General features: G+C 65.2%; 44 protein-coding genes and 3 rRNA genes (2 of these 47 running past the window's edge). 35 read left to right on the top strand and 12 right to left on the bottom strand.

The features are described from left to right. On the bottom strand, window positions 1-1,132 hold the 5' portion of the coding sequence (locus AC20117_RS16830) for an MFS transporter (RefSeq protein WP_074702674.1). 128 nt of this gene lie to the left of the window's left edge; 1,132 of the gene's 1,260 nt are visible here — the first part of the coding sequence; its start codon is at window positions 1,130-1,132; its stop codon lies off the left edge, out of view. A gap of 173 nt (window positions 1,133-1,305) precedes the next feature. On the opposite strand from AC20117_RS16830, the gene AC20117_RS16835 reads away from it, so the two are divergent. Together AC20117_RS16835 and AC20117_RS16840 are read left to right on the top strand one after the other, a co-directional pair. After that, entirely contained in the window at window positions 1,306-1,752 is a 447-nt protein-coding gene (locus AC20117_RS16835; RefSeq protein ID WP_074702673.1) for a (deoxy)nucleoside triphosphate pyrophosphohydrolase, read from the top strand. A 41-nt stretch (window positions 1,753-1,793) separates the two neighbouring features. Further along, window positions 1,794-2,201 carry a hypothetical protein gene (locus tag AC20117_RS16840; RefSeq protein ID WP_074702672.1) on the top strand — a complete coding sequence of 136 codons (408 nt, stop codon included), beginning with the start codon at window positions 1,794-1,796 and terminating at the stop codon, window positions 2,199-2,201. A 50-nt stretch (window positions 2,202-2,251) separates the two neighbouring features. On the opposite strand, the gene AC20117_RS16845 is transcribed toward AC20117_RS16840, so the two are convergent. Both AC20117_RS16845 and AC20117_RS16850 read right to left on the bottom strand, forming a co-directional pair. Further along, window positions 2,252-3,313 (bottom strand): Rv2578c family radical SAM protein, encoded by a 1,062-nt coding sequence (locus AC20117_RS16845; protein WP_074702671.1) that lies wholly within the window; start codon window positions 3,311-3,313, stop codon window positions 2,252-2,254. 57 nt (window positions 3,314-3,370) lie between these two features. Continuing rightward, entirely contained in the window at window positions 3,371-3,796 is a 426-nt protein-coding gene (locus tag AC20117_RS16850) for a hypothetical protein (RefSeq protein WP_074702670.1), read from the bottom strand. 232 nt (window positions 3,797-4,028) lie between these two features. Here AC20117_RS16850 and pheS point away from each other — a divergent pair, with 232 nt between their 5' ends. The 3 genes from pheS (at window position 4,029) to AC20117_RS16865 (ending at window position 8,457) form a co-directional block, all read left to right on the top strand. Then, window positions 4,029-5,108, top strand: a complete 1,080-nt coding sequence (gene pheS / locus AC20117_RS16855) for a phenylalanine--tRNA ligase subunit alpha (RefSeq protein ID WP_074702669.1) — start codon at window positions 4,029-4,031, stop codon at window positions 5,106-5,108. 3 nt (window positions 5,109-5,111) lie between these two features. Further along, a complete protein-coding gene (gene pheT, locus AC20117_RS16860; protein ID WP_074702668.1) occupies window positions 5,112-7,655 on the top strand; it encodes a phenylalanine--tRNA ligase subunit beta in 2,544 nt (847 codons plus the stop codon). A 79-nt stretch (window positions 7,656-7,734) separates the two neighbouring features. Beyond that, a complete protein-coding gene (locus tag AC20117_RS16865; protein WP_074702667.1) occupies window positions 7,735-8,457 on the top strand; it encodes a 4'-phosphopantetheinyl transferase family protein in 723 nt (240 codons plus the stop codon). On the opposite strand, the gene AC20117_RS16870 is transcribed toward AC20117_RS16865, so the two are convergent. The 3 genes from AC20117_RS16870 to AC20117_RS16880 form a co-directional block, all read right to left on the bottom strand. Beyond that, entirely contained in the window at window positions 8,423-9,835 is a 1,413-nt protein-coding gene (locus AC20117_RS16870) for a M1 family metallopeptidase (protein ID WP_074702666.1), read from the bottom strand. The genes AC20117_RS16865 and AC20117_RS16870 overlap by 35 nt on opposite strands. Next, window positions 9,832-13,647: a Pls/PosA family non-ribosomal peptide synthetase gene (locus tag AC20117_RS16875; RefSeq protein WP_170837999.1), complete on the bottom strand. Its 3,816-nt coding sequence runs from the start codon at window positions 13,645-13,647 to the stop codon at window positions 9,832-9,834. Before AC20117_RS16875 ends, AC20117_RS16870 begins: the two co-directional genes overlap by 4 nt. Before the next feature lie 132 nt (window positions 13,648-13,779). Further along, entirely contained in the window at window positions 13,780-14,745 is a 966-nt protein-coding gene (locus tag AC20117_RS16880) for a quinone oxidoreductase family protein (protein ID WP_074702665.1), read from the bottom strand. A gap of 156 nt (window positions 14,746-14,901) precedes the next feature. On the opposite strand from AC20117_RS16880, the gene argC reads away from it, so the two are divergent. The 27 genes from argC to AC20117_RS17010 all read left to right on the top strand — a co-directional run bounded on the left by argC (window position 14,902) and on the right by AC20117_RS17010 (window position 46,940). Further along, window positions 14,902-15,933 (top strand): N-acetyl-gamma-glutamyl-phosphate reductase, encoded by a 1,032-nt coding sequence (gene argC / locus AC20117_RS16885; protein WP_074702664.1) that lies wholly within the window; start codon window positions 14,902-14,904, stop codon window positions 15,931-15,933. Beyond that, window positions 15,930-17,081, top strand: a complete 1,152-nt coding sequence (gene argJ / locus AC20117_RS16890; RefSeq protein ID WP_074702663.1) for a bifunctional glutamate N-acetyltransferase/amino-acid acetyltransferase ArgJ — start codon at window positions 15,930-15,932, stop codon at window positions 17,079-17,081. The genes argC and argJ overlap by 4 nt, the downstream gene beginning before the upstream one ends. Window positions 17,082-17,088: 7 nt before the next feature. After that, window positions 17,089-17,997: an acetylglutamate kinase gene (gene argB, locus AC20117_RS16895; RefSeq protein ID WP_074702662.1), complete on the top strand. Its 909-nt coding sequence runs from the start codon at window positions 17,089-17,091 to the stop codon at window positions 17,995-17,997. Next, window positions 17,994-19,328, top strand: a complete 1,335-nt coding sequence (locus AC20117_RS16900) for an acetylornithine transaminase (RefSeq protein ID WP_083339880.1) — start codon at window positions 17,994-17,996, stop codon at window positions 19,326-19,328. Before argB ends, AC20117_RS16900 begins: the two co-directional genes overlap by 4 nt. Further along, window positions 19,325-20,287 (top strand): ornithine carbamoyltransferase, encoded by a 963-nt coding sequence (argF, locus tag AC20117_RS16905; protein WP_074702661.1) that lies wholly within the window; start codon window positions 19,325-19,327, stop codon window positions 20,285-20,287. Before AC20117_RS16900 ends, argF begins: the two co-directional genes overlap by 4 nt. Before the next feature lie 32 nt (window positions 20,288-20,319). After that, a complete protein-coding gene (locus tag AC20117_RS16910; RefSeq protein WP_074703447.1) occupies window positions 20,320-20,832 on the top strand; it encodes an arginine repressor in 513 nt (170 codons plus the stop codon). A 40-nt stretch (window positions 20,833-20,872) separates the two neighbouring features. Then, complete coding sequence (locus tag AC20117_RS16915) at window positions 20,873-22,081, top strand: argininosuccinate synthase (RefSeq protein ID WP_074702660.1); 1,209 nt, start codon at window positions 20,873-20,875, stop codon at window positions 22,079-22,081. Between the two features lie 2 nt (window positions 22,082-22,083). Further along, entirely contained in the window at window positions 22,084-23,505 is a 1,422-nt protein-coding gene (gene argH, locus AC20117_RS16920; RefSeq protein ID WP_074702659.1) for an argininosuccinate lyase, read from the top strand. Between the two features lie 202 nt (window positions 23,506-23,707). Continuing rightward, entirely contained in the window at window positions 23,708-24,706 is a 999-nt protein-coding gene (locus tag AC20117_RS16925; RefSeq protein WP_074702658.1) for an SRPBCC domain-containing protein, read from the top strand. Further along, a complete protein-coding gene (locus tag AC20117_RS16930) occupies window positions 24,706-25,350 on the top strand; it encodes a DNA-3-methyladenine glycosylase (RefSeq protein WP_074702657.1) in 645 nt (214 codons plus the stop codon). Before AC20117_RS16925 ends, AC20117_RS16930 begins: the two co-directional genes overlap by 1 nt. Before the next feature lie 116 nt (window positions 25,351-25,466). Beyond that, window positions 25,467-26,006, top strand: coding sequence for an adenine phosphoribosyltransferase (locus AC20117_RS16935; protein WP_074702656.1), 540 nt, complete (start codon window positions 25,467-25,469; stop codon window positions 26,004-26,006). A gap of 150 nt (window positions 26,007-26,156) precedes the next feature. After that, window positions 26,157-28,412, top strand: coding sequence for a HelD family protein (locus tag AC20117_RS16940; protein ID WP_074702655.1), 2,256 nt, complete (start codon window positions 26,157-26,159; stop codon window positions 28,410-28,412). A gap of 13 nt (window positions 28,413-28,425) precedes the next feature. Beyond that, the gene (gene tyrS, locus AC20117_RS16945) at window positions 28,426-29,736 is read left to right on the top strand and encodes a tyrosine--tRNA ligase (protein WP_074702654.1); all 1,311 of its coding nucleotides are present in this window, start codon (window positions 28,426-28,428) and stop codon (window positions 29,734-29,736) included. 611 nt (window positions 29,737-30,347) lie between these two features. Then, a 16S ribosomal RNA gene (locus AC20117_RS16950) occupies window positions 30,348-31,871 on the top strand. Between the two features lie 461 nt (window positions 31,872-32,332). Further along, a 23S ribosomal RNA gene (locus AC20117_RS16955) occupies window positions 32,333-35,475 on the top strand. 213 nt (window positions 35,476-35,688) lie between these two features. Beyond that, window positions 35,689-35,805 (top strand): 5S ribosomal RNA (gene rrf / locus AC20117_RS16960). Together the 16S, 23S and 5S rRNA genes form the textbook arrangement of a ribosomal RNA operon. A 293-nt stretch (window positions 35,806-36,098) precedes the next feature. Next, window positions 36,099-37,286: a hypothetical protein gene (locus AC20117_RS23565; RefSeq protein WP_083339878.1), complete on the top strand. Its 1,188-nt coding sequence runs from the start codon at window positions 36,099-36,101 to the stop codon at window positions 37,284-37,286. A 14-nt stretch (window positions 37,287-37,300) separates the two neighbouring features. Then, window positions 37,301-38,083 (top strand): tetratricopeptide repeat protein, encoded by a 783-nt coding sequence (locus tag AC20117_RS16965; protein WP_236777353.1) that lies wholly within the window; start codon window positions 37,301-37,303, stop codon window positions 38,081-38,083. A gap of 4 nt (window positions 38,084-38,087) precedes the next feature. Continuing rightward, window positions 38,088-39,071, top strand: a complete 984-nt coding sequence (locus AC20117_RS16970) for an HAD-IIA family hydrolase (RefSeq protein WP_236777354.1) — start codon at window positions 38,088-38,090, stop codon at window positions 39,069-39,071. Between the two features lie 44 nt (window positions 39,072-39,115). Then, complete coding sequence (locus AC20117_RS16975) at window positions 39,116-39,337, top strand: hypothetical protein (RefSeq protein ID WP_074702652.1); 222 nt, start codon at window positions 39,116-39,118, stop codon at window positions 39,335-39,337. A 7-nt stretch (window positions 39,338-39,344) separates the two neighbouring features. Further along, a complete protein-coding gene (locus tag AC20117_RS16980; protein ID WP_074702651.1) occupies window positions 39,345-40,199 on the top strand; it encodes a TlyA family RNA methyltransferase in 855 nt (284 codons plus the stop codon). Beyond that, window positions 40,196-41,188, top strand: a complete 993-nt coding sequence (locus tag AC20117_RS16985) for an NAD kinase (RefSeq protein WP_074702650.1) — start codon at window positions 40,196-40,198, stop codon at window positions 41,186-41,188. Before AC20117_RS16980 ends, AC20117_RS16985 begins: the two co-directional genes overlap by 4 nt. Continuing rightward, window positions 41,185-42,909, top strand: a complete 1,725-nt coding sequence (recN, locus tag AC20117_RS16990) for a DNA repair protein RecN (protein ID WP_074702649.1) — start codon at window positions 41,185-41,187, stop codon at window positions 42,907-42,909. The genes AC20117_RS16985 and recN overlap by 4 nt, the downstream gene beginning before the upstream one ends. A gap of 124 nt (window positions 42,910-43,033) precedes the next feature. After that, window positions 43,034-44,740, top strand: a complete 1,707-nt coding sequence (locus tag AC20117_RS16995; RefSeq protein ID WP_074703446.1) for a CTP synthase — start codon at window positions 43,034-43,036, stop codon at window positions 44,738-44,740. Between the two features lie 2 nt (window positions 44,741-44,742). After that, window positions 44,743-45,426 (top strand): NUDIX domain-containing protein, encoded by a 684-nt coding sequence (locus AC20117_RS17000; protein WP_074702648.1) that lies wholly within the window; start codon window positions 44,743-44,745, stop codon window positions 45,424-45,426. A gap of 6 nt (window positions 45,427-45,432) precedes the next feature. Further along, window positions 45,433-46,413, top strand: a complete 981-nt coding sequence (gene xerD, locus AC20117_RS17005; protein WP_074702647.1) for a site-specific tyrosine recombinase XerD — start codon at window positions 45,433-45,435, stop codon at window positions 46,411-46,413. Window positions 46,414-46,451: 38 nt separating this feature from the next. After that, the gene (locus tag AC20117_RS17010; RefSeq protein WP_074702646.1) at window positions 46,452-46,940 is read left to right on the top strand and encodes an 8-oxo-dGTP diphosphatase; all 489 of its coding nucleotides are present in this window, start codon (window positions 46,452-46,454) and stop codon (window positions 46,938-46,940) included. A 92-nt stretch (window positions 46,941-47,032) separates the two neighbouring features. Here AC20117_RS17010 and AC20117_RS17015 read toward each other — a convergent pair whose 3' ends face one another. Genes AC20117_RS17015 through AC20117_RS17030 form a run of 4 tightly spaced genes read right to left on the bottom strand, consistent with a single transcriptional unit; the run spans window position 47,033 to window position 51,300 of the window. Beyond that, window positions 47,033-48,175 carry a bifunctional 2-methylcitrate synthase/citrate synthase gene (locus AC20117_RS17015; RefSeq protein ID WP_074702645.1) on the bottom strand — a complete coding sequence of 381 codons (1,143 nt, stop codon included), beginning with the start codon at window positions 48,173-48,175 and terminating at the stop codon, window positions 47,033-47,035. 30 nt (window positions 48,176-48,205) lie between these two features. Continuing rightward, a complete protein-coding gene (prpB, locus tag AC20117_RS17020) occupies window positions 48,206-49,111 on the bottom strand; it encodes a methylisocitrate lyase (protein WP_074702644.1) in 906 nt (301 codons plus the stop codon). Then, a complete protein-coding gene (locus AC20117_RS17025; protein WP_074702643.1) occupies window positions 49,112-50,647 on the bottom strand; it encodes an MmgE/PrpD family protein in 1,536 nt (511 codons plus the stop codon). It lies immediately after the preceding gene. Then, window positions 50,644-51,300, bottom strand: coding sequence for a GntR family transcriptional regulator (locus AC20117_RS17030; RefSeq protein WP_074702642.1), 657 nt, complete (start codon window positions 51,298-51,300; stop codon window positions 50,644-50,646). Before AC20117_RS17030 ends, AC20117_RS17025 begins: the two co-directional genes overlap by 4 nt. Window positions 51,301-51,486: 186 nt before the next feature. On the opposite strand from AC20117_RS17030, the gene AC20117_RS17035 reads away from it, so the two are divergent. Further along, entirely contained in the window at window positions 51,487-53,385 is a 1,899-nt protein-coding gene (locus AC20117_RS17035) for a propionyl-CoA synthetase (RefSeq protein WP_074702641.1), read from the top strand. A 17-nt stretch (window positions 53,386-53,402) separates the two neighbouring features. On the opposite strand, the gene AC20117_RS17040 is transcribed toward AC20117_RS17035, so the two are convergent. Continuing rightward, a complete protein-coding gene (locus tag AC20117_RS17040; RefSeq protein ID WP_074702640.1) occupies window positions 53,403-54,116 on the bottom strand; it encodes a response regulator in 714 nt (237 codons plus the stop codon). Then, entirely contained in the window at window positions 54,109-55,806 is a 1,698-nt protein-coding gene (locus AC20117_RS17045; protein WP_074702639.1) for a sensor histidine kinase, read from the bottom strand. Before AC20117_RS17045 ends, AC20117_RS17040 begins: the two co-directional genes overlap by 8 nt. Before the next feature lie 124 nt (window positions 55,807-55,930). Here AC20117_RS17045 and AC20117_RS17050 point away from each other — a divergent pair, with 124 nt between their 5' ends. Both AC20117_RS17050 and AC20117_RS17055 read left to right on the top strand, forming a co-directional pair. Beyond that, the gene (locus AC20117_RS17050; RefSeq protein WP_074702638.1) at window positions 55,931-57,340 is read left to right on the top strand and encodes a cation:dicarboxylate symporter family transporter; all 1,410 of its coding nucleotides are present in this window, start codon (window positions 55,931-55,933) and stop codon (window positions 57,338-57,340) included. A gap of 269 nt (window positions 57,341-57,609) precedes the next feature. After that, window positions 57,610-57,671: the beginning of a ParA family protein gene (locus tag AC20117_RS17055; RefSeq protein WP_074702637.1), read on the top strand. Its footprint extends 826 nt past the window's final position; 62 of the gene's 888 nt are visible here — the first part of the coding sequence; the start codon lies at window positions 57,610-57,612; its stop codon lies beyond the right edge, outside the window.

The following is a 57,671-nucleotide window of genomic DNA, read 5'->3' on the forward strand; positions in this document are numbered from 1 at the left end:
CACCGACGAGGGCAGGGGCTTTGAAGCCCCATCCGGCAGCGATGACGGCTCCTCCGAGGAAGGCACCCAGCGCGTTCGCCATGTTGAGGGCCGAATGGTTCAGCGAGGCAGCCAGTGTCTGTGCATCGGGTGAGGCATCCATCAGGCGTGTCTGTAGCCCCGGGATCAGGCTGGAGCCTGCGGCGCCAAGCAGGAAGACCAGCGGGATCGCCAGCCAGGGGATACCCGCAGCGGCCCAGAACAGCACCAGCACGATAATGATCGCCGTCATGACTATGTAGATGCTGCCCATAACCGAGCGGTCGGCAAGCCGGCCGCCGATGAGGTTTCCGGCTACCATGCCGAGGCCGTAGAGTCCCACGATCAGCGGCAGCGCCGATTCGGGTACGCCCGTGACATCCGTCATGGTTGGGCTGATATACGAATACACCGCGAAAAAACCGCCGAAGCCGACGATGCCGATCAGCAAAGCCAGCCAGACCTGGATGCGTTTGAGCGCGCTGAGCTCCTTGCGGATGCTCGCTTCGGCATGGGTCGGCGTGAACGGGACGAAGCGCTGGAGGAGGACCAAGGTAATTACACCCATGATGCCCACAGCCACGAACATCAGCCGCCAGCCGTATTGCTGGCCCAGCCAAGTCACCAGCGGAACCCCGACAACGTTTGCCACCGAAAGCCCCAACATGACGGCGGCCACGGCCTGGGCGCGCTTGGCCGGGGCAACAAGGGAAGCGGCGATCACGGCAGCGACGCCGAAGTAGGCGCCGTGGGGGAGGCCGGACAGGAAGCGGGTCAGGAGCATGGTGGTGTAATCGGCCGCCACCACCGACGAGAGGTTGCCGATGGTGAACAACCCCATTAGCCCCAGAACCATGTATTTGTGCGGAACTCTGGCACCGAGTGCGGCCAGGATGGGCGCGCCCACGACCACGCCCAGGGCGTAAGCCGAGATAAGCTGGCCGCTCTGGGGAATGCTGATCTGCAGACCTTCAGCCACGTCCTGCAGCAGGCCCATGATGGCGAATTCCGTTGTTCCGATACCAAATCCGCCCGCGGCCAGGGCAATGATCGCCCAAACAACATGGGTGCTCTCACCTGGTTGTCTGACGGGTCGGACGGATTTGGAAGTCATAAATGCAGAAGCTCTCGGTCGAAGTCAGGCAGCCAGCAGTCGTAGGGACAGGCGCAGGGCTTCTGCCGGCAGATGGTGGAAATGCAACGCGCCGACGTCGTTGTCCATTCCACTCTAACGGAGGCGGCGGGCCGTTTCCGGGGAGGCGTCGTACAGTCGGTAGACTCGGTTCCGTGGAACTGCCTCTAAAACAGATCGTCGGTGCCGCGATCGTGGACTCTCTTTCGAAGCCTTCCGAGCTCCTGGTCGCCAGGAGAACGGCACCGGAATCCTTGGCCGGCCTGTGGGAATTTCCGGGAGGCAAGGTGGAGCCGGGAGAGGGCTGCGAAGACGCGCTTCTGCGTGAAATCCGCGAAGAGTTAGGTGTCGACGTCGAGCTCGGCACGGAGGTCCCCGGTCCGCTGGAACAGGGCTGGCAGCTCAACAATGCTGCCGCGATGCGGGTCTGGACGGCACGGATTCTCGACGGCACACCACGCCCGCTTGAGGATCACGACGAGCTGCGGTGGGTGCCCTTGCGGCACGCGGAACTCAATGCCCTGCCTTGGATTCCAGCCGATCTTCCGATCATCATGTCGGTACTGGAGACGGTTGATCAGGCAGACAGCGCTCGATCCTGAACGAATGGGTTCAGTGAACTGAACGAAAGAGCCGGAGGAACATGGGATCCGGTGTCTGGGTAGGCGTTTTCCTGTTCGGGCTGCTGGTTGTTGTCCTCGGGCTGCTGGCGTATGCCGGAATCTGGCGCAATTGGTGGACGCGGATCCACATGACAACCGGCTATCCGCCGTTCGCGGGCTTCTTCGCCGTAATCTTCCTCATGCTCCTGACGGCCCACCGGTCCGTACTGGAGATCGACAGCGCGGTGCTGACGGTCGTTTACGGACTGCTGCTCGCCGCCGTGCTGGTGGTCGGGATCACAGCATGGTTCTGGCTGCCTGCCGCCATGTTGCCGGCATGGTTGAGAGAGCAGAAGCGGGCCGAAGGTGAAGCTTGCATACACACCGGTATGCCGGACAACCACTGGATGGCAGGATTTCGGCCGCTAGAGGATAGAGACGGCCGCTGACTGAGCCACCACGGACTTTCCCTCGACGGCTTGCTGCAGGTGCGCGACGGTCAGAAAAGCGTGGGCTGCAGAGCGGGCAAGGTCTCCGGCGTTGTCGGTCCAGCGGCCGGGGCGGGCCTCTCGGCAGCCGGGGCGGCCGTGCGGACGCGCAGATGGGCGGCGTTGCCGGATAAAGCGTAGCGGGTTTTTAGCTTAGCTACCCGTCCTGCCAGCCATTGGCGGTAGTCCTTGGAAGCGTAGGTACCGCCGTTGTAAAGTCCGCGGTATTTGCCCACGAGTTGCGGGTATTCCCGGCCCAGCCACTGCAGGTACCATTCCCGGGCACCTGGGCGCAGGTGCAGGGCTCCAACTGTGACGCCGGAGGCTCCGGCGGCGGCGAGCTGGGAGAACAAGCGGTCCAGATGTTCGTCCCCGTCCGTAAGCCACGGCAGGATCGGCATGGCCATGACGTTGCAGTTGAAGCCTGCGTCCGCAACCGCCTTGATCAGGTCCAGTCGGGCCTTGGGCGTAGGTGTCCCTGGCTCGACCTGCTGCTGAAGCCGCGTATCCGCAAAAGCAAGAGACACGCCGATTCCGATGTCCACGCTTTCGGCCGCCTTGGCCAGGAGCGGCAGGTCCCGCTTCAGCAAGGGCCCCTTCGTGAGGATGGAGAACGGCGTTCCGGAGTCGGCAAGGGCTTCTATAATGCCGGGCATGAGTTTGTAGCGGCCCTCGGCACGCATGTAGGGATCCGAGTTTGTTCCCAGCGCAACTGGCTGCCGTTTCCACGATGGCCGGGCCAGCTCGCGGCGAAGCACCTCGACGATGTTTGTCTTGACAATGATCTGGGTGTCAAAGTCCCGCCCGGAATCCAGGTCCAGATACTCATGGGTCTTGCGGGCAAAGCAGTAGGTGCACTGGTGCAGGCAGCCGCGGGTGGGATTGATGGTCCATTCGAACGGCATGGCAGACTGCACGGGAACTTTGCTGAGAGCAGACTTGCAGACGATCTCGTGGAAGGTGACCCCGCTGAACTCGGGGGTTTGTGTAGACCGCACCAGTCCGGCCATTTTCGCAAGGCCCGGCAATGCCAGATCATCCACAGAGTCCAAAGCTTGCCCGTCCCAACGCATGAACCAATTCGAACACACGTTCGAGGTTCTCGGCAAGAGCTGCCCGGATCCGGCCTACTACCTCGTGCGACGGCGCCGCAGTGGCCGCTCGGAGTAACCGCCTTCACGCAGGCCTGCCCATCGTTCGAAGATATTGCGCGAAGCCGGATCGCCGGTCCGCAGCAGTGACCAGAGCGCGGCCGCGCCGTACAGCGGCAGGAAGGGCAGTCCCAGGCAGCACGCGTACTGGGTGCTGTGGCGTGCCTCGTGGCCCATCAGAATCGGATTGGCCGCCAGATGTGCGGCCGCCGGGCGAAGCAGCACCACGTTTCCCAGCGTGAAGCCCGCTGCTTTCGGCGCCGGCCAGGTGTAACCCTGCGCAACAAGCAGGCCTCGGGGACCGCGCTGAAGGGAACAGTCCGCGGCCTTGGCGACGGCGATCCCCATCAGGGTGGAGAGGTTGATCAGGTTCAGGTAGCTGCGCAGGCGCTCACCGGCGGTCATGCCAACATCATAGGTTCCGCAGCTGCAGCGCCTCCCGAAGGTGCGTTTGGTCGAGCGTGGCAGTCCGTGTCGGCTGCCTCGATGTCGGAGGTGTGGGCGCTGTCCACTAGACTGTTTGTGCTGAGACATGACCGAAGTGCCGGGCACCTGAAGCGCTGCAATAGCGTCTTCGAGGCACCTGTTCATGAGCCGAAGACACACCTGCATACAGAATCAATAGGTAAGAACATACATGTCTGAAACCACATTGGGGACTGAGACCCCGCAGGCCGCCGCTGTGCCGCATCCGCTGGACGAGGCGGCCATTGGCGCCGCCGTCGAGCAGGCGCTGGCCGCGATTGCCGCTGCCGCCAACCTTGAAGAGCTGAAGGCCGCCCGCATTGCCCACACCGGCGAGAAATCGCCGCTGAGCCTGGCCAACCGCGAGATCGGCAAACTCGCCAAGGAAGAGAAGGCTGCAGCCGGCAAGCTTGTGGGCCCGGCGCGAGGACGCCTGAACAAGGCGCTGGCCACCCGCACCGAGGAGCTCGAAGCGGAGCGGGATGCACAGATCCTCGTGGATGAGGCCGTGGACGTTACGGCCGCCCCGCGCCGTCGTCGTGCTGGTGCCAGGCACCCGCTGTCCATTCTGCAGGAACGCGTGAGCGACATCTTCGTCGGGATGGGCTGGGAAATCGCCGAAGGTCCCGAGGTAGAGTCCGAGTGGTTCAACTTCGACGCGCTGAACTTCAAGCCGGACCACCCCGCTCGGGAGATGCAGGACACCTTCTTCGTGGAGCCGCCGGAAGCCCACCTGCTGATGCGTACGCACACCTCGCCGGTCCAGGTGCGGTCGATGCTGGAGCGGGAGGTGCCGATTTACGTGCTGTGCCCGGGCAAGGTGTTCCGCACCGACGAACTGGACGCCACCCATACACCCGTGTTCCACCAGTTCGAAGGCCTGGCTATCGACAAGGGTCTGAGCATGGCTGACCTGCGCGGGACGCTGGAGCACTTCGCCCGGCAGATGTTCGGCGCCGACGCCAGCATCCGGCTGCGCCCGAACTTCTTCCCCTTCACCGAGCCTTCCGCGGAGCTGGACATCTGGCATCCGGGTGCCAAGGGCGGCCCGCAGTGGATCGAGTGGGGCGGCTGCGGCATGGTGCACCCCAACGTGCTGCGTGCGGCCGGAATCGATCCGGAGGTCTATTCGGGCTTCGCCTTCGGCATGGGCATCGAGCGCACGCTGATGTTCCGCAACGAGGTCGGCGACATGCACGACATGATTGAAGGCGATGTACGGTTCAGCGAACACTTCGGGATGGAGATCTAAGTAATGCGTATCCCACTTTCCTGGTTGCGCGAGTATGCCCAGGTACCGGCGGAAGCAACCGCTGAAGACGTCATGGCCGAGCTGGTCAAGGTTGGCCTCGAAGAGGAGGACGTCCACCGTCCGCTCGACGAGTTGAAGGGCCCGGTAGTCGTCGGGCAGGTGCTCTCGGCCGAAAAGGAACCGCAGGCCAACGGCAAGACCATCAACTGGTGCCAGGTCCGCGTGGTGCCGGAGGGCCAGGAGCAGACCCTGACCGGAGACGGCATCGACCCCTCCGGCGTGCAGGGCATTGTCTGCGGCGCGCACAACTTCGAGCCGGGGGACAAGGTTGTCGTCACCCTGCCCGGCGCCGTGCTGCCCGGTGACTTCAGGATCACCCCGCGCAAGACCTACGGCCACGTCTCCGCCGGCATGATCGCATCCGTGCGCGAGCTCGGCATCGGCGATGACCATGACGGCATCCTGGTGCTCGGCACCCTGGGCCTGGATCCCGAAATCGGTGCGGACGCCCTCGAGGTGCTGAGCCTCTACGACGAGGCCGCCGAGATCAACGTGACCCCGGACCGCAGCTACTGCTTCTCCATCCGAGGCGTGGCCCGCGAATTCGCCCATGCCACGGGTACCGGGTTCAAGGACCCGGCGGCCGCCGTCGTCGTCGATCCTTCCACCGGCCCCGGCTACCCGGTCCGGCTGGAAGACCAGGCGCCCATTTACGGCAAGCCCGGCTGCGACAGGTTTGTCGCCCGCACGGTGCGCAGCGTGGACCCCACCCGGCCGACGCCGACCTGGATGGCTTCGCGCCTGCGCCTGGCCGGCATCCGGTCCATCTCGCTCGTGGTGGACATTTCCAACTACGTCATGCTCGAGCTGGGCCAGCCGCTGCACTTCTACGATCTGGACCGGCTCCAGGGCGATATTGTGGTGCGCCGCGCCAACGCGGGGGAGACGCTGCGGACGCTGGACGACAAGGTGCGCAAGCTGGACCCCGAGGACCTGCTGATCACCGACGCGTCCGGCGCCATCGGCATCGCCGGCGTGATGGGCGGAGCGGCCACCGAAGTATCGGACAGCACGGTCAACGTGCTCATCGAGGCGGCCCATTTCGAAGAGGTCAGCATTTCCCGTTCGCGCCGCCGCCACAAGCTCCCCTCCGAGGCGTCCAAACGCTTCGAGCGGGGCGTGGACTGGCAGGTGGCCGACGAGGCCGCGCAGCGCGCCGTGGACCTGCTGACCGAGCTGGCCGGCGGTACCGCGGACACCACGGTGACCGATGCCGGGCAGGAACCGGCCGCCGTCGTTATCGATCTGCCGGCGGGCTTTGCCGCCGAACGGATCGGCATCGACTTCACCGAGGAACAGATCACCGTGGCGCTCACGGACCTGGGCGCTGACGTTGAAAAGTACGACGGCGGGTACAAGGTTACGGCGCCGAGCTGGCGCCAGGATCTGGAGATCAAGGAAGACCTGGCCGAGGAGATCGCCCGGCTGGTCGGCTACGACAACATCCCGGCGACCCTGCCGGTGGCGCCTCCCGGGCGCGGCCTGACCCGCGTGCAGCAGCAGCGCCGGCGCGTCATGCAGGCGCTCGCGGACGCGGGCCTGACCGAGGTGCTTTCGTACCCGTTTGTCACTAAGGCGGCCAATGACACCTTCGGTGCAGCGGCGGACGGCGAGGAACGCAGCGCGCTCAAGCTGGCCAATCCGCTCAGCGATGAACACGGCTACCTGCGCACCTCCGTGCTGCCGGGGCTGCTGGAAACGGCGCGCCGGAACCACTCCCGCGGCTTCCGCGACCTGGCCCTGTACGAGGCCGGGCTGGTCTTCCTGCCCAACGGCCGCCTCGGCTCGGCGGAGATCCCGCCGCTGGGCGTCCGGCCGGCGGAAGAAGTGCTGGACGGGCTGTATGCGGGCATTCCCGAGCAGCCGCTGCACCTGGCGGCCGTCTTCATGGGCCACGATTCGCCCGCCGGCGCCAACCACACCCCGCGCCCCTGGGACTGGGCGGATGCGCTGGACGCTGCGCGTCTGGTCGGCGACGTGCTCGGCGTCGAGCTGGTGGTGGAGCAGGGTTCGCACCAGGCCTTCCACCCGGGCCGTACGGCGAGGATTTCGCTGCGCAACGGCCAGAGCGTGGGCTACGCGGGCGAACTGCACCCCAAGCTGCTCGCCGCGCAGGACCTGCCGGAACGCACGGTGGCGCTGGAGCTGAACGCGGACGTGCTCTTCGAGGCCGCCCCGGACGTCATCGTCGCCAAGCACCTTTCCACCTACCCTGTGGCCACGCAGGACGTGGCGTTGGTGGTGGATGCGGACACGGCCGCCGAGGCGGTGCGGGAGACCCTGCGCGAGGGCGCCGGCGAACTGCTGGAGGACATCGCGCTCTTCGATGTGTACGCCGGCACAGGCATTGAAGACGGCAAGAAGTCCCTGGCCTTCGGGCTGCGCTTCCGCGCCGATGACCGCACGCTGACGGCCGATGAGGCCTCGGAGGCCCGGGCCGCCGCGGTGGCTCTGGCCGCCGAACGGTTCGGCGCCGTCCAGCGTTAAGCAACAAGCGAACTGAACAACGACGGCGGGGCGCGCCTTGGCAGGCCCCGCCGTCGTTGGCGGTCTTGGAGGTAAGTGTATGAGGGGTGAGGTCATCCTGCGGCTGGTCCGCCTGGCCGATTCCGGTTCCGGCATGTCCAGCCGCGGCTTCCGGCGGGGCGCCATCCGCCACCTGTCGCGTGACGCGGTGCGGCGGCTGGCGGCGGACGAGCTCGACGTCGGGACCGAACGTGTGCAGTTGGCGTTCGACTGCCGCGACTGCCTGCGCGGCAACGATGGAAGCCATGGCCAGCCGTACCTGCTGCTGGACGGTAATCCTGCGCCCGTCCGGGTCAGCTACAGCCGCAGCGGGGACTGGCTGCTGGCCGCGCTGTCCTTCCGGCCGGTGCTCCTGGGCGTCGACCTGGAGGATACCGGATCGGCGGCCTTCGGCGAGGCCGACAACATCGACGCCGTGATGCTTACCCGCGACGAACGCGCTCTGCTCGCCCGCGTCGTTGACCGCCGGCGGCTCCGCGCACAGCTCTGGACGCGGAAAGAAGCCGTGCTGAAATCCACCGGCCACGGCCTGCGCCTTGCCCCCGATGAGGTAGGGGTGGCGGATGCGGAAGGCAGCGCACTGCTGACCATCTGGCCCGGTTCTGCCGGGGAACGGCCGGGCGTGCAGCTCGTGGACCTTCAGCTCACGCCGGCCATGGCCGACGGGACAGCCGTGCCGCCAACGCTGACCGCGGCGCTGGCCATCGGCGGTTCAGCCGATCCGGGTGTTATTTTCCGGGAAACTCTGGCAGTGCCGCGCTGAACAGCCACGGCTCCAGGAGCGTGGCGGCGGAAAAGCCCGGCCGGCCCGCTTCCGTGTCAGCGAGCCCGATGAATTGGCTTGTTGAGACGGAGCCGTGCCGGTAGTCCGCGCACCAGCGGCGCAGCAGGCGGAAGAACCGCTCGTCGCCGAGTTCGGTTCGCAGGGCGTGCAGGGCCAGGGCGCCGCGCTTGTAGACCCGGTCATCGAACATCAGCTCCGGACCCGGATCGCCCACGGTGATGTCCTGTTCCAGGGCGGCGAGCATTTGCCAGGCGGCTTTGGCCCGTCCGGCGGCAGGCAGGGAGCCGGAGGCCTCGGACCAGATCCACTCGGAATAGCAGGCGAAGCCTTCATGCAGCCAGATGTCTTGCCAGCTCGCCGCAGTCAGCGAATTGCCGAACCACTGGTGCGAGAGCTCATGCGCGATCAGGCGCTGTGCCTCCCATCCGCTGTCCAGATGGTTGCGGCCGATGATGGACAGCGACTGGGCCTCCAACGGGATTTCCAGTTCGTCCTCGGCCACCACCACGGTGTACCGCGCAAAGGGGTACGGGCCGAAAGACCGGACGAAAACCGCCATCATGTCTTCCTGCCGCGACAAGGCTACGACGGCGTCCGTCAGCAGCGGCGCAGGCGCTGCGACCTGCTGGACCACGGCGGCATCGCCCCCCGCGCCGGCCGGCCCGGCAGGCACAAGATCCCGAAGGACGTACCGGCCTATCTGGAGCGTGGCCAGGTAGGTTGCCATTGGCTCGTTCATTTCATAGACCCAGGTTTCCCGGGAGGCCTTTTTACGGTGGCTTACCAGTTCGCCATTGGCCACGGCGCGGTAACCGGCGTCCGTGGTTGTGCTGATGCGGAAGGTAGCTTTCTGGCTGGGGTGGTCGTTGCAGGGGAACCACGAGGAGGCGCCATCGGGCTGCCCGGCGACCAACACGCCGTCGGTCAGTTCCTCCCACCCCACTTCGCCCCAGTCGCCGTTTATCGGCGCGGGAGTGCCTTCGTAGCGGATATCCAGCACCAGTCCGGTCTCTGCCGGCAGCGGTTCCTTCAGCGAAAGCACCAGTTTGCCGTTGCGCTGCGACGTTTTCCGGGGGCGCTGCCCGTTGACCTGGACACGGCCGGCCTGCAGCCCGGTCAGGTCGAATTCCAGCCGGCTGGTGTCCTTGAGCGTCCGGCCGGTGAGCACGGCGCGGCCGGCCAGCCGGTTGGACGCCAGCTTGCACTCCAGGTCCAGGTCATAGTGCGTGATGAGCAGGTCGCCGGTACCGCGGCCGGGGAGATAGCGATCCGGCAGCGGCGCAGACACTGCTGCAGGCAATACAGCGGCCGGACCATCGGTTGTGGCATCGGCGGGGGTTGATGATAGGCAAGTCATGAGGCGGTAAACGTCCAAGGTCGTACGGGATTGCCCATCCAGTAGCTCGCCGCGGGCACGGTCTCGCCCCGCATCACCAGGGAAGCCGGGCCAACGGTGGCGCCGTCGGCAAGGGAAGCGGCCGGCAGGATGACTCCGTGCGGACCCATGGTGGCGCCGGCTGCGAGTTCCACCGTATCAATGCTCATGATCCGGTCGTGGAACAAGTGCGTCTGGACCACGCAGCCGCGGTTGACCGTGGAGCCGTCCCCGAGGCTGACCAGATCCGCCTCGGGCAGCCAGTAGCTCTCGCACCAGACGCCATGGCCGATCTTCGCGCCCAGCGCCCGCAGCCACCAGACCAACGCCGGGGTGCCGGCAGCGGCGCGGCCGAACCAGGGCGCGCTGACCAGTTCCACGAAGGTATCCACCACTTCGTTCCGCCAGATGAACGAGCTCCACAGCGGATGCTCGCCGGACTTGATCCGCCCCACCAGCAGCCACTTGGCCAGTACCGAGCTGCCGGCCGCGGCGGCACCGGCCAGCATGAGGACCAGGCCGCCGGCGAGGGCGGCCACGAGGTAGCCGTAGGTTCCGGCCAGCCAGTCGAAGACCGCGAGCACCACCAGGGCCAGCGCCACGGTGACGGCCACCGGAACAAAACGGCACAGTTCCCAGAGTGTGCGCGCCAGCTTCAGCCTCGCCGGAGGGGCGAAGGTACGGCTGGAATCCGCTTCGATGGAGGTCCGGCGCAGGCGTACCGGCGGGCTGCCCAGCCAGGACGAACCGGCCTTGGCTTTCGACGGCGTGGCGGACAGGACGGCAACCAGCGAGTTCTTCGGCACGCGCCGTCCGGCCGCGGTCATGCCCGAATTGCCCAGGAAGGAACGCTTGCCGATCTTGGCCGGGGCGATCTTCATCCACCCGCCACCAAGTTCATACGAGGCCACCATCGTGTCGTCCGCCAGAAAAGCGCCCTCGCCGATGGTGGTCATTTTGGGCACCAGCAGCACGGTGGAGGCCTCTACGTTGCGCCCGACCTTTGCGCCCAGCAGGCGCAGCCAGACGGGGGTAAACAGGCTCGCGTAGATGGGAAAGAGGATGTCGCGCGCCATGTCCAGCACACGTTCGGTGGCCCAGACCTGCCAGCCCACCCGGCTGCGTACCCGGTGGTAGCCCTCCTTAACACCGAGCCCCAGCAGGCGGACCGTAACGAGGACGAGTACCAGGTTGGCCAGGAACCAGACCAACGCCGCCGCCGGCACGGCGGCAAGCAACGGCACCAACGCGGCCCACAAACTGGTGTTGCCGGGCACCAGGAAAATAACGACGGCGACCGCGGCCGCCGCGGCGGCGAACGGGATAAGAGCCAGGGCCGAGGAGGCCAGGGGGTAGAAGATGCTCCACCACGGGCTCGATTTTGCCGGCGGTTCCGGCCACGCGTGCTTGGACTTGCCGGTGCGTTCGGCAGGCGAGCCGGAGAAATTCAGGCCGGCCTTGACCTTGCCGGTGACCGCGGAGCCGGGCTCCACGGTGGCGCCGGCGCCGATGCTCGTGCCGGGCATGAGCGTACTGCGCGCGCCGATGGTGGCCCCGGCCCCCACGCTGATGGCGCCGATATGGACCTTGTCGCCGTCGAGCCACCAGCCGGAGAGATCTACCTCGGGTTCAACGGACGCTCCGCGGCCGAGCGTGAGCAGGCCGGTCACCGGCGGTACCGAGTGCAGATCCACGTCCCGGCCGATGTCGGCCCCGAGAGCCCGCGCGTAGTACGGGACGAAGGGGGCACTGGCGAGGGAGACGGCCGATGCCATGTCCGCGATCTGTTCGGCCAGCCACAAGCGCAGATGTACCCGGCCCGAGCGCGGGTAGGTGCCGGGCCGGATCCGGTGCAGCAGCAGCCGGGCGGAGAGCACGGAAATGGCCATCCGCCCCGGCGGGCTGACAAAGACGGCCCAGCTGGCAAGGACCCACCACCAGGACAAGGTCGGCGCCGCCGTCAGCACGCCCAGGAGGGACAGCGAGTTGTTGAGGATCATCAGGTACGTCAGCCAGCGCATGCCGACCAGGACAATCAGCGGGATGCCCATCAATGTCTGAAAGATCTGGCTCTTGCGCTGGGTGCGCCGGACCTGGCGTTCCTTCGGCTCGGCCTGCACGCCGTCCGGAACGGACTGGCGCGCGGCCTCGATGAGGGCGCCGATGCGCGGGTGGGCGTAGATCTCGGACACGGCAATGGTGGGGTACCGGACCCGCAGGGCCGACACGAGCTGGGCTGCAGCCAGCGAGCCCCCGCCGCTGGCGAAGAAGTCCGCATCCAGCGAGGCGACGGGCAGGCCAAGCACCGAGCTCCACTGTTCCGCAATCCAGCCGGCGTCCGCCTCCAGCTGCAGCTCGCCTTCGCCGTGGGCCGGCTCGGAGCCCGGCAGCGGCCAGGGCAGCGCGTTGCGGTCCACCTTGCCGCTGGTCTTGGTGGGCAGGGTGTCGACGACGGCCAGCAGCGGGATCAACGGAGCCGGCAACCGGCCGGCCAACAGCCCGCGGGCGCTGTCGACGTCGTAATCAACGGGCGCGGCCAGATAGCCGACCAGGATCTGGTTGCCCGCGGCGGTGGTCTTCACTGCGGCGGCCGCGCCGGATACGCCGGGCAGGGCCTGCAGGGCGCTGTCCACTTCGCCGAGTTCAATCCTCCGGCCGCCGAGCTTGACCTGCTCATCCGCCCGGCCGACAAAGAGCAGACCGGCCGGATCATAGGTGACCAGGTCGCCGCTGCGGTAGGCGCGTTCCCAGCCGAGGGACGGCATCGGCGCGTACTTCTCCGCGTCCTTGGCCGGATCGAGGTAGCGGGCCAGGCCCACGCCGCCGATGATCAGCTCGCCCGTGCCGCCCTCGGCGACCGGAACGCCGTCGGCATCCACCACGGCCAGATCCCAGCCGTCCAGCGGCAGGCCGATCCGCACCGGACCGTCCCCGCCCAGCGGCGCGGCGCAGGCTACCACGGTTGCTTCCGTGGGGCCGTAGGTGTTCCAGACTTCGCGGTCCTCCACTGCCAGCCGGCGGGCCAGCTCCGGCGGGCAGGCTTCGCCGCCGAAGATGAGCAGGCGGACATTCTCGAGGGCCTCGGCCGGCCACAGCGCGGCCAGGGTCGGCACCGTGGAAACGGCCGTAATCCCGCGGCTCATCAGCCAAGGGCCCAGGTCCATGCCGCTGCGGACCAGGGAGCGCGGCGCAGGCACCAGGCAGGAGCCGTGCCGCCAGGCGAGCCACATTTCCTCACAGGAGGCGTCGAAGGCCACCGAGAGCCCGGCCAGTACCCGGTCCTGCGGACCCAACGGCTCAGCCGGCAGGAAGATCCGGGCCTCGGCGTCCACGAAGGCGGCGGCCGACCGATGGGTGACGGCAACGCCCTTCGGTGTGCCCGTGGAGCCCGAGGTGAAGATCACCCAGGCGTCGTCCGTCAGCTCGGCCGGCCGGGGGTCCGGGAACGGCGCTGGCCGCTCCGGCGAGGTGACGATTTCGCCGTCGGCCTTCAGAATGCCGGCCACTTTGGCCTCGCTGAAAACCAGCCGTGCGCGTTCATCTGGGTCATCCGCGTCGACCGGGACGTAGGCCGCGCCGATGTACAGGGTCGCGAGAATGCTGACATACAGTTCGCGCGTGCCGGAAGGAATCCGGATGCCCACCTTGTCGCCCGCCCCGAGCCCGGCCTCATGCAGCAGCTTCGCCTGCCGCCGGACGGCCTCCAGCAGTTCGGCGTAGCTCAGGGGCTGCTGCCCATCGTCCAGCGCCGAAGCGTCCGGGTAGGCCTCCGCGCTCGCCGTCAGGATGTCCATCAGGGTGCGGGGCGGGGGAGTGCTGCCGGCACCGGGCAGCTGGGGATCATGCACAATCACTTGAACACCATCGCCAATCAAGGTGAACAAGAGGTGGCCTACCGGCCGGTACCGGACCGAAAGTGGCGAAGCTTACGGAATCAGCAGGAGCTTGCCAGTGGTGCGGCGCGACTCCAGGTCGGAGTGCGCCTGTCCCGCCTCGGCCAGCGGGTAGCTCGCGCCCACCCGGATCTTGAGCGAACCGTCCAGGACGGCGGCGAAAAGCTCCTCCGAGCGCCAGCGGCGTTCTTCCGCGGTGAGCAGGTGGTCGGCCAGCTTGGGCCGCGTCACGAACAGCGAGCCGGCCGCGTTCAGCCGCTGCAGGTCGAACGGCGGAACCTGGCCGGAAGCGCCCCCGAAGAGCACCAACGTGCCGCGGGTCCGCAGGCTGGCGAGCGAGCCTTCAAACGTATCCTTGCCCACGCCGTCGTACACCACGTCCACACCGGTGCCGCCGGTCAGCTCGCGCACCTGATCCGCGAAGCCGTCGTAGCGCAGCACTTCGTCCGCTCCTGCTTCCCGTGCCAGCTTTTCCTTTTCATCGCTGGAGACCGTGGTGATGACCCGGGCACCCTTGGCCTTGAGCAGCTGGGTCAGGACCAGGCCTACGCCGCCGGCTCCAGCGTGCGTCAGTACGGTCTGGCCGGACTGGACCTTGAAGCTCGAATTGATCAGATAGTGCGCCGTCATGCCCTGGAGCGGAATGGCCGCGGCCGTCTCGTCGCTGACCCCGTCCGGGACAGGCAGGGCGCCCTCCTCGTCGACGAGCGCATACTGCGCGTAGCCGGCGCGCGCCTCGGAGGTGGCCACCCGGTCGCCGGCGGCAAAACCCGTGACGCCCTCCCCGCAGGCTTCGACGGTGCCGGCGATCTCGCTGCCCGGGGTGAAGGGGAACCGGACCTTGTACACGCCGCTGCGCTGATAGGTGTCGATGAAGTTCACGCCCGCGGCCGCAACCTTGACCAGCAGCTGGCCCGGGCCCGGGGTGGGGATCCGGACTTCCTGCAGCTGCATATCCTCGGGTCCTCCGGGCGCTTCGACAACTATTGCTTGGGCCATGGCGTGTGGTCCTCCTGTAATCAACCGCGCACGCGCGTGCGGCGGCAGTTAGACTGGCGTTTTCGCGCACCCGCACTCTCCGTTGCAGGCGCTCGTTTCATCGTATCGTGCATAATTATGACTCCCTATGAATAAGTTTTCCTGTATAGTGACCTTATGACTTTTTCGGTAGCTGTTTCCGGTGCCAGTGGCTATGCCGGCGGAGAAGTGCTCCGCCTGCTGGCCAGCCATCCAGAGGTCTCCATCGGGGCCATCACGGCGCACAGCAATGCCGGTTCCCGATTGGGTGCGCTCCAGCCGCATCTGCATTCCCTGGCCGAGCGTGAGCTGACGGAAACCACCGTGGAAAACCTGGCCGGGCACGACGTCGTCTTCCTGGCGCTGCCGCACGGTGCCAGTGCGGAGATCGCGGCCAAGCTGCCCGAAGAAACCCTGGTGATCGACGCCGGAGCGGACCACCGGCTGGAAGACCCGCTCGTGTGGGAGAAGTTCTACGGCACGGTCCATGCCGGCACCTGGCCCTACGGCCTGCCCGAACTGCCGGGCCACCGCGAACGCCTGCGCGAGGCCAAGCGGATCGCCGTGCCGGGCTGCTATCCCACCAGTTCACTGCTCGCCCTGACGCCGGGCTTCAGCGCCGGCCTGCTGGAGACCCAGGACGTGGTCATCGTTGCCGCGTCGGGGACTTCCGGGGCGGGCAAATCCGTGAAGGTCAACCTGCTGGGCTCCGAGGTCATGGGCGGCATGAGCCCGTACGGCGTAGGCGGCGGCCACCGGCACACGCCCGAAATCGAGCAGGGCCTGTCCGCTGCCGCCGGCGAAAATGTCCAGGTTTCCTTCACTCCCACGCTCGCGCCGATGAGCCGCGGCATCCTGGCCACGGCCACGGCCCGGGTCAAGCCGGGGACCGACGCCGCAGCGCTGCGCCGCGCCTGGGCCGAGGCCTACGCGGACGAGGCTTTTGTGCACCTGCTCCCGGAGGGCCAGTGGCCGCACACCAAGTCGGTCCAGGGCTCCAACCACGTAGCCATGCAGCTCGCCTTCGACGAGCATGCCGGCCGCGTGATCGTCAGCTGCGCCATCGACAACCTGACCAAGGGCACCGCCGGCGGCGCTGTCCAGTCCATGAACATCGCCCTCGGTCTTGAGGAGACCGCCGGCCTGACCCACCAGGGAGTAGCACCGTGAGCGTCACCGCTGCACAAGGTTTCCGCGCCGCAGGCGTGACCGCCGGGCTGAAGGCCTCCGGCAACCCGGACGTGGCCCTGGTGGTCAACGACGGTCCCGCCAAATCGGCCGCCGCGGTTTTCACCTCCAACCGGGTGGCCGCCGCCCCTGTCCATTGGTCCCGGCAGGCGATCAGCGACGGCCGGGCGGACGCCGTGATCCTCAACTCCGGCGGGGCCAATGCCTGCACCGGCCCCGAAGGCTTCCAGAACACCCACAGCACCGCGGAGAAAACGGCCGCGCTGCTGGGCGTTTCCGCCTCCGATGTGGTGGTGTGCTCCACCGGGCTGATCGGCGAGCAGCTGCCCATGGACAAGCTGCTTCCCGGCGTCGAGGCTGCCGCGGCGGCCCTGAACAACGACGGCGGCGCTGACGCCGCCACCGCGATCATGACCACCGACAGCGTGGCCAAGCAGTCGCGGTTCGACGGCGCGGGCTACGTGATCGGCGGCATGGCCAAGGGCGCCGGCATGCTGGCCCCCGGCCTGGCCACCATGCTCGTGGTCATCACCACCGATGCCCACGTCGAGGCCCCCGCCCTGGACATGGCGCTGCGCGAGGCCACCCGGGTGACCTTCGACCGGACGGATTCGGACGGCTGCATGTCCACCAATGACACCGTGGTCCTGCTGGCCTCCGGTGCCTCCGGCGCGGTGCCGGACCTGGCCCAATTCAGTGCCGGACTGACCACGGTGTGCGCAGACCTGGCCCGGCAGCTGATTACCGACGCCGAGGGTGCCAGCCACGACATCGCCGTCACCACCATCAACGCCGCGTCCGAACGGGACGCCGAAGTTGTCAGCCGTGCGGTCGCCCGGTCCAACCTGTTCAAGACCGCCATCTTCGGCAAGGACCCGAACTGGGGCCGGGTGCTCTCCGCCGTCGGCACCACCGACGCGGCCTTTGAGCCGGACCAGCTGAACGTCACCATGAACGGCGTGCAGGTCTGCCGCAACGGTGGCGTGGGGGACTCCCGCGACCTGGTGGATCTGGAAGCCCGCGAGGTCATCGTGATGATCGACCTGAACGCCGGCGATAAGTCCGCCACCATCTGGACCAACGACCTCACGCACGAATACGTGCACGAGAACTCCGCGTACTCGAGCTGAGGAACCGATGAACACGATGCTTGTAGCCCAGGACAAGGCGGGCACGCTGATTGAAGCGCTGCCGTGGATCCAGCGCTTCGCCGGGACCACCATGGTCATCAAGTACGGCGGCAACGCCATGGTCAACGACGAGCTGCGCCGGGCTTTCGCCGAGGACATCGTCTTCCTGCACCACGTGGGCATCAAGCCCGTGGTGGTGCACGGCGGCGGCCCGCAGATCAACGCCATGCTCTCCAAGCTCGGCATCGAGTCCGAGTTCAAGGGCGGCCTGCGGGTGACCACGCCGGAGGCCATGGACGTGGTCCGGATGGTGCTCACCGGCCAGGTGGGCCGGGAACTGGTCGGCCTGATCAACTCGCACGGCCCGTACGCCGTCGGGCTTTCGGGTGAAGACGGTGGGCTGCTGCAGGCCGTGCGCACCAGCACGGTGGTGGACGGTGCAGAAGTGGATCTGGGCCTCGTGGGCGAAGTGGTCGGCGTGAACCCCTCCGCCATCCTGGACCTGCTCGAGGCCGGCCGGATCCCGGTGATCTCCACCGTGGCCCCGGAGATCACCAACGACGGCGAAGGCACCAACCAGGTGCTGAATGTCAACGCGGATACCGCCGCGGCTGCGGTGGCCGATGCCCTGCACGCGTCGCGCCTGGTGATCCTGACCGACGTCGAGGGTCTGTACGCCAACTGGCCGGACAAGTCCTCGCTGATCTCCTCGCTGACCGCCTCCGAGCTGCGGGACCTGCTGCCCAAGCTCGAGTCCGGCATGATCCCCAAGATGGAAGCCTGCCTCAAGGCGGTCGACGGGGGAGTGGAGCGCGCCGCGGTGGTCGACGGCCGGATGGCGCACTCGATCCTGCTTGAAATCTTTACGGCTGCCGGCATCGGCACCCAGGTTGTTCCGGACGGAGACGAGAAATGAGCGAGGCAATCCAACAGGCAACACCACAGCCGGCGGCCGGCTCGGCAGCGGAGCTGGCCAGCCTCGACGGGCTGCACAACCAGGAACTGCTGGCCCGCTACAACCAGTCCCTGATGGGCGTGTTCGGCACGCCGCAGCGCGTGCTGGTCCGCGGCAACGGCTGCACCGTCTGGGACGCCGACGGCAAGGAATACCTGGACCTGCTCGGCGGCATCGCCGTGAACGCACTGGGCCATGCGGATCCGTTCATCACCAGCATCATCTCCAGCCAGCTATCCACGCTGGGCCATATTTCCAACTTCTTCACCAGCCCGACGCAGATCGCGCTGGCCGAAAAGCTGCTGGAGCTGGCGCAGGCTCCGGCCGGTTCCAAGGTCTTCTTCGCCAATTCCGGTACCGAGGCCAACGAGGCGGCCTTCAAACTGGCCCGCCGCAACTCCACCGCCACGCGGAAGCGGATCATCGCCCTGGACGGCGCCTTCCACGGCCGGACCATGGGCGCCCTGGCACTGACGGCCAAGCAGGCCTACCGGGAACCTTTCGAGCCCCTGCCCGGCGGGGTGGAGCACATCCCCTTCGGCGATGTGGATGCCCTGCGGACCGCGGTCGACGGAACCGTTGCCGCCGTCGTTCTTGAGCCGATCCAGGGCGAAGTGGGCGTACGTCCGCTGCCGGCCGGGTACCTCAAGGCCGCCCGCGAAATCACCCGCGAGGCCGGCGCTCTGCTGATCCTGGACGAAGTCCAGACCGGCGTGGGACGCACCGGCAACTGGTTCGCCTACCAGGGCAGCGTGGCCGGCGGCGAGGACATCCTGCCGGACGCCATCACCCTGGCCAAGGGCCTCGGCGGCGGGTTCCCCATCGGCGCCATGGTGACGTTCGGCGAGCAGGTTTCCACCCTGCTGACCGCCGGACAGCACGGCACCACCTTCGGCGGCAACCCCGTGGCGACGGCCGCCGCCCTGGCCACGCTGCACTCGATCGAGTCGCGGCAGCTGCTGCAGCATGCGAACGACGTCGGCGCGCAGCTTCGTGCCGCGCTGGCCGGTATCGACGGCGTCACCGAGGTCCGCGGCGAGGGCCTGCTGATCGGCTTCGACCTGGCCGAGGAGATCGCCGCACCGGCCGTCCGTGCCGCGCTGGAGGCCGGATTCATCATCAACAACCCCGGTCCGCGCACGCTGCGTTTGGCTCCGCCGCTGATCCTCACCGGCACGCAGGCCGAGGCCTTCATCCAGGCGCTGCCCGCCATTCTGGCGGCCGCCGCCGAAACTGCGGCCGCGGCCAACTCCGCCGACCCCAACACCGATGCCCAGAAGGACACACCATGATCCGCCACTTCCTCAAAGACACCGACCTGAGCCCGGCCGAACAGCTCTCGGTGCTGGACCTGGCGGCGCAGCTGAAGGAGTCGCCCTACCTGTACCAGCCGTATGCCGCGGACGGTGCCGGGCGCAAGACCGTGGCGGTGATTTTCGACAAGACCTCCACCCGGACCCGGCTATCCTTCGCCACCGGCGTGGCGGATCTGGGCGGTGTGCCGCTGATCATCAATCCGGGCGAATCCCAGATGGGCCACAAGGAATCCATTTCGGACACCGTCAAGGTCCTGGAGCGCATGGTCTCGACCGTGGTCTGGCGGACCTACGCCCACTCCGGACTTGAGGAAATGGCCGCCATCTCACGGGTGCCGGTAATCAACTCGCTCTCCGACGACTACCACCCGTGCCAGCTGCTGGCGGACCTGCTCACCATCAGGGAGCACAAGGGCGAGGTCGCCGGCTTGACCATGACGTACCTGGGGGATGCGGCCAACAACATGGCCAACTCCTACCTGCTGGCCGGCGTCACGGCGGGCATGCATGTGCGCATCGGCGGACCCGCCGGCTACCTGCCCGCTGCCGCCGTCGTCGCCGAAGCCGAAGCGCGTGCCGCGGAAACCGGCGGCTCCGTGCTGGTCACCTCCGATGCGGCCGAGGCCCTGGCGGGGACCGACGTTGTCGCCACCGACACCTGGGTCAGCATGGGCCAGGAAGAGGAAAAGGCCCAGCGGCTGGAGCTGTTCAGGGACTACGCGGTGGATGCGGCCGCGATGAAGCTGGCCGCGCCGGACGCCATTGTGCTGCACTGCCTGCCGGCCTACCGCGGCTACGAGATCGCGGCCGATGTGATCGACGGCGACCAGTCCGTGGTGTGGGACGAGGCCGAGAACCGGCTGCACGCGCAGAAGGCGCTGATGGCCTGGTTGATGGACAAGGCCGGCCTGGCGCCGCTGCAGAAGATTTCTTGAAGGCGCTGAAGGAACACCCGGCCGTGACCAGCATGCCCACCACCAAGACCGCCCGCCAGGCCCGCATCACCGCGATCCTGACCGGACAGTCCGTGCGTTCGCAGGCGGAGCTCGCGGCCCTGCTCGCCGCCGAAGGCGTCCAGGTGACGCAGGCAACCCTGTCCCGGGACCTGGTGGAACTTGGTGCGGTGCGCGTGCGCAGCCAGGACGGCGCGCTGGTCTACGCCGTCAGGTCCGAGGGCGGAGAACGCGCCCCGCAGGCCGGCATTACCCAAGAGATCCTGGACGCTCGCCTGGCCAAACTGTGCGCGGACCTGCTGGTCACCGCCGAGGCCTCCGGCAACCTGGTGGTCTTGCGCACTCCGCCCGGCGCCGCGAACTTCCTGGCCCTGGCCATCGACCATTCCGTCATGCCCTCCGTGCTGGGCACCATCGCCGGCGACGATACCGTCCTGCTGGTGACACGGGACCCCGACGGCGGCGCCGACCTGGCCGCCCGCTTCCTGCAGTTTGCGGATGAACCTGCCCGCAACAGCCAGACCTGAAAACGTACCAACCCTGCAAACCATTAGGAGCACACCCCAAGTGACTGACCGCATTGTTCTGGCCTACTCCGGTGGCCTCGACACCTCCGTTGCCATCGGCTGGATCGCCGAGGCAACCGGGGCCGAAGTGATCGCCGTCGCGGTGGATGTGGGGCAGGGCGGCGAGTCGCTGGAAACCATCCGGCAGCGGGCCCTGGACTGCGGCGCCGTCGAAGCCTATGTGGCCGACGCCCGGGACGAGTTCGCCACCGAATACTGCATGCCGGCGCTGAAGGCGAACGCGCTGTACATGGACGCCTACCCCCTGGTCTCCGCCGTCTCCCGCCCGGTGATCGTCAAGCACCTCGTGGCCGCCGCCCAGAAGTTCGGTGCCACCACCGTTTCCCACGGCTGCACGGGCAAGGGCAATGACCAGGTCCGCTTCGAAGTCGGCGTCCAGACCCTGGGGCCGGAGCTCAAATGCATCGCCCCGGTCCGCGACCTGGCGCTGACCCGCGACAAGGCCATTGCCTACGCGGAGGCCAAGAACCTGCCGATCGTCACCACCAAGAAGAACCCGTTCTCCATCGACCAGAACGTTTGGGGCCGGGCCGTGGAGACCGGCTTCCTCGAGGACATCTGGAACGCGCCCACCAAGGACGTGTACGACTACACCGCCTCGCCGGAATTCCCGCCGGTGGCCGATGAGGTGGTCATCACGTTCAAGGAAGGCATCCCGGTGGCCATCGACGGGCACGCGGTGACCCCGCTGCAGGCCATCGAACAGCTGAACCACCGCGCCGGCGCCCAGGGCGTGGGCCGGATCGACATCGTCGAGGACCGCCTGGTGGGCATCAAGTCCCGCGAAATCTACGAGGCCCCCGGCGCCATGGCACTGATCGCGGCGCATAAGGAACTCGAAAACGTCACCATCGAGCGTGAGCAGGCCCGCTTCAAGAAGACGGTGGGCCAGCGCTGGACCGAACTGGTCTACGACGGCCAGTGGTTCTCACCGCTGAAGCGTTCGCTGGACGCCTTCATCGACGACACTCAGCAGCACGTCAGCGGCGAGATCCGGCTGGAACTGCACGGTGGCCGCGCCACCGTGACGGGACGCCGCTCGGAGACGGCGCTTTACGACTTCAACCTGGCCACCTACGACACCGGCGATACCTTCGACCAGTCCATGGCCCGGGGCTTCATCGAGATCTTCGGTCTCTCCTCCAAGGTCGCGTCCGGACGCGACCAGCGCGCAGCGGAAGGCAACTAAAAATGGCACACGGAACCAATGAAGGCGCACTCTGGGGCGGACGCTTTGCCGGCGGCCCCGCGGATGCGCTGGCAGCGCTGAGCAAGTCCACGCACTTCGACTGGCGGCTGGCGCTTTACGACATCGACGGCTCCCGCGCCCACGCCCGGGTGCTGCACAAGGCCGGCCTGCTTGACGACGGCGAACTGGCCGGCATGCTCGCCGCGCTCGATGAACTCGACGCCGATGTCCGCTCCGGTGCCTACGCCGCCGCCGAATCGGACGAGGACGTGCACGGCTCGCTGGAGCGCGGCCTGATCGAGCGGGCCGGCACGCAGCTCGGCGGCAAGCTCCGCGCCGGCCGGTCACGCAACGACCAGATCGCCACGCTGGGCCGGATGTACCTGCGCGACCACGCCCGCATCATCGCCGGCGGCGTCCTCGCCACGGTGGACGCCCTCATCGGGCAGGCCGAGGCGCACCACGGTGTGGCCATGCCGGGGCGGACCCACCTGCAGCACGCGCAGCCCGTGCTGCTGAGCCACCATCTGCTGGCCCATGCCTGGGCGCTGCTGCGCGATGTGCAGCGGCTGGCCGACTGGGACAAGCGCGCCGCCGTTTCGCCCTACGGCTCCGGCGCCCTCGCCGGGTCCTCGCTCGGCCTGGACCCGAACGCCGTCGCCGCGGATCTGGGTTTCGACTCCGCGGCCTGGAACTCGATCGACGGCACCGCCTCCCGCGACGTCTTCGCCGAGTTCGCCTGGGTGTCCGCCATGATCGGCGTGGATTTATCCAGGATCTCGGAGGAAATCATCTTTTGGGCGACCAAGGAATTTTCCTTCGTCACGCTGGATGACTCCTACTCCACCGGATCCTCCATCATGCCGCAGAAGAAGAACCCGGACGTGGCCGAACTGGCCCGCGGCAAGGCCGGGCGCCTGATCGGGAACCTGACGGGTCTGCTGGCCACGCTCAAGGGCCTTCCGCTGGCCTACAACCGTGACCTGCAAGAAGACAAGGAACCCGTTTTCGACGCCGCAGACACTCTGGAACTGCTGCTTCCGGCCGTCTCCGGCATGATCGCCACGCTGAAGTTCAACACCGAACGGCTCGAATCGCTGGCACCGCAGGGCTTTGCCCTCGCCACCGACATCGCCGAGTGGCTGGTCCGCCAGGGCGTGCCGTTCCGCGAGGCGCACGAACTCTCCGGGGCCGCCGTGAAGCTGGCCGAAAGCCGCGGCGTCGAGCTGTGGGACCTCAGCGATGAGGACTACGCCGGCATCTCCGCGCACCTAACCCCGCAGGTGCGCGAGGTCCTGAGCGTGGAAGGCTCGCTGAACAGCCGCAGCTCCCAGGGCGGCACGGCACCTTCCGCGGTCGCCAGCCAGCTGGACGCGCTGAAGGCGCAGCTGGAACCGGTGCGCGTATACGCCGCGGGCGCCTGACCGCCGCGAAAACCAGCCAACGACGTCGGATCCGCACCTGCAGCGAAAAGGTGCGGATCCGACGTCGTTCTGTGCCCTTTGGTAGGCGTGTTTATGCCCTCCGGACCTTCCCTGAAAGCGAAGTTACCGGCCGGTAACTTCGGTCTTTGGGGTAGTTTGTGAAACAGAGATGCAGCCGGAGCGCCGAGCCGAGGAAGTGACGATGACGACGCTGAGCCCGCAGGATGAGAAAGTAGTTCCGTCCGGACGGATCGAACGGATCGCGTCCGACTATGTGCTGGCTTTTGACCGCCAGCTCGACTATCCGCACAGCTACCTGTGGAGCCTGCTGGCCGAGCCGGAACACGTGGCCAAGTGGCTGGGGAACCTGATCACCGGCTGGGAACAGGGCCAGCCCTACGAACTGGAGGTCGGCGGCACCGTCACCGGCACCGTGCTCCAGTTGAATGCACCGCTGAGCCTGCAGATCACCTGGGAAGACGAGCTGGACAACGAGTCCGTGCTCGAGTGGCGGATGCTCAACAGCAACGGCGGCACGCTGGTACAGCTGCGGGCGCGCTCGGAGAGCCGGTCGTTCCTGACGGAGGGCGCCGCGGGCTGGGAAACCATCCTGGACGCGTTCGAGGACGTCGCGGCCGGACGTACGCCGCAGCCGCAGCCGGACCGCTGGACCAAGCTGCGCGAAGCCTACTCGCGCGAGTACTCGGTGTCGCACACGATGGGCACCCTTGGCAAGGACTCCGGCCACGACTCCGTCCACTTTGACCGGCTGCTGGGGGCGGATCGGGCAACCATCTGGCAGGCCCTGACGGAGCCGGACAAGTTCGGCAAATGGCTTGCACCCGGAACGCTGCAGCTGCAGGTCGGCGGAGACGTCCGGCTGGACTTCGAGACTTTCAGCATGCGCGGCGACGTGACCCATCTCCTGAACGAGCAGGCGCTGGAGTACAGCTGGTGCAGCCCGGAGGTGGAACAGAGTTCCGTGCACTGGCTGCTGGAGAACTCCGGCGGCAAGACTCTGCTGAAACTCCGCCACGGACTGCGCTCGAAGGCCCGCACCGCCGAACTCATGGCGCTGTGGCACGAGCGGCTGGACGCGCTGGCCCTGTACCTCTCCGGGGCCGAAGTCCATCCTTCCGCGCACCACCGGGAAGCCTTGACGCACTTTTACCGCCGGATGGCCGGCAGCGCCGGGTCGTAATGGAGGCTGTCCCCGCCATCCCGGGAGCACTGCTGAAATGGCTCGCACGTCCGGCCGATGTGGTGGCCCCGGGACTGCTCGGCGCGCAATTGCTGCGGACGACGGCGGAGGGCAGCGTGGGCGTGCGCATCACCGAAGTGGAGGCGTACCTGGGCGAAAGCGACCCGGGCTCGCACGCCTTCCGCGGCCAGACCAACCGCAACAAAGCCATGTTCGGCCCGGCCGGCCACATTTACGTCTACTTCACCTACGGCATGCACCACTGTGTCAACATCGTCTGCGGCCACGCCGGAATAGCCACCGGTGTCCTGATCCGCGCCGGCGAGGTGACGCACGGACGCGAACTGGCTTACCGCCGTCGTACGTCGGCGAAAAACGATACCGAGCTGGCCCGCGGACCGGGCCGCCTTGCGCAGGCCCTGGGGCTGACGCTGGCGGATAACGGCCGGGCCTTTGCCTCCGGTGCCCTCGAGCTCCGACTGCCTGCCACGCCCGCTCCGGCGGCCCATGTGCGCAGCGGGCCCCGGGTGGGCGTCAGCGGTGAGGGCGGGACCGATAGCTACCCCTGGCGGTTCTGGCTGGAGGGGGAGAAAACCGTCTCGCCCTACCGCGCGGCCAAACCCCGCCGCCGCTCGGACGGCTGAAGTCCGGCTGGTCCGTCCTGGGACGCGCTTCGCCGCGCCGCGTCCGCTCCGGCATTGCCGTCAGCGCGGCCGTCATCCCGTCATTTCCGCAAGCCAGCGGCCGGTAGGGTAGTGGGGTGAGTGAACGATCTTCCGAGTCCGCGGAGTCAGTCATCAGCCGGCTTTCGGCAACCGTCTCCGACTACCCGAAACCAGGCATTGTTTTCCGTGACCTGACGCCCGTTTTCGCGGACGGTCCCGCGCTGCGCACCATTGTGCACGCCCTCATCGACCCCTTCGAAGGGCAGTTCGACGCCGTGGCCGGCATCGAAGCCCGCGGCTTTTTGCTGGCCGCAGCCGGAGCGTATGCGTCGGGCAAAGGCGTGGTGACGGTGCGGAAGAAGGGCAAACTGCCGCGGAAGGTCTACTCGGAGGACTACACCCTCGAATACGGTACGGCGACGCTGGAACTGCATGCCGATGATCTCAAGCCCGGCATGCGCGTGCTCATTCTTGACGATGTGCTGGCCACCGGCGGCACCCTCGGCGCGGCCTGCCGGCTGTTCGAACGGGCCGGCGTGCAGGTTTCCGGGTTCGGCGTCGTGCTGGAACTGACGGGCCTGCGCGGACGCGCGGCGCTGGCAGGCCACCGGATCCGCTCGCTGGTCCGCGAGTAAGCACGTCCGCAACTCCACTGGATGAGCTCCGGATCTTCTCCGGATCCCCTCCGGCTCTGTCGCCGCGTCGCGACCCTGACGTGGGCGTTCATGTAATTTCATGCCGGGCACTGTAAGATTGACGCTCTGCCTTTGCGGGAGGAACACATAATGCAGGAAGCGGTTTCGGCACACGCGGAACTTGAACACGAGCGGGACTATGTCGCGGGTTTGTACCAGCGTCTGGATGAGTTGCGCGCCGAAAAGCAGCAGCAGCTGGACCGGGTCCGCAGCGGCGGTGCGGTCGGCACGATGCAGAATATTTCTGAACGTGACGCCTTCGCCACCATGTACGAGGACCGGCTCGCCCAGCTCAACGCCGTCGATGACCGCCTGGTCTTCGGCCGCCTGGACCTGGACAGCGGGGAATCCCGCTACATCGGCCGCATCGGCCTGAGCACGGCTGATCTGCAGCGGCTCATGGTGGACTGGAGGGCACCGGAGGCAGGAGTCTTTTACCAGGCCACGGCCTTCGAACGGCAGGGCGTACGACGGCGCCGCCACCTGATCCTGAAGGGCCGCGAGGTTAAGGCCGTCGAGGACGATGTGCTGGACGCATCGATGCTCGATTCGGACAACCTGCAGGGAGAAGGCGCCCTGCTGGCGGCGCTGAACTCGAAACGCACCGGCCAGATGTCGGACATCGTCGGCACCATCCAGGCCGAACAGGACCGGATCATCCGCAGTCCCATGCCGGGCGTGCTGGTGGTCCAGGGCGGGCCGGGCACGGGCAAGACCGCCGTTGCCCTGCACCGAGCGGCGTACCTGCTGTACATGCACCGGGAGCGGCTGAAGTCCGCCGGCGTCCTGCTGGTCGGGCCGTCGAACTCCTTCATGAAGTACATCGAACGCGTCCTGCCGTCACTCGGCGAGACCGGTGTGGTGATGTCCACTCTGGGCAAGCTGATGCCGGGCATTAGCGCCGTGCCGGAATCCAACCAGGCCGTCGCCGAGCTCAAGGGCCGCGCGTCCATGGCCAAGGTGGTGGCGCGGGCGGTGGCTAACCGGCAGCGCATCCCGGCGGGACCGCGCAAGCTCAATGTCGAGGGCACCATCCTTACGCTGACTCCGAAACAGGTGATCCGGGCCCGGGACAGGGCCCGGTCCACCGGCAAGCCGCACAACGAGGCGCGCACGACGTTCGTGAAGATCCTGCTGCGCGAACTGACCGAGCAGCTGACCCAGGCGCTGGAAGAATCCTCCGGGCCGGGCAACAACGCGGACCGCAGCTACCTGACCGAAGACGTCCGCACTTCCCGCGACGTGCGGGTGGCGCTGAACCTGTGCTGGATGCCGCTGACGCCGGAGCAGCTGATCGGCGAACTGCTGAGCAAGCCCGCGCATCTCGAAGGCGCTACGCCGCAGCTGAGCGACGCGGAACGGGCACTGCTCCTGCGTGATCCGTCGGCGCCGTGGACCGAGGCCGATGTGCCGCTCCTCGACGAGGCTGCCGAGCTCCTCGGCCCGATGGATGTTTCCAGCGCCCGCGACAAGTCCCAGCGGGAGCACCAGCGTGCCCGCGACGTCGCGAATGCCGAGCAGTCCCTCGTGAACCTGGACGAGGCGCTGAAGGCCAGCGGGATCGACGGTCTCGTCAGCGCCGAGGACCTGGCGGCCCACAACCAGATCCAGGAGACGCGCTTCACCGCGGCGGAACGGGCGGCATCGGACCGGACCTGGGCCTTCGGACACATCGTGGTCGATGAAGCGCAGGAACTCTCGGCCATGCAGTGGCGGCTGCTGATGCGCCGCTGCCCGCTGAAGTCCTTCACGGTGGTGGGCGACATCGCCCAGACTAGCTCCGCTGCCGGCGCGCACTCGTGGCAGCAGGTCCTTGAGCCCTTTGCCCAGGACCGCTGGCGGCTGGAAGAGCTGACGGTGAACTACCGCACGCCGTCGCAAATCGCGGAAGCCGCGGTGCGCATGGCCAATGCGGCCGGACTCGTGGTCTCTGCGCCCAAGGCTGTCCGGGACGGTAACTGGGAACCGATCATTGACAAGGTGGACGACGGCGGACTCCTCGGCAAACTGCTCGAGGTCATGCCGGAGGAGCTCGACGCTCTCGACGGCGGTCTGCTGGCGGTCATCGCCCCGGACCATCGCGTGGAGGAAGCACGCAAGGCACTGGCGGCTGTCTACGGAAGCCGCGTGGGCGCGGGGGCCGGCGGGTTGGACCAGGACATCACGGTCATCGGACCGAAGGAAGCCAAGGGACTGGAATTCGACGGCGTAGTCCTGCTGGAACCGGCGGAACTGCTCGACGGTGTCAGCGGCAAGGTAGGCGATCTGTACGTGGCAATGACGCGTCCCACGCAGCGTCTGCGTCTTCTGGCGGAGGGCGATATCCCACCGGGCATCGAAGGCTGATATTTTAGAGTCCGTGTCAACTAATACGTTTCTGAGTTCCCAAAGCAATGACCCCAGTTTCGCCAATGTATGGCAGGAACTGAAGTGGCGCGGACTGGTCCACGTCTCCACCGACGAGGCGGAGCTGGAAAAGCTGCTGGCCGGTGAACCGATCACGTATTACTGCGGTTTCGATCCGACGGCGCCGAGCCTGCATCTGGGCAACCTGGTCCAGCTGTTGACCATGCGCCGCCTGCAGCTGGCCGGCCACAAGCCGCTCGGCCTGGTCGGCGGATCCACCGGCCTGGTGGGGGATCCGCGCCCCACTGCGGAGCGGACGATGAACACCAAGGAAACCGTCGCCGAATGGGTCGGCTACCTGCAAGGCCAGGTGCAGCGGTTCCTCAGCTTTGAGGGCGAGAACGCGGCCCGGATGGTGAACAACCTGGACTGGACGGCGCCGATGAGCGCGCTGGACTTCCTGCGCGAGATCGGCAAGCACTTCCGTGTCGGGACCATGATCAAAAAAGACATCGTCGCCTCCCGGCTGAACTCCGAGGAGGGGATCAGCTACGCGGAATTCAGCTACCAGATCCTGCAAGGCATGGACTACCTGGAACTGTTCCGCCAGTACGGCTGCGTGCTGCAGACTGGCGGGTCGGACCAGTGGGGCAACCTGACCAGCGGTACCGAACTGATCCGCAAGGTCGAGGGCAAGTCCGTCCACGCCATCGGCACTCCGCTGATCACCAACTCGGATGGCACGAAGTTCGGCAAGAGCGAAGGCAACGCCATCTGGCTCGACGCCGCGATGTGCAGCCCGTACGCGATGTACCAGTTCTGGCTGAACACGGCAGATGCCGACGTAGTCGAGCGGCTCAAGGTCTTCACCTTCCGGAGCAGAACAGAAATCGAAGAGCTCGAAAAGGCGGTAGCCGAACGCGCGCATACCCGCGAGGCCCAGCGCGTGCTGGCCTATGACGTGACCTCGCTGGTCCACGGCGAGGAAGCAACCGACAAGGTGATCGCTGCTTCGGCTGCATTATTCGGGCAGGGTGAACTGGAAGCGTTGGACGAAGCCACGTTGGTTTCGGCCACTTCGCAGCTGCCCAGCGCCACTGTGGAGCGCGGTTCCCTCAACATCATCGGATTGCTCGTTGCCTCCGGCCTCGTGCCGAGCAACTCCGGCGCCCGTCGTACCGTGGCCGAAGGCGGTGCGTACGTGAACAACGAAAAAATCACGGATCCGGATGCAGTCATCGATGATTCAAAGTTGCTGCACGGCAAGTACTTGCTGATGCGCAGGGGCAAGCGCACCCTGGCAATGGTCGAAGTTCCTGCATAGCCAAAGGCTGCAAGTCGGGACAATCCCGGCAAAGCCAACAAGGCGGGCCCGTACCCGTGCCAGCTGCCAGCAAGGCGGTGGGCACGGGGACGGGCCCGCTTTGATTTGAGGGGTAATTCTGCCGGATTTGCAGGAGTCCGAAACCTTGTGTATTGTTTTCTGAGTCGCCGCCGCTGAGTTGAAAAAGACAAAGCGAGCAGGAGGACAAAATCCCAAGACAAATCGGAAGCAATTCCGGCGTGCACTTTGAGGCAAAAGCCGGGGGCGCTGAAAATTGTTGCGGGTGCATTCTTTATCGAATGGAAAATCGCGGAAAACGCCGATTTGACAAGAGATATTGAATGAAATAAATTTATGAACATCGCAGCGAAGAAATGCGAAACAATAAAAGAATTCATCGAATTCGGGTTTCAAAAAGTATTCGTTTGCTCCTGTTGTTTGAGAACTCAATAGTGTGCCAAGTTTGTTGATACCAATTATTTTATTGGTTGAATTATTGTCGTGGGGCACCGCCTCCGTGGTGTGCCGCGATGTTTTTTAGCCTGGTTTGAATTTAGTGCAGTGCTGGTTCCCGTTTTCCCGGGGGCCGGTGTTGTGTCTGTTAGTAAACATTAACGGAGAGTTTGATCCTGGCTCAGGACGAACGCTGGCGGCGTGCTTAACACATGCAAGTCGAACGATGATCCGGTGCTTGCACCGGGGATTAGTGGCGAACGGGTGAGTAACACGTGAGTAACCTGCCCTTGACTCTGGGATAAGCCTGGGAAACCGGGTCTAATACCGGATACGACCTGTCACCGCATGGTGGTGGGTGGAAAGATTTTTTGGTTTTGGATGGACTCGCGGCCTATCAGCTTGTTGGTGAGGTAATGGCTCACCAAGGCGACGACGGGTAGCCGGCCTGAGAGGGTGACCGGCCACACTGGGACTGAGACACGGCCCAGACTCCTACGGGAGGCAGCAGTGGGGAATATTGCACAATGGGCGAAAGCCTGATGCAGCGACGCCGCGTGAGGGATGACGGCCTTCGGGTTGTAAACCTCTTTCAGCAGGGAAGAAGCGAAAGTGACGGTACCTGCAGAAGAAGCGCCGGCTAACTACGTGCCAGCAGCCGCGGTAATACGTAGGGCGCAAGCGTTGTCCGGAATTATTGGGCGTAAAGAGCTCGTAGGCGGTTTGTCGCGTCTGCTGTGAAAGCCCGGGGCTCAACCCCGGGTCTGCAGTGGGTACGGGCAGACTAGAGTGCAGTAGGGGAGACTGGAATTCCTGGTGTAGCGGTGAAATGCGCAGATATCAGGAGGAACACCGATGGCGAAGGCAGGTCTCTGGGCTGTAACTGACGCTGAGGAGCGAAAGCATGGGGAGCGAACAGGATTAGATACCCTGGTAGTCCATGCCGTAAACGTTGGGCACTAGGTGTGGGGGACATTCCACGTTTTCCGCGCCGTAGCTAACGCATTAAGTGCCCCGCCTGGGGAGTACGGCCGCAAGGCTAAAACTCAAAGGAATTGACGGGGGCCCGCACAAGCGGCGGAGCATGCGGATTAATTCGATGCAACGCGAAGAACCTTACCAAGGCTTGACATGGACCGGACCGCCGCAGAAATGCGGTTTCCCTTCGGGGCTGGTTTACAGGTGGTGCATGGTTGTCGTCAGCTCGTGTCGTGAGATGTTGGGTTAAGTCCCGCAACGAGCGCAACCCTCGTTCTATGTTGCCAGCGCGTTATGGCGGGGACTCATAGGAGACTGCCGGGGTCAACTCGGAGGAAGGTGGGGACGACGTCAAATCATCATGCCCCTTATGTCTTGGGCTTCACGCATGCTACAATGGCCGGTACAAAGGGTTGCGATACTGTGAGGTGGAGCTAATCCCAAAAAGCCGGTCTCAGTTCGGATTGAGGTCTGCAACTCGACCTCATGAAGTCGGAGTCGCTAGTAATCGCAGATCAGCAACGCTGCGGTGAATACGTTCCCGGGCCTTGTACACACCGCCCGTCAAGTCACGAAAGTTGGTAACACCCGAAGCCGGTGGCCTAACCCCTTGTGGGAGGGAGCCGTCGAAGGTGGGACCGGCGATTGGGACTAAGTCGTAACAAGGTAGCCGTACCGGAAGGTGCGGCTGGATCACCTCCTTTCTAAGGAGCGCCTCAGACTCGCAGGGCCTTCCCAAGTGTTGGTTGTGCGGTTTGCAGGAGAGCCCATTGCGCGGGCGTTTGTTCTGCGGTGGGTGCTCGAGGGTGGAATATCAACGGATAGATGGTCTTTTGGCGGTTTCCATGCCAGTACGGTGTCCCCTTTGCGGGGGTGCCTGGAACGTGTGGGGGTTGTCCGGGGGGTTGTTGTTTGGCACACTGTTGGGTCCTGAGGCAACAGGGACCGGTTCGTGAATGGGCCGGTGTTTGTTTGTTTCTGGTTTCCTGCGCAGTCCTTATCCGGGCCACGGTTTATCCGTGGTGCGGGGATGGGTGTGACGGGGTTGTTGTTTGAGAACTACATAGTGGACGCGAGCATCTTATAAAGAAGCAATTTTGATGAACCTGGATCTGTTTTGGATCTGTGGTTCTCTCGATATTAAATGCTGATTTTGATCTTTTGTGGTCAAGTTTTTAAGAGCACACGGTGGATGCCTTGGCATCAGGAGCCGAAGAAGGACGTGGGAATCTGCGAAAAGCCTGGGGGAGTTGATAACCGAACTTTGATCCCAGGATGTCCGAATGGGGAAACCCCGCCAGGGGCACTTGTGTTACCTGGTGACCCGTATCTGAACACATAGGGTACGTGGAGGGAACGCGGGGAAGTGAAACATCTCAGTACCCGCAGGAAGAGAAAACAACAGTGATTCCGTTAGTAGTGGCGAGCGAACGCGGATGAGGCTAAACCGAGTCATGTGTGATAGCCGGCGGGCGTTGCATGGCCGGGGTTGCGGGACTTTCCGTTGCTGTTCTGCCGGACAGCTGAAGTGAGTGCAGATGCATAGGTGAACGGTCTTGAAAGGCCGGCCGGAGAAGGTGTTAGCCCTGTAACCGTAATGTGTGCTGCCGCTTGGAGAGTATCCCAAGTAGCACGGGGCCCGAGAAATCCCGTGCGAATCTGCCAGGACCACCTGGTAAGCCTAAATACTACCTGATGACCGATAGCGGACAAGTACCGTGAGGGAAAGGTGAAAAGTACCCCGGGAGGGGAGTGAAACAGTACCTGAAACCGTGTGCTTACAATCCGTCGGAGCAGCCCTAGCAGCTGTGACGGCGTGCCTTTTGAAGAATGAGCCTGCGAGTTAGTGTTACGTCGCGAGGTTAACCCGTGTGGGGAAGCCGTAGCGAAAGCGAGTCTGAACAGGGCGTTGCAGTGGCGTGATCTAGACCCGAAGCGGAGTGATCTACCCATGGCCAGGTTGAAGCGCGTGTAAGAGCGCGTGGAGGACCGAACCCACTTCAGTTGAAAATGGAGGGGATGAGCTGTGGGTAGGGGTGAAAGGCCAATCAAACTCCGTGATAGCTGGTTCTCCCCGAAATGCATTTAGGTGCAGCGTTGCGTGTTTCTTGCCGGAGGTAGAGCTACTGGATGGCCGATGGGCCCTACAAGGTTACTGACGTCAGCCAAACTCCGAATGCCGGCAAGTGAGAGCGCAGCAGTGAGACTGTGGGGGATAAGCTTCATAGTCGAGAGGGAAACAGCCCAGACCACCAACTAAGGCCCCTAAGCGTGTGCTAAGTGGGAAAGGATGTGGAGTTGCGAAGACAACCAGGAGGTTGGCTTAGAAGCAGCCATCCTTGAAAGAGTGCGTAATAGCTCACTGGTCAAGTGATTCCGCGCCGACAATGTAGCGGGGCTCAAGTACACCGCCGAAGTTGTGGCATTCACGTATTACCCAAGCCGGGGACTTGTTCCCTTGGTTCAGGGGCGTGGATGGGTAGGGGAGCGTCGTGTGGGCAGTGAAGCCGCGGTGGAAACCAGCGGTGGAGCCTACACGAGTGAGAATGCAGGCATGAGTAGCGAAAGACGGGTGGGAAACCCGTCCGCCGAATGATCAAGGGTTCCAGGGTCAAGCTAATCTGCCCTGGGTAAGTCGGGACCTAAGGCGAGGCCGACAGGCGTAGTCGATGGACAACGGGTTGATATTCCCGTACCGGCGAAAAACCGCCCATACCGAGCCGGTGATACTAACCGTCCAAACCGTGCATCCGTGCCCTTCGGGGCCAGTATGTGCGGGGCGCGCGGGACCTGAACCGGGGAGGTAAGCGTATTAACAGGTGTGACGCAGGAAGGTAGCCAGGCCGGGCGATGGTAGTCCCGGTCCAAGGATGTAGGGCGAACGGTAGGCAAATCCGCCGTTCATTAAGCCTGAGACCTGACGGGACCCCCGTATGGGGGGATCTGGTGATCCTATGCTGCCGAGAAAAGCATCGACGCGAGGTTTTAGCCGCCCGTACCCCAAACCGACACAGGTGATCAGGTAGAGAATACCAAGGCGATCGAGAGAATTATGGTTAAGGAACTCGGCAAAATGCCCCCGTAACTTCGGGAGAAGGGGGGCCTGCCCCGTGATACAGACTTGCTCTGTGGAGCGGGTGTGGGCCGCAGAGACCAGGGGGAAGCGACTGTTTACTAAAAACACAGGTCCGTGCGAAGTCGCAAGACGATGTATACGGACTGACTCCTGCCCGGTGCTGGAAGGTTAAGAGGACCGGTTAGCCCCTTCGGGGGCGAAGCTGAGAATTTAAGCCCCAGTAAACGGCGGTGGTAACTATAACCATCCTAAGGTAGCGAAATTCCTTGTCGGGTAAGTTCCGACCTGCACGAATGGAGTAACGACTTCCCCGCTGTCTCAACCATAAACTCGGCGAAATTGCACTACGAGTAAAGATGCTCGTTACGCGCAGCAGGACGGAAAGACCCCGAGACCTTTACTATAGTTTGGTATTGGTGTTCGGTGTGGCTTGTGTAGGATAGGTGGGAGACTGTGAAGCCCGGACGCCAGTTCGGGTGGAGTCATCGTTGAAATACCACTCTGGTCACTCTGGACATCTAACTTCGGCCCGTAATCCGGGTCAGGGACAGTGCCTGATGGGTAGTTTAACTGGGGCGGTTGCCTCCTAAAGAGTAACGGAGGCGCCCAAAGGTTCCCTCAGCCTGGTTGGCAATCAGGTGGCGAGTGTAAGTGCACAAGGGAGCTTGACTGTGAGAGAGACATCTCAAGCAGGGACGAAAGTCGGGACTAGTGATCCGGCGGCACATTGTGGAATGGCCGTCGCTCAACGGATAAAAGGTACCTCGGGGATAACAGGCTGATCTTGCCCAAGAGTCCATATCGACGGCATGGTTTGGCACCTCGATGTCGGCTCGTCGCATCCTGGGGCTGGAGTAGGTCCCAAGGGTTGGGCTGTTCGCCCATTAAAGCGGTACGCGAGCTGGGTTTAGAACGTCGTGAGACAGTTCGGTCCCTATCCGCTGCGCGCGCAGGAAATTTGAGAAGGTCTGTCCTTAGTACGAGAGGACCGGGACGGACGAACCTCTGGTGTGTCAGTTGTACTGCCAAGTGCATCGCTGATTAGCTACGTTCGGATTGGATAACCGCTGAAAGCATCTAAGCGGGAAGCCGGCTTCAAGATGAGATTTCCATACACCCTCGAGGTGTGGGAGGCCCCCAGCCAGACCACTGGGTTGATAGGCCGGATGTGGAAGCAGGGACTAAAGACCTGTGAAGCTGACCGGTACTAATAGGCCGATAACTTACACCACACACTTCCCTGGCCGTCGAACCGACTTCAAACGGTTCCACGGCAATACACAGGGGAAGGAAAAGATACTTGCATCGCGTCCACTATGTGGTTCCCGGACAACAAACGTCCCAGGGAACACCACAATTGCATACAGTCCAAGAATGAACTGATGTAACCGAAGGTTTCACCCCTTCCGTCCGCCCGCGCGGGCCGGAACCGGGGTGGCAAGGGTTACGGCGGTCATAGCGTGGGGGAAACGCCCGGTCCCATTCCGAACCCGGAAGCTAAGACCCACAGCGCCGATGGTACTGCACCCGGGAGGGTGTGGGAGAGTAGGTCACCGCCGGACATCTTTTGAGCGTGAAGGGCTCCACCATGACGGTGGAGCCCTTCACCCATTTAAGGCCCGTTGCCGGAATTGCGGCCGATCGCTGGAGCCATGTCCGCCGTCGTAAGTGTTATCACAGCCCAGTCAGCCGGCCGTGTTGATGGTCTGCACTAGACTGGTCTGGTGGCACATGTCGTGCCGCGTTCTGATCAATAGATCAACACAAATCACCAGATAAATAGAGATGGCGGCTGAAGGCTCCTTTGAGGGGTGCCAGGCCCGCACTGAGAGGAGCTCCGGCATGGCTGATTTCCGTGGTCGTGGGGAACGAGACGACAAGGGCGGTGCCGGACGGGGCAACTTCGGCGGCCGTTCAGGATCTGACAAACCTGCTGGACGTGGCGAGGGTCCGCGTCGGGACAGTGAAGCACGTCGGCAAAGCGGCGCCTATCGCGGCACAAGCAACTCGGGTGGTGACCCGCGCGGTTTCCGCTCGCGTGACGATCGCCGTGGCGGCAGCGCTGAAGGCGCAGCCGGCCGGGATCGATCCGGTCCTCGCCGTGAGTATGGCGAACGCCCGCGTCAGGACCGCACTGACGGACCGCGGCGGGACTATACCGATCGTCCTCGGCAAGACCGCGCAGACGGTCCTCGCCGTGAGTATACCGATCGTCCGCGCCAGGATCGCGATGGCGCTCGTGGGGCTGAAGGTTATAAGCCTCGCCGTGAGTACGGTGACCGCCCGCGTCAGGACCGTACTGACGGTCCTCGCCGGGAGTACACTGATCGTCCGCGCCAAGATCGTGGGGCCCCTCGCGGCTCCGGTCAAGGAGGCGAGGGCTATAAGCCTCGCCGTGAGTACGGTGACCGTCCGCGTCAGGACCGTACTGACGGTCCTCGCCGTGAGTACACAGATCGTCCGCGCCAGGATCGCGATGGCGCTCGTGGGGCTGAAGGTTATAAGCCTCGCCGTGAGTACACAGATCGTCCGCGCCAGGACCGTACTGACGGTCCTCGCCGTGAGTACGGTGATCGTCCGCGTCAGGACCGTGGCGCCGAGGGCTATAAGCCTCGCCGTGAGTATGGAGATCGTCCGCGCCAGGACCGTACTGACGGTCCTCGCCGTGAGTACACTGATCGTCCACGCCAAGACCGTGGAGGTTCCCGCGGCGCTGAGGGTTTCAAGCCCCGCCGTGAATTCGGCGATCGTCCACGCCCGGACCGTGGTGGCCCCCGTGGTTCCGACCGTGGTGCGGAGGGATTCAAACCGCGCCGCGACGGGGAGGATCGCTTCGGCGAACGGAAGTATGGGGCTGACCGAGGCGCTGGCCAGCCTCCTCTCAAGAATGCGCAGGATCTGCGCAGCTCGAACAGGGCCGATCGTCCACGCTCTCCCCAGATCGACGATGACGTTACCGGGCAGGAACTGGACCGGGTTATCCGTGCACAGCTGCGAACGCTGGAATCAAAGAGCGCAGAGTGGGTTGCCAAGCACCTGGTGATGGCGGCGCGTTTGATGGACGAGGATCCCGAGCTCGCGTTCCAGCATGCCCTGGCTGCGAGCCGCCGTGGCGGCCGGATGGCTCCGGTCCGCGAGGCCGTCGGACTGACTGCCTATGCTGCCGGACACTACGGAGAGGCCCTGCGGGAATTCCGTACCTACCGTCGCATCAGCGGCTCCAACGCACACCTGCCCGTGATGGCAGACTGTGAGCGTGGACTTGGCCGCCCTGACCGTGCCCTCGAGATGATCCGTTCCGAGGAAGCTACGGACCTGGACGCTGCCGGCAAGGTGGAACTGGCGATCGTGGCGTCCGGTGCGCGGATGGATCTGGAGCAGTATGACGCTGCCGTGGCCGCGCTCGAGATTCCGCAGCTCGACAAGAACCGGGCATTCTCATACAGCCCCAGGTTGTTCCGGGCCTACGCCGACGCACTTGAGTCCGTGGACCGTGCCGAAGAGGCCGAGCAGTGGCGTCGTCAGGCGCGACTGGCGGAGAGCGCGTTGGGCGTAGGAGAGTTTGCCGAGCCTGAAATCTTCGACCTCGTTGATGAAGATGAGGAGCCGGAAGCACGGCGTCCACGCGAAGTGTCCAGCGGGTATGAGGCGGTTCCAGGCGAGGCAGCAGGCAGCGCCGAACCAGATGAAGAGGCATCAGATCGCGCGGAAGCCGAAACCGCAGGCAACGAGGTTGAACCGCGTGTTTCCGAGGCAGCGCTCGAGGAGGAAGACCTCCATGAAATCGAGGAGCCCGCTACAGGGGAGCAGGACGTCAAGCACCCCTGGGACGAAGACTGATTCGATGTTGATTGACGGTTATGACGCTCTGCTCTGCGACTTGGACGGGGTGGTTTACGCCGGTGCCGGTGCCATAGCAGGAGCCACTGAGGCTCTTGACCGGTTGCCGGCGGCCGGCGTCAGACTGGGCTATATCACCAACAACGCTTCCCGGTCTTCCGAGCAGGTTGCGGCCCATCTTCGGGAACTGGGTGCGCCGGCGCGGGCCGACCAGGTGTTTGGTTCCGCCCGTGCCGGCGCCGCGCTGCTGGCAAAGCATGTGGCGCCGGGAGCCAAAGTCCTGGTGACCGGCAGCCGGACCCTGGTCCACGAGATTGAAGCCTTGGGCTTTGTCCCCGTGGACTCGGCTGACCAGCAGCCCGATGCTGTCATCCAGGGCTTTGATCCTGCGGTGAGCTGGCTGGATCTGGCAGAGGCATCGTATGCCATAGCGGCTGGTGCATTCTGGGTAGCCACCAATACGGACCTGACGATTCCCCGCGCCGAGGGGATAGCACCGGGCAACGGTTCGTTGGTGGCTGCCGTCCAAACAGCCACGGGGGCGACGCCGCTGGTGGCGGGTAAGCCGGAGGCGGCTTTATTTACGACGGCGGCGGAAAGCCTCCAGGCGAAGACACCGCTTGTTGTCGGAGACCGTTTGGACACCGACATCCTTGGCGGCAATAACGCGGGCATGCATACGGCGGCGGTGCTGACCGGCGTCGATACCGTGGAAACGATCCTCGCCGCCCGCACAGCCGAACGGCCGCGCTACCTGCTGGCTAACTTGGGCGATCTGTACCAGCCGTATCCGCAGGTAACTTCTGCCGACGGGATTTTCACTTGCGGCCGCTCGAGCGCTACGGTCGAGAACGGCGTTGTCCGTTATAGCGGTGACCGCAACGAGCTCGACACCTGGCGGGCAGCCTGCGCCGCATGGTGGAAGGCCCATCCCGAAACGGCAGCCGCGTATATGCCGGAACTGGCTGAGCATGCGTCGATAGACTGAGGCAGGCCGGGCGAACAACCCCTGATGGTGGAAGGAACTGACCGATGGATCCGATGATTGACCCGATCACTTCCGCTGGACAGCCGGTGCAGGAGTCAGCCGTTACGCAGTGGCCGGTCTCCGTTGTGTCCACCGAGGATGAGAGCGTGGATGAAATCATCGAGCCGTTGACTTCGCTGCCGCACGTCCCGGTAACCGAACATGCTGCCGTCTTCACCTACATGCATGATGGCCTGCTGGCTGATCTGGATGCTGGAGCAGACTGAGGCAGGAATGACGAGACTCGATCAGGAACTGGTAGCCCGCGGGCTGGCACGGTCCCGGACCCATGCCGCAAAGCTTATCTCCGCCGGCTTGGTGAGCCGCGGGGGGAACGTTGTACGGAAGGCCTCCGCCGCTGTGGCAGCCGACGACCAGCTGGAGGTGGCCACAGGGGCTGAGCCTGAATACGTCAGCCGGGCCGGGCACAAACTGGCCGGCGCGCTGCGTGCCTTCCCGGCGGTAGACCCCGGGGGCCGCCGATGCCTGGACGCCGGGGCGTCTACCGGCGGCTTCACCCAGGTGCTCCTTGAAGCGGGCGCGCGGGAGGTAGCCGCTGTCGACGTCGGCCATGGTCAAATGGTGCCGCAACTAAGCGCCGATGAGCGGGTCCATCTCTTCGAGGGCGTGAACGCCCGGTATCTCGACAGTGCCGCTATCGGCGGACCGGTCTCGCTGACGGTCGCGGATCTGTCCTTCATCTCGCTGACCTTGGTGATGGCGGCCCTCAGCGCGGCCACTGAGCCCGACGGCGACATGGTGCTGATGGTGAAGCCGCAATTCGAGGTGGGGCGTGAGTCATTGGCGAGCACCGGCGTCGTCAGTTCGGAAGCCGAACGGCGGCGGGCGGTGGAAAAGGTGGTGCGCAGCGGGCTGGAGCACGGACTGCACATCAAGGGGCTGGCCCGCAGTCCGCTGCCGGGCCAGGACGGTAATGTGGAATTCTTCCTGTGGATGAAGGTGCCCGCCATGCGGGCCCCGGCTAGGATCGGAACGGAGCTTGATGCCGCCGTCCGCCACGCCATGGAACAGTATCCGGAACCGCCGGATGCGGAACAGCCCAACGAACTACCGGGAGTAAACGCATGAGCAGACGGATTCTGGTTCTGGCCCACACCGGGCGCCACGACGCCCTGGCCGCCGCCCAGGAAACGTGCGCCCAGCTCCATGCCTCCGGGCTGGTTCCCGTGATGCGGCGCAAGGAAGCGGAACACATCCGACAGGTCTATTCGCACCTGGCCGCTCCGCTCGAGATCCTGGACGAAGACGTGAAGCTCAAGGACGTGGACCTGGGCATGGTGCTTGGCGGGGACGGTACCATTCTGCGTTCCGCCGAACTGGTCCGGGACTCCGATGTGCCCCTGCTGGGCGTCAACCTGGGTCACGTGGGCTTCCTTGCGGAAAGCGAACGTGCGGATCTTGCCCAAACCGTCCATTGGGTGGTGGAGCGCCAGTACACCGTTGAAGAACGCATGACCATCGATGTGCAGGTCTGGCTGGACAAACGCAAGATCGGCCACACCTGGGCGCTGAACGAGGCCACCGTGGAAAAGGGTGACCGCCAGCGGATGGTCGAGGTCGTCGTCGAAGTCGACGCGCTGCCCATCAGCTCCTTCGGCTGCGACGGGGTGGTGATGGCCACGCCCACCGGTTCGACGGCGTACGGATTCTCGGCCGGAGGGCCGGTGGTCTGGCCGGAGGTGGAGGCCCTGCTGATGGTGCCGATCAGTGCGCATGCGCTGTTCGCCAAACCGCTGGTGGTGGCCCCGGACTCGGTCATGGCCGTGGAATTGCTGAACCGCACGGATGCCAATGGCGTGCTCTGGTGCGACGGCAGGCGCAGCCTCGATCTGCCGCCCGGTTCCCGCGTCGAGGTAACGCGCTCGGACAAGCCGGTCCGGTTGGCCAGGACCCGGCGCACCCCCTTCGCCGAACGGCTGGTACGCAAGTTCGAGTTGCCGACCAAGGGCTGGCGCGGTCCGATCAGTGCAGACGAGGCACAGCCGCAGACAACGCCGCTGGATACCATCCGGACGGTCGAGCCGCACCACACCCCGCCCGAGGAGGAGCGTCGATGATTGAAGAAATCAGAATCAGCAACCTCGGTGTCATTACCGAGGCGGTGTTGCCGCTAGGCCCCGGGCTATCCGTGGTCACGGGTGAAACCGGCGCCGGAAAGACCATGGTGGTGACCGCGCTGGGCCTGCTGCTCGGTGCGCGTTCGGATGCCGGCGCGGTACGCACCGGTGCTTCGTCCGCCGTAGCCGAGGCCGTGGTCCGGCTCGCTCCGGACAGTCCCGCCATCGCCCGCGCGCAGGATGCCGGCGCCGACGTTGAAGAGTACGAGGGCGAAGCGGAGTTGATGCTGGCCCGTACCGTAAATGCTGACGGCCGCAGCCGGGCGCATGTCGGCGGACGTTCGGCACCGGTAGGTGCCCTGGCTGAAATCGGTGAACAGCTGGTGGCGGTCCATGGGCAGTCCGAGCAGTTGCGGCTGAAGAGCCAGAGCGCCCAACGGGAGGCCCTGGACAAGTTCGGCGGGCCCAAGCTGGCCAAGGCGCTGGCGGCGTTCCGCCAGTCCTACGACCGTTGGCGGCAGGCGACGGCGGAACTGCAGTCGCTGCGGACCGAGGCCCGTGAACGGCTGCGCGAAGCGGAGTCATTGCAGCTGGCGCTGGAGGAAATCGACGGCATCGACCCGCAGCCGGGCGAGGACCTGGTGCTCAAGGCGGAGGCCACCAAGCTGGCTAACGTAGAGCAGTTGCGCGCGGCAGCACAGCTGGCGCACCAGGCGCTGATCGCAGAGGAATTCGCCGACGCCGGCGACGCCACATCACTGGTGGACGCGGCGAAACGATCCTTGGAACAGGTCCAGGCCGATGACCCGGAACTGGGCAAGGCCGCAGGCCGGCTCGCAGAGGTCGGCTACATCCTGGCCGACGTCGCGGCCGATCTGGCCAGCTACTCCGCATCGCTGGACAACGAAGGCCCCGAACGACTGGCCGAGCTTGAAGCGCGCCGAGCCAGCCTCGCCGGACTGGTGCGCAAGTATGCACCGAGCATCGATGAGGTGCTGGACTGGAGCGCAACCGCCCGCCAGCGCCTGGAAGAGCTGACGGACGATTCCAGCCGGATCGAGGCACTGGAAGCGGAAATCGCGGCGCTCGATACCGAACTCACCGAAACCGCCGGCAAGATCACCGCCATGCGCGGCAAGGCCGGCAGCGAACTCGGCCGTAAGGTGGGCAAGGAGCTGGCGGCACTGGCCATGCCGGACGCCGAACTGCACATCCAGCTCGAGCCCGCCGAGGAGCTGGGACCGCACGGGGCGGACAACATCGCGTTCCTGCTGAAGCCGCACCCGGGCGCACCGCCGCGTCCGCTGGGCAAGGGCGCCTCCGGCGGTGAGCTCTCCCGGGTCATGCTCGCCATCGAAGTAGTGCTGGCCGCGGTTGACCCGGTGCCGACGTTTGTCTTCGACGAGGTTGATTCCGGCGTCGGCGGTAAAGCAGCGGTGGAGATCGGGCGCCGGCTCGCGATGCTGGCCAAGTACGTCCAGGTCATCGTGGTCACCCATCTGCCGCAGGTTGCCGCGTTCGCCGACCAGCACATCCGGGTCTACAAGACCTCGGCAGCCGCGGCCAAGAATTCCGAAGGCGTGACGGCCAGCGACGTCACCTTGCTCTCGGATGAAGAGCGGGTGACGGAGCTTGCCCGGATGCTGGCCGGCCAGGAGGAATCCGAACTCGCCCGTGCCCATGCACAGGAGCTGATCGAAGGGGCCAAAGAAGGCCGCTAAGCTGTACGATCGGCTGGAGGAACAGACTCCCACCGCCGCGATAGTGGCGGCGGGAAGCTGAGGCTGTGTCATCCAACACGAACGGGTGGCCGTAGCGGTTCTGGCAGTCGGAGCCGCTGGAAAGGTGATAGGCTCGAATTCCGTGGTGCAGCGAACAAATTCCCGGTTTTCCAAGTCGTCCAAGACGACCAAACATATCTTCGTCACCGGTGGCGTGGCGTCTTCTCTCGGGAAGGGTCTGACAGCTTCCAGCCTCGGACACCTGCTCCGGGCGCGTGGTCTCTCCGTGACCATGCAGAAACTGGATCCCTATCTGAACGTGGATCCGGGCACGATGAACCCCTTCCAGCACGGCGAAGTCTTCGTCACCGACGACGGCGCCGAAACGGACCTGGACATCGGGCACTACGAGCGCTTCCTGGACGAGAACCTGGACGGGCTGGCCAACGTGACAACGGGCCAGATCTACTCCACGGTCATCGCGAAGGAACGCCGCGGCGAGTACCTCGGGGACACCGTCCAGGTCATTCCCCACATCACCGATGAAATCAAGCGCCGGATGCGTCTGCCCGCCGAGGGCAAGAAGGCGCCGGACGTCATCATCACCGAAATAGGCGGCACCGTCGGCGACATCGAGTCCCAGCCGTTCCTCGAATCCGCCCGCCAGGTCCGGCAGGACGTCGGACGCAACAACGTCTTCTTCCTGCATGTCTCGCTGGTGCCCTACATCGGCCCGTCGCAGGAACTGAAGACCAAGCCGACGCAGCACTCCGTGGCGGCTTTGCGCTCCATCGGCATTCAGCCGGATGCCATTGTTATCCGTTCGGACCGCGAAGTTCCGGAGGCCATGCGGGAGAAGATCGGCCGCATGTGCGACGTGGACGCGGACGCCGTGATCGGCTGCCCGGACGCCCCGAGCATTTACGACATCCCCAAGACCCTGCACGCCCAGATGCTGGACGCATACATCGTCCAGCACCTGGATCTGAAGTTCAAGGACGTGAACTGGACCAAGTGGGACCGGTTGCTGGAAGCCGTCCACAATCCGAAGCACGAGATCGAGATCGCCCTGGTTGGGAAGTACATCGACCTGCCGGACGCCTACCTTTCCGTGACGGAAGCGCTGCGTGCGGGCGGCTTCGCCAACCAAACAAAGGTCAAGATCCGCTGGGTGCCCTCCGATGACTGTGCCACAGCGGAAGGCGCCGCCAGGTCGCTGGCCGGCGTACACGCCATCTGCGTGCCGGGAGGCTTCGGCATCCGCGGTCTGGAAGGGAAACTGGGCGCGCTGAAATACGCCCGGGAACGCAAGCTGCCAACGCTGGGCCTGTGCCTGGGCCTGCAGTCCATGGTGATGGAATACGCGCGCAACGTGGTCGGTTTGGAGGACGCCTCGTCCACCGAGTTCGATCCCGATACCAAGCACCCGGTGATCGCGACCATGGAAGAACAGCTGGAGATCGTCGAGGGCAAGGGCGATCTTGGCGGCACGATGCGGCTGGGGCTTTACGAGGCCGCGCTCAAGGGCGGCTCCGTGGTTGCCGATACCTACGGCTCCACGAAGGTCAGCGAACGCCACCGCCACCGCTACGAGGTGAACAACAAGTACCGGGAGCAGCTGGAAGCGGCGGGTCTCGTGTTCTCCGGTACGTCGCCGGATGGCAAGCTGGTGGAATTCGTCGAGCTGCCCAAGAAGGTGCACCCGTACTACGTGTCGACCCAGGCGCACCCGGAACTGAGCTCCCGTCCGACCCGGCCGCATCCGCTGTTCGCGGGCCTGGTTGCCGCGGCGCTCAACCACGGCAAGCCGGTCTCGAAAGCCGGAGCCTAGCCATGTCCGCTGCCGGTCCGAAGGTGTTTGCCGACCAGCCTGATCCGCGCACGCTTGTTGCTTCCGAGACGCTGTACGAGGGCCGGATCTGGAACGTCGTCAGCGATACCTTCAGCCTCACCGGCGACGCCGAGGACGTCCTGGTCCGCGACTACATTGCCCACCCGGGCGCGGTAGCCGTGGTGGCCATGGACGACCACGGCCGCATCCTGCTCCTGAAGCAGTACCGGCAGCCGGTCCGGATGTCCCTGTGGGAGATCCCGGCCGGCCTGCTGGATGTCGAGGGCGAGGACTTTGTGGTTGCGGCTGCCCGGGAGCTGGCCGAGGAAGCGGACCTCGCGGCCGGCCGCTGGGACGTGCTGGTGGATTTCTTCAATTCACCGGGCTCGTCGAGCGAAGCCATCCGCATCTACCTGGCCCGAGACCTGACTGAAGTGCCCGAAGCCGACCTGCACACACGGACGGACGAAGAAGCAGAAATCGAGCACCTGTGGGTGGATCTCGACGACGCCGTCCAGGCTGTGATGGCAGGGCGCCTGCACAATCCGTCGGCCGTGGCGGGCGTACTGGCTGCCGCCGAAGCGTCACGGCGCGGGTTTGAAGCGCTCCGTCCGGCCGACGCACCCTGGCCGGAGCATCCCTCGCAGCGGCACCGCCCGGCGCCGGCCGCCGGGACGGGGCAGTGAGTTTGTATGGCCGGAAGCGTGCAGGCCGCCACCACGGCCGGTGATCAAGGAACGACGGCGCTGGGCAGAGCCATATCGGACTACCTGCAGCACATGGCCGTTGAACGCGGCCTGGCGGCCAATACGGTGGCCGCCTACCGCCGGGACCTGAAGCGGTACCAGCACTTCCTGGAACAGCGGTCGGTCGATGATCCGGCGAAGATCAGCCGGCATGACGTCACTGCGTTCGCGCAGGTTCTCTCCGATGGATCGGACGGCGCGTCGGCCCTAAGCGTCCGTTCCGCGGCTCGGACCATCGTCGCGGTGCGCGGCCTGCACAAGTTCTGGAGCCTGGAGGGAATCAGCGCCACGGATCCGGCCACCGACGTCCACCCGCCGATGCCGGGTAAACGCCTGCCCAAGGCCATCTCGGTCGGCGAAGTTACCCGGATTCTGGAAGCGGTCAGCACCGAAACGCCCACCGGCCAGCGCGACCGGGCGCTGCTCGAATTCCTCTACTCAACCGGCGCGCGCATCAGCGAGGCGGTCGGCCTCGACGTCGATGACGTGAGTGTCGAAACCATCGACGAGGGCCCCGTCGTCGTACGCCTGCTGGGCAAGGGTTCCAAGGAGCGGCTGGTACCGCTGGGGTCCTATGCTGCCAAAGCCGTTGACGACTATCTGGTGCGCGCCCGGCCGGGCATCGTTGCCAAAGGCCGCGGCACGCCCGCGCTTTTCTTGAACGCCCGTGGCGGCCGGCTGAGCCGCCAGAGCGCCTGGACCATCCTGAAGACGGCGGCTGAGAAGGCCGCCATTGGCAGGGACGTCTCACCGCACACGCTGCGGCATTCGTTTGCAACCCACCTGCTTGAAGGCGGCGCGGATGTGCGCGTGGTGCAGGAACTGCTGGGCCACGCGTCGGTCACCACCACGCAGGTGTACACGCTGGTCAACGCAGACACGTTGCGCGAGGTTTACGCCGCCGCCCATCCACGGGCGCTGGGCTAGTACGGCAAGCCGTACGTTGGGAAGGATAGACTCGGCTCATGACTGACGTGGCCGTGGCTCTGTGCTTCCTGGTGCAGGAAAAGGACGGCGGACTTGCGGTACTGCTGGGCCACAAGAAGTCCGGTTTCGGTACCGGCAAGGTCGTCGGGGTCGGCGGCAAACTCGAGCCGGGGGAGACCGCGCCGGAGGCCGCCTGCCGCGAGGTTATGGAAGAGACAGGCGTGAGGGTCCGGCAGGAGGACCTGGAACCTGCGGGACGGATCCTGTTCGACTTTCCGTCGCAGCCGCTCTGGAACATGGATGCAGCGCTATTCGTCGCGCGCCGCTGGTCCGGCGAACCGGCAGAATCCGAGGAGATAATGCCGGAATGGTTCGGGCTGGACGCGCTGCCGCTGGCGCTCATGTGGCACGACGCCGGCACATGGCTGCCCATGGCACTCACCGGGGCGATGCCCAACTTCCGCATCGTGCTCAACGACGACAATGAAACCGCGGCAAGGTTCGATCCGCTGGAGCCGCTCCCGTAAAGCCGGCGCTCTGCAGCAAGCCATGGAACTACCCGCAACGCAGGATGCCCGCCGTACTTCCGGCGGGCATCCTGCGTTACGGCTGTTATCGGTCAGAGCGAACGCTGGTCCGGTCCGTTGTACTCGCTCAGCGGACGGATCAGGGAGTTGGCTTCACGCTGCTCCATGATGTGTGCCGTCCACCCGGTGATGCGGGCGGCGACGAACAGCGGAGTGAACGTCTGCGTGTCGAAGCCCATCAGGTGGTACGTCGGTCCGGCCGGATAGTCCAGGTTGGGCTTGATGTTCTTCTTCTCGGCCATGGCCGATTCCAGCGCCGTGTACAACTCGGCCAGGTCCGGCCTGTTGTAGTAGGCGATCATCTTGTCCAGGGCCGCTTTCATGGTCGGGACACGCGAATCACCCTTCTTGTAGACACGGTGTCCGAACCCCATGATCTTCTTTTTGGTGGCCAAGGCGTCCTCCAGCCATGCCTGCGCGCGCCGGGTGATGTCGCCGCCTTCGGTGCCGATCTCTTCGAAGGTATCCATGACCGCCTCATTGGCGCCGCCGTGGAGCGGGCCCTTGAGCGCGCCGATGGCCCCGGTGACCGCGGAATGAAGATCGGCCAGGGTCGAGGTGATGACGCGCGCCGTGAACGTCGAGGCGTTGAACGAGTGCTCTGCGTAGAGGATCATCGAGACGTTGAAGGCCTCGATCACCTCGGGGGCGGCTTCCTCGCCGAAGGTCATGTAGAGGAAGTTGGCCGAGTAGTCCAGATCTTCGCGGGGCTCGACGACGTCCTGGCCGCGACGGCGGCGCTGGTCATAGGCAACCACGGCGGGGAATGCGGCGAAGAGGTCCTTGGCCTTGGCCAGGTTGGCTTCCGGCGACGAGTCCTCCGAGCGCGGATGCCGTGCCCCGATGACGCTCGCCGCCGTCCGGCACACGTCCATGGGGTGGGACGAAGTGGGCAGCGTATCGATGACGGACTTGACCACCGGGTCCAGCGCCCGCCCGGAGCGCTCGTGGGCAGTGAACTCCGCCAGCTCCGCGTTGGTAGGAAGTTCACCGTGCCAGAGCAGATACGCGACCTGCTCGAAACTGCACTGGGCTGCCAGATCCTGGACCGGATAACCGCGGTAGAGCAGGGAGTTGGTCTCCGCGTTGACTTTGGAAATGCGGGTGGTGTCGGCGACGACGCCGGCAAGTCCCTTGTGGATCTGCGGTGCTTCTGTGGTTGCTTCGCTGGTCATAGCGACTCCTTTATCAAGACAGCGATGCCGTCAGTGTTGTCCGGGTACCTGGAAGTTGAAGACCGAAGTGTCGAAGTGGTTATAAGCTTCATAATCCACCAATTCGTACAAACGTGCACGGGTCAGCATGTTTTCCACGTCGGTTTGCTGCGATCCCTTGGCCTTGATGGTGTCCAGGGTGCGTTCCGTGGCGCCCATCGCGCTGCGCAGCAGAGTGACGGGATAGATGACAATGTTGACGCCGGCAGAGGCTAGTTGCTCGGTGGTGAACAGTTCGCTCTTGCCGAATTCGGTCATGTTTGCCAGCACCGGTACGTCCACCGCGTCGCGGATGGCCTGGAACTCCTCGAGGTTGCGCATCGCTTCGGGGAAGATGGCGTCGGCACCGGCATCCACCAGGGCCTTGGCACGGTCCTGCGCTGCCTCGATGCCGTCCACGGCCCGGATATCGGTCCGGGCCATGATCAGGAAGTTCGGATCGCGGCGCGCATCGGCCGCAGCGCGGATGCGCTTGGTGGCCGTCTCCAGATCCACTACATTCTTGCCGTCGAGGTGGCCGCAGCGCTTCGGATTGAACTGGTCCTCGATGTGGCAACCGGCCAGCCCGGCGTTTTCCAGTTCCTGGATGCTGCGGGCCACGTTCATGGGCTCGCCGAAGCCGGTGTCGGCGTCCACGATCGCCGGCAGCTCGGTCATCCGGGCGATCTGTCCTGCCCGGGTAGCCACTTCGGTCAGTGTGGTCAGCCCGATATCGGGCAGGCCCAGGTCATTGGCCAGAACGGCGCCGGAAATGTAGACGCCGTTGAAGCCCTTCTCCTCGATCAGCCGTGCGGACAGCGGGTTGAAAGCGCCGGGAAACTGCTGGATGGTGCCCGAGGCCAGGCCTTCGCGCAGCGCTACCCGCTTCTGCTCGGGGGTGGTTTTCGCGTACAGCATTTAGAAAATCCCCTTCGGTCCGGCGCTTAGATCGATGACGCCGTCGGCGGCCGCGATGTTGAGCTGGTCCAGCTCGCCCGCGCCAAGTTCGGGCAGACGTTCGACGGCGGCGAGGAACCTATCGATTTCGGCCTCCTCCACCAGGCGGTTGCCGTTCTGGCCGGCAGCCAATGTGCGCAGTTTGTTGATGTACTGCTCGCGGGCAAACGGGCGGGCGCCCAGCGGGTGGGCATCGGCAACGGCAATCTCATCCACAATGGTGCTGCCGTCCTTGAGCGTGATCTCCACGCGGCCGCCGAAGGCCTTTTCGCTGATGTCCAGCGAATGGTAGCGGCGGGTCCATTCCTGGTCTTCCTCGGTGGTCACCTTGTGCCAGAGGTCCACGGTATCGGCACGTCCGGCACGCTCCGGGCTGTAGGAATCGACGTGGTGCCACTTTCCGTCCTGCAGGGCGACAGTGAAGATGTACGGGATGGAGTGGTCCAGCGTTTCCCGCGAGGCCTTCGGATCGTACTTCTGCGGGTCGTTCGCGCCGGAGCCAATGACATAGTGCGTGTGGTGCGAGGTATGGATGACGATCTTGTCCACATTCGCCGGATCCGTTGCTTCCGGGTGCTCGCTGTGCAGCTTGCGGGCCAGATCGATCAGGGCCTGGGCCTGGTATTCGGCCGAGTGCTCCTTGGTATAGGTGTCGAGGATGGCACGCTTGGCTTCGCCGTCGGCGGGCAGCGGCACCTCGTAGGCGGCCTCGGGTCCGTCGAGCATCCAGGCGATGACGCCGTCTTCGCCTTCGTAGATCGGCACCGGCGAGGTTTGGCCGCGCATGGCCCGGTCAACAGCTTCCACGGCCATCTTGCCGGCGAACGCCGGTGCGTGGGCCTTCCACGTGGAGATCTCGCCCTTGCGGGACTGGCGGGTCGCCGTCGTCGTATGCAGTGCCTGGCCCACGGCCTGGAAGATGGTTTCGACGTCGAGACCCAGCAGGGTGCCGATGCCGGCCGCGGCGGACGGGCCGAGGTGGGCGACGTGGTCGATCTTGTGCTTGTGCAGGCAAATGGCCTTCACCAGATCCACCTGGATTTCGTAGCCGGTGGCGATCCCGCGCACGAGGTCGCGTCCGTTGGCGCCGGTGTGCTGCGCGACGGCGAGAATGGGCGGAATGTTGTCGCCCGGGTGGGAGTATTCGGCGGCGAGGAAGGTGTCGTGGTAGTCCAGTTCGCGCACGGCGACACCGTTGGCCCAGGCAGCCCACTCCGGCGAGGTCTTGCCGGCCACGCCGTAGATTCCTGCCCCGTTGCCGTTCGCCGAGACCGGGTGGCTCAGTGCCTGCGAACGGGCGGCCACGATCGGGCCGCGGTTCAACGAGGCAACGGCCACGGAGGCGTTGTCGATGATGCGGTTGATGACCATGTCGGTCACCTCGTCGCTGACTTCCACCGGGTCGACGGCGACCTTGGCGATCTTGTAGGCAAGCTGGTCCTGCCGCGGAAGGTTCTCTTCGCTGCGGTAAACGCGGACTTTGTGGTTGACGGTCATGAGGCTGTCCTCTCGGCTGACGGTTGGGTGGTTTTGAGATGTTCAAGGCTTTGGTGCAGGTGTACTGCGGTGGCCGCTGCGGCGAGCTGGCCGTCCCCGGCGGCGATGGCCCCGGCGATGTTGGCGTGCTCCGTGGCTGCTGCCAGCAGGCGTTCGGGATTGTCTTTGGCCAGGCGGCGGATCCGGACCAGATGGACCCGCAGGTTCTTCAGCGCCTGCAGCAGGTAGGCGTTGCCGATGGCCTCATCGATGGCCCGGTCCAGCCGGCCCACGAGAGCGTAGTAGTCATGGCGGGCAGGATCATCCCCGCGCAGTAACTGGGCTGCCGAGGCGAACTCCTGCTGCAGGCGCTTGAAGACTGCCGGATCCCCGCGCCGTGCCGCCAGAGACGCGGCCTGGCACTCCAGCGCGGTGCGCAGTTCGAAGAGTTCGGCAGCGGTATCGAGCGAGATGGCCGTGACGACGACGCCGCGGCCGCTGTGCGGGGCGGCCAGGCCTTCGGCAGTCAGCCGTCCGAGCGCTTCACGCAGGGGAGTGCGGGAAACCCCCAGCCGCTCGGCCTGTTCCACTTCCCCGAGGACGGTACCCGGCGGCAACCGCCATTCGACGATGTCCTCCCGCAAGGCCCAATAGGCACGTTCGCTGGCACGCATTGGCACCTCCCGTTCTGCAGGGTCGTGGTGAATTTGAATACAGCACCAGTGTATACACAGCAGGGCAGGAAGCAAGGGTTGACGAGACTTTTTCGGCAAATCGGTCGAGAAATGTATACAGGACTCTTGTTTGCTACAGACTTTGGCCGATAGTATGGCGAGCATCACATTGAAGCTTCGAAAGGGATCAGCGTGGACAGCTACCGCACTATGTACGAGGCCAGTTGCGATGAGCCGGAGAAGTTCTGGCTCGACGCAGCCTCGGCCATTCAGTGGGACCAGGCGCCTGCCCGGGCGCTCGACGACGGCAACCCGCCGATCTACCGTTGGTTTCCGGACGGTGAGCTCAACACCAGCGTCAACGCTTTGGACCGCCATGTTGCCGCCGGCCGCGGCGGGGATACAGCACTGATCTACGATTCGGCGATGCTGGGGCTGCAGCGCAGGTACACCTACCAGGAACTGCTGTCCGAGGTTGAGCGCTTCGCCGGGGTACTCCGAGACAGGGGTGTCGGGCAGGGCGACCGGGTCATCATCTACATGCCCATGATTCCCGAAGCCACCGTGGCCATGTTGGCGGTAGCCCGGCTCGGAGCGGTCCATTCCGTGGTGTTCGGCGGCTTTGCGGCACAGGAACTCGCCGCCCGGATAGATGATGCACGCCCCTCCGCCATTGTGACCACCAGCGGGGGAATCGAACCGTCGCGCCGGATCGAGTACCTGCCGGCGGTCGCCGAAGCCATCGCGCTCGCAGGCCACGCCGTTCCCGATGTGATTGTTAAAGCGCGGGAGGGTTTCCAACACACCGTCGAGGACTTCGCGGCCGTAGGCGCGGTGTGGCAGGACTGGGACGCACTGGCAGCAACAGCCGAGCCGGCCGGGCCGGTGTCCGTCAAGGCGACCGACCCGCTCTACATCCTCTATACCTCCGGTACCACCGGCGCCCCGAAGGGCGTGGTGCGGGACAACGGCTCCCATGCGGTGGCGATGGCGTGGTCGATGAAGAACATCTACAACGTTGGCCCGGGCGATGTCATGTGGACCGCTTCCGACGTCGGGTGGGTCGTGGGGCACTCCTACATCGTTTATGGGCCACTGATCGCCGGGGCCACCACCGTGCTCTACGAGGGCAAGCCGGTCGGGACTCCGGATGCCGGCGCATTCTGGCGTGTGGTGCAGGACCATGGTGTGGATGTTCTCTTTACCGCCCCCACTGCGCTGCGGGCCATCCGCAAGGCCGACCCTGCGGCCGAGCTGGTCAAGGACTATGACATCTCTTCCCTGCGGACACTGTTTGCGGCGGGGGAGCGGCTGGATCCGGAGACCTATGAGTGGATTTCGGCTGCCTTGCAGGTGCCGGTCATCGACCATTGGTGGCAGACGGAGACCGGCTGGGCCATCGCCGCCAATCCGCTTGGCGTGGAGCAGCTTCCGGTCAAGGCCGGATCGCCCACCGTGCCGGTGCCGGGATACCGCTTGGAAATCGTCGACGCCGGTGGGCAGCCGGTGCCACCCGGTACCGAAGGCAACATCGTGCTGCGGCTCCCGCTGCCGCCGGGGACCCTTACAACGTTGTGGGGCAACGACGAGCGGTACATCCGGTCCTACCTGGACATCTTCGACGGCTACTACACGACGGGGGACTCCGGCTACCTGGACGAGGACGGCTATCTGTTCGTGATGGGCCGCACCGACGACGTCATCAACGTCTCCGGCCACCGGCTGTCCACCGGGGCAATGGAACAGGCGGTCGCGCGGCATCCGGTGGTGGCCGAGTGCGCCGTCGTCGGTATTGCCGATGACCTGAAGGGACAGCGTCCCAGCGGGTTTGTGGTACTCAAGGCCGGCAGCGAGATGGCGCAGGACCAACTTCAGCGGGAACTGGTGGACCTGGTGCGCTCGCAGATCGGGCCGGTCGCGGATTTCAAGGAGATCCGCATCGTGTCCGCACTGCCCAAGACGCGGTCAGGCAAGATCCTGCGTAAGACCATGCGGCAGATTGCCGACGGCGAAGCATACACCGTGCCTTCCACCATCGAGGATCCGCTGGTGATTGACGACCTCGTGCGCCTGCTGCGGTCCTAGCCCGGCGCTCGCCGGCCTCAGGCCCGGCGCCAGGTGTACTCGAATTCCGGCCGTCCCCGCGTTCCGTAGCGGGGAGACCGGATAGCGGCGTTCTGCTCGGCAAGGTGCTCCAGGTACCGGCGGGCGGTCACCCGGGACATGCCCAGCTGTTCGGTGACTTCTACCGCCGAGATGGGGGACTGGCTGCTTTTCAGCAGCGTGATGACGCTTTGCAGGGTCTCTTCGGAAAAACCCTTGGGCAGGGTAGCCGCGGCCGGGGTGCGCAGTGCGGCGAAGGCGCGGTCCACGGCCTCCTGGGTGGTGGCGCTGCCGTGCTGGGCCAGGCTGTCGCGGAACTGCCGGTAGTGATGGAGTTTGTCGCTGAACGCCGCGAAGGTGAACGGCTTGATCAGGTACTGCGCAATGCCGGAGGAAATGGCCTTGCGGACAATCGGCAGCTCCCGGACCGCGGTCACGGCGATGATTTCCACCGGCAAGCCGGAACCGCGGATTCTGCGCAGGATGTCCAGACCGTGCAGATCCGGCAGGTTCATGTCCAGCAGCACCAGATCGACGGCGACGGCGGACTCCTGCTGCCTTCCGGGGGACAGCCCCAGGAGCGCCAGGGCCTCGGAACCCGTGCGTGCGACACCGGCGAGCTGGAAGCCGTCGATCCGCCGGACATACTCCGCATGGGCGGCGGCTGCTACGGATTCGTCTTCAACCACGAGGACGCGGATGGGATCAAGCATTGGTGCCTCCGGTTTCCTCTCCCGCGGCCGCCGGCTGGACCGGAAGCAGTGGCAGCGACACGGTGAATACGGCTCCATCCTCATTGTCCACGGTCAGTTGCCCGCCCAATCTCTTGACGGCTTGGCGCACCAAGGCCAGGCCCACGCCGCGGCGCCTGCCGCCGTCGGCCTTGGAGCTAAAGCCAAGGCTGAAAATCTTCTCCAGCTCCGATTCCGGAATCCCCGGCCCGCTGTCATGAACCTCGATCCATAATTCTTCGGCGGTGCTGAGGAAGTCTATCGAGACTTCCCGGCGCTCCGAGCCTGAGACGGCATCAAAGGCGTTATCCAGCAGGTTGCCCACGATGGTCACGAGCGCGGCCGGATCGAGGCCGGCGCGGGCTCCGGCAGGCACCGTTTCGGTGCCGAAGGCAGTGTCCGCCGTGATGTTGAGCTCGATGCCGCGCTCGTTGGCCTGCGCTGCCTTACCCACCAGCAATGCCGAAATGAAGGGTTCGTCGACGGCGGAGACCACCTTGTCCGTCAGCTGCTGCGACTGCTGCAGGTCGCGGGCCGCGAACTCAATCGCATCGCTGTCCCTGCCCAGTTCGATCAGCGACACGATGGTGTGCAGCCTGTTGGAGTGCTCGTGCGTCTGGGCCCGGAGCGCGTCGGCGAGGGTGTGCATGGATTCCAGTTCGCCGGCCAAGGACTGGACCTCGGTCCGGTCGCGCAAGGTTGCCACGGTTCCCAGCGGTGCGGCCGGCTTTGCCGCACGGCTTCCTGCCGCGGCACCGGGGGTTCGCGTCCGTTGCGGCGGGCGCACGGCAGGGTCCTGGCTGACGACCAGCACCTGGTCATCGGTCACAAGCACCTCTTCGCGCGCAACGCGGCCGCTGAGCAGCAGCTCTTTCAGCGGCTGCGGGATCTTCAGGGCGGCGATGTCCAGGGCCGGGCCTCCCGGCGGCCTGGGCGGCAGGTTCAGCAGCCGGGCCGCCTGGTCGTTGTAGAGCACCAGCTGTCCGCCAGGATCGACCAGGACCACGCCTTCGCGGACCGAATGCAGGACCGAATCGTAGAAGATGAAAATTCTGGACAGCTGCTCCGGGCCCCAGCCCAAGGTGGCCCGGTTCAGGTACCGGCTGAGGAGCCAGGAGGCCACCGACGACGCCGCCATGACGGCCACGGCAGTGAGGATCACGAAGGGGAGCCGGGCAGCAATGGCCACCGAGACATTGGTGACCGTGACACCGGTGGCCACCATCCCATGCACGGTGCCTTCCTCGTCCTGGATCGGCACAATCGCCCGGACCGACGGGCCCAGCGTGCCGGCAACGGTTTCGGTCCAGATCTCGCCTCTTAGCGCCTGCTCGGTGCTGCCGATGTACGTCCTGCCTATCTCGGCGGGATCCGGATGGGTGAAGCGGGTGCCGTCGGGAGCCATGATCGTGATGAAGTCCACCGAGGCATCGTGCATGATGTCGCGTGCATACGGCTGCAGGGCCGAGGTCGGATTGGGCGACTGGACCGCTTCGAGGACAAAGGGGCTGGCCGCGATGGTCACGGCGACGGACCGCATGCGCTGTTCGGCGCGGCTGTAATTCTGGTCCCGTGCGTCGAGGAACAAAACCGTGGCCACCACTGCCGTCAGCACCGTCAGGAAAATGAGCTGGCCGGCGAATATCCGCGCCGCGAGGCTCCAGCTCTTCATGCGTTTTCCTTTCGGTCTGCGAACAGTATGAACGTAATGGTGATGGGAGTCACTGTGACCGGCAACATGGTTTCGAACGCTCCGCCAGCCCCGGCGGCACCTCACCTTCCAAAAGGAGCAACCCATGGCATCGACGCTGAAGGTTCCCCAGACTGAGCCAAAGCCCAAAAAGGACAAGAAGGATAAAACGCACTTTCTCTACATCGCGGTAATCGTAGCCGTTGTGCTCGGTGCCGTGCTCGGTTTGGTCGCCCCCGACTTTGCCCAGTCGCTCAAGCCCATCGGCACCGCGTTCATCGGGCTGATCAAGATGATGATCGCCCCGGTCATCTTCTGCACCATTGTGCTCGGCGTCGGTTCGATCGCCAAAGCCGCTACGGTCGGCAAAGTCGGCGGGATGGCGTTGGGCTACTTCATGCTCATGTCCACCTTTGCCTTGGGCCTCGGCCTGGTTGTCGGCAACCTGATCCATCCGGGCGAGGGCCTGGACATTTCGGGCACCGGCTACGAGGTGGAAGCCACCGAGAGCCACGGCACCGTGGACTTCCTGCTGGGGATCATCCCCACGACCCTGCTGTCCTCGCTGACGGTAGGCAACATCCTGCAGACCCTGTTCATCGCGTTGATCGTCGGTTTCGCGCTGCAGAAGATGGGCCCGGCAGGCAAGCCGATCCTGCGCGGCATCGGACACATCCAGACGCTCGTGTTCCGCATCCTCATCATGGTCATGTGGCTGGCTCCGGTCGGTGCCTTCGGCGCCATTGCTGCAGTGGTCGGCGCCACCGGCGTCCAGGCCATCATCAGCATGGCCACCCTCATGATCGGCTTCTACATCACATGTGTCCTCTTCATTGCCGTGGTGCTGGGCCTGATCCTGAAGCTCTGCACCGGGGTCAATATCTTCAAGCTGATGAAGTACCTCGGCCGCGAGTACCTGCTGATCTTCTCCACTTCGTCTTCCGAGGCCGCGCTGCCCCGCCTGATCGCAAAGATGGAACACCTGGGCGTTTCCAAGCCGGTGGTCGGCGTGACGGTTCCGACCGGCTACTCCTTCAACCTGGACGGCACCGCCATCTACCTGACCATGGCATCGCTCTTTGTGGCTACGGCAATGGGCACGCCGCTTGAACTCGGGGAGCAGATCTCGCTGCTGGTCTTCATGATCATCGCCTCCAAGGGTGCCGCCGGTGTCACCGGTGCCGGCCTCGCCACCCTGGCCGGCGGTCTGCAGAGCCACCGGCCGGACCTGGTCGACGGCGTGGGTCTCATCGTCGGCATCGACCGCTTCATGTCCGAAGCCCGCGCCCTGACCAATTTCACCGGCAACGCGGTGGCTACGGTGCTGATCGGCACGTGGACCAAGGAAATCGACCGTCCCCGCGTGGACGAAGTCCTGGGCGGGCGGCTTCCCTTCGATGAAGCGACGATGAATGCCGACCACGTGTCGGAAGAAACCGCCGAGGACCTTCCGGAACGAGTCCGCGAGGCAGCGGAACCGGCACGCGACACAGAGCTCGCCGCCTCCCGCCAGTAGTAGTCCTGCCCCACGGAGCCCGCGATCCCGCGGTTCCACCACGACGGCGGTGCGTGCCTTCCCGGCGCGTGTCGCCGTCGGCGTTTTATCGGTCCCTTTCTGCAAATTCTGCCGATTCCACAAGGAGCAGGGAGTGTAAACCTTAGACCTCTACTTGAAGCTAAAGGCTCGCCGGTGACGCATGGCATATTCGGGAAATGACAGCATCGTGACTGTAACCTTGTCTGGAAGAAGAACAGCCGCGAAACGATGGAAGCTGGGATAGATACGTGAGTAGCGAACAGGGTTCGACGACTCTGCAGGAAGCGGAAGACGCGGTCATGGGCCCCAC

The sequence above is a fragment of the Arthrobacter crystallopoietes genome (assembly GCF_002849715.1).
Classification (GTDB): domain Bacteria; phylum Actinomycetota; class Actinomycetes; order Actinomycetales; family Micrococcaceae; genus Crystallibacter; species Crystallibacter crystallopoietes.

Excerpts from the sequence above, each read along its gene's own strand:
- AC20117_RS16840 (WP_074702672.1), top strand. The coding sequence starts at position 1,794 with ATGGGATCCGGTGTCTGGGTAGGCGTTTTCCTGTTCGGGCTGCTGGTT.
- AC20117_RS16845 (WP_074702671.1), bottom strand. The coding sequence starts at position 3,313 with ATGCGTTGGGACGGGCAAGCTTTGGACTCTGTGGATGATCTGGCATTG.
- AC20117_RS16850 (WP_074702670.1), bottom strand. The coding sequence starts at position 3,796 with ATGACCGCCGGTGAGCGCCTGCGCAGCTACCTGAACCTGATCAACCTC.
- pheS (WP_074702669.1), top strand. The coding sequence starts at position 4,029 with ATGTCTGAAACCACATTGGGGACTGAGACCCCGCAGGCCGCCGCTGTG.
- pheT (WP_074702668.1), top strand. The coding sequence starts at position 5,112 with ATGCGTATCCCACTTTCCTGGTTGCGCGAGTATGCCCAGGTACCGGCG.
- AC20117_RS16865 (WP_074702667.1), top strand. The coding sequence starts at position 7,735 with ATGAGGGGTGAGGTCATCCTGCGGCTGGTCCGCCTGGCCGATTCCGGT.
- AC20117_RS16870 (WP_074702666.1), bottom strand. The coding sequence starts at position 9,835 with ATGACTTGCCTATCATCAACCCCCGCCGATGCCACAACCGATGGTCCG.
- AC20117_RS16875 (WP_170837999.1), bottom strand. The coding sequence starts at position 13,647 with ATGGACATCCTGACGGCGAGCGCGGAGGCCTACCCGGACGCTTCGGCG.
- AC20117_RS16880 (WP_074702665.1), bottom strand. The coding sequence starts at position 14,745 with ATGGCCCAAGCAATAGTTGTCGAAGCGCCCGGAGGACCCGAGGATATG.
- argC (WP_074702664.1), top strand. The coding sequence starts at position 14,902 with ATGACTTTTTCGGTAGCTGTTTCCGGTGCCAGTGGCTATGCCGGCGGA.
- argB (WP_074702662.1), top strand. The coding sequence starts at position 17,089 with ATGAACACGATGCTTGTAGCCCAGGACAAGGCGGGCACGCTGATTGAA.
- AC20117_RS16900 (WP_083339880.1), top strand. The coding sequence starts at position 17,994 with ATGAGCGAGGCAATCCAACAGGCAACACCACAGCCGGCGGCCGGCTCG.
- argF (WP_074702661.1), top strand. The coding sequence starts at position 19,325 with ATGATCCGCCACTTCCTCAAAGACACCGACCTGAGCCCGGCCGAACAG.
- AC20117_RS16910 (WP_074703447.1), top strand. The coding sequence starts at position 20,320 with ATGCCCACCACCAAGACCGCCCGCCAGGCCCGCATCACCGCGATCCTG.
- argH (WP_074702659.1), top strand. The coding sequence starts at position 22,084 with ATGGCACACGGAACCAATGAAGGCGCACTCTGGGGCGGACGCTTTGCC.
- AC20117_RS16925 (WP_074702658.1), top strand. The coding sequence starts at position 23,708 with ATGACGACGCTGAGCCCGCAGGATGAGAAAGTAGTTCCGTCCGGACGG.
- AC20117_RS16930 (WP_074702657.1), top strand. The coding sequence starts at position 24,706 with ATGGAGGCTGTCCCCGCCATCCCGGGAGCACTGCTGAAATGGCTCGCA.
- AC20117_RS16940 (WP_074702655.1), top strand. The coding sequence starts at position 26,157 with ATGCAGGAAGCGGTTTCGGCACACGCGGAACTTGAACACGAGCGGGAC.
- AC20117_RS16965 (WP_236777353.1), top strand. The coding sequence starts at position 37,301 with ATGGACGAGGATCCCGAGCTCGCGTTCCAGCATGCCCTGGCTGCGAGC.
- AC20117_RS16970 (WP_236777354.1), top strand. The coding sequence starts at position 38,088 with ATGTTGATTGACGGTTATGACGCTCTGCTCTGCGACTTGGACGGGGTG.
- AC20117_RS16975 (WP_074702652.1), top strand. The coding sequence starts at position 39,116 with ATGGATCCGATGATTGACCCGATCACTTCCGCTGGACAGCCGGTGCAG.
- AC20117_RS16980 (WP_074702651.1), top strand. The coding sequence starts at position 39,345 with ATGACGAGACTCGATCAGGAACTGGTAGCCCGCGGGCTGGCACGGTCC.
- AC20117_RS16985 (WP_074702650.1), top strand. The coding sequence starts at position 40,196 with ATGAGCAGACGGATTCTGGTTCTGGCCCACACCGGGCGCCACGACGCC.
- recN (WP_074702649.1), top strand. The coding sequence starts at position 41,185 with ATGATTGAAGAAATCAGAATCAGCAACCTCGGTGTCATTACCGAGGCG.
- AC20117_RS17000 (WP_074702648.1), top strand. The coding sequence starts at position 44,743 with ATGTCCGCTGCCGGTCCGAAGGTGTTTGCCGACCAGCCTGATCCGCGC.
- xerD (WP_074702647.1), top strand. The coding sequence starts at position 45,433 with ATGGCCGGAAGCGTGCAGGCCGCCACCACGGCCGGTGATCAAGGAACG.
- AC20117_RS17010 (WP_074702646.1), top strand. The coding sequence starts at position 46,452 with ATGACTGACGTGGCCGTGGCTCTGTGCTTCCTGGTGCAGGAAAAGGAC.
- AC20117_RS17015 (WP_074702645.1), bottom strand. The coding sequence starts at position 48,175 with ATGACCAGCGAAGCAACCACAGAAGCACCGCAGATCCACAAGGGACTT.
- prpB (WP_074702644.1), bottom strand. The coding sequence starts at position 49,111 with ATGCTGTACGCGAAAACCACCCCCGAGCAGAAGCGGGTAGCGCTGCGC.
- AC20117_RS17025 (WP_074702643.1), bottom strand. The coding sequence starts at position 50,647 with ATGACCGTCAACCACAAAGTCCGCGTTTACCGCAGCGAAGAGAACCTT.
- AC20117_RS17030 (WP_074702642.1), bottom strand. The coding sequence starts at position 51,300 with ATGCGTGCCAGCGAACGTGCCTATTGGGCCTTGCGGGAGGACATCGTC.
- AC20117_RS17040 (WP_074702640.1), bottom strand. The coding sequence starts at position 54,116 with ATGCTTGATCCCATCCGCGTCCTCGTGGTTGAAGACGAATCCGTAGCA.
- AC20117_RS17045 (WP_074702639.1), bottom strand. The coding sequence starts at position 55,806 with ATGAAGAGCTGGAGCCTCGCGGCGCGGATATTCGCCGGCCAGCTCATT.
- AC20117_RS17050 (WP_074702638.1), top strand. The coding sequence starts at position 55,931 with ATGGCATCGACGCTGAAGGTTCCCCAGACTGAGCCAAAGCCCAAAAAG.